The organism is Rhodosalinus sp. 5P4, assembly GCF_041365695.1.
In the GTDB taxonomy this organism is placed as follows: Bacteria; Pseudomonadota; Alphaproteobacteria; order Rhodobacterales; family Rhodobacteraceae; genus Rhodosalinus.
This window is the reverse complement of the sequence record NZ_JBGFSJ010000002.1, coordinates 277,446-331,067: the sequence shown is the minus strand read 5'-3', so window position 1 is coordinate 331,067 and position 53,622 is coordinate 277,446. Positions and strand designations below refer to the sequence as shown.

Below are 53,622 nucleotides of genomic sequence, written 5' to 3'. Positions count from 1 at the left end.
GCCATGGGGGCGCGCGTGCAGGAAATCCGCCGCCCAGGCATCGAGTTCGGCGCGCGGGATCGCGTCCCACGCCATCCCCTCCCAGCGGCCGAAATCCATCTCCGTCCAGAGCGCCGCGACCTCGACATCAAGGCCGCGCGCGGCGCCGATGCGCTCCGCGAGGCGGCGGCAGCGCGAAAGCGGGCTGGTGACGAGGTGGCGGATCCCGGGCAACGCGGCCAGCACCGCCTCTGCCTCCGCCTCGAAGCTTTCGGCCAGCGCGAGGTCGGTCCGCCCGTAGCAGGTGCCCGGCGCGACGGCCGGCGTCGTGTGGCGAAGCAGCGTCAGGCCCATGCCACGACCCCGAGAAGAAGCCCGAGCTCCGCCATCTGCTGCGTCGCGCCCAGACAGTCGCCGGTGTAGCCGCCAAGCTTGCGCAGGTAGAGCCGCGCGATCCCGCCCGCGAGAACGGCGCCCCCGAGAAGCCCCGCCGCCGCCGCACCCGGACCGAGCACGAGCGCCAGCGCGAGCGCCCAGGCCGCCGCCGTGGCCAGCGCCACCCGGTGGCCCACCGCGCTCACCGAAGGCGCGACGAACTTCGCGCCGTCGTCGCGGGCATAGTCGAACCGCGCCACCACCGCGACGGGCGCGTAGCGGCTGATCCCGTGGCCCAGAAGCAGCGCGCAGGCGGCCTCCGCCGGGGCGAGCGCCATCAGCGCCGCCGCCTTGAGGGCAAGCGTCAGCCCGAGCGCCAGCGCGCCGTAGCTGCCCAGCCGGCTGTCGCGCATGATCTCGAGCGCGCGCCAGGGCGTGACCCCGCCGCCCAGCCCGTCGGCCGCGTCGGCGAGCCCGTCCTCGTGAAAGCCGCCCGTAGCGAGGACGGTGGCCGCCATGGACAGAAGCACGGCGACGGGCCAGGGCAGCGCCGCGGCCGCCGCCAGCAGGACGGCGGCCCCGATCGCGCCCACCAGAAGCCCCACCGCGGGGTAGTAGCGCGTCGCACGCAGAAGCCGCGCGTCGGAAAACGGCAGGTCGCGCGGCACCGGAAGGCGGGTCAGGAACTGCACCGCCAGCGCGAACACGGCCAGCTCGTCCCGCCAGCCGCCGAAAGGGGATTCCCGCGTCATTGCGACGCTTTAGCCGCCCCTCGAGGGGTGGGCAAGCACCGCCGCGCGCGGCGACGGGGCCTTTTGCCTTGACCTCGCTCGCGGGCGTGCCAAACACGCTGACATGGCGCAGGCAAAGCTGACGATCGACCTCGACGCGCTGGTGGCGAACTGGCGCGCACTCGACGCCCTGACGCAGGGCGAAACCGCCGCCGTGGTGAAGGCCGACGGCTACGGGCTCGGTCTTGCGCAGGTCGCCCGCGCGCTGGCGCAGGCGGGGGCCCGCAGCTTCTTCGTCGCCATCGCCGAGGAGGGCGCGGCGCTGCGCCGCATCCTGGGCGAGGGGCCGGAGATCTTCGTCTTCGCCGGGCACATGGAGGGCGACACGGCGCTTCTGGCGGAGTTCTCGCTGGTGCCGATGCTGAACTCCATCGACCAGATGGTGCGCCATGTCGAAGGCCTGCCGGGCGCGCCCTTCGGCATCCAGCTCGACAGCGGAATGAACCGCCTCGGGATGGAGCCGGCCGAGTGGCAATCCCTGCGAGACGTGGCGCTGGAACTCGGCCCGCGCCTCGTGATGAGCCATCTCGCCTGCGCGGACGAGCCCGACCACCCGATGAACCGCGCGCAACTCGCCACCTTCCGCGAGATGACCGACGGCCTTTCCGCGCCACGCTCGCTCGCGGCGACGGGCGGTGTTCTGCTGGGACCGGACTACCATTTCGAGATGACGCGCCCCGGTATCGGCCTTTACGGCGGCGCGCCCTTCGACGATGCGCAGCACGTCGTCACGCTCGACGTGCCGGTGATCCAGACGCGCGAGATCGCGGCCGGGGAGACGGTCGGCTACGGCAACAGCTGGACGGCCGAGGCGCCCGCGCGCATCGCCACCATCTCGGCGGGCTACGCCGACGGTCTGCACCGCATCATGGGGCCGAAGATCAGCGTTCACGCCGACGGCGTGCCCTGCCCGGTGCGCGGGCGCATCTCGATGGACCTGATCGGGGTCGAGATCACCCATCTTGAGGAGGCCCCGGCGCATCTGCGGGTGCTGGGCGCGCATCAGGGGGTGGACGACCTGGCAGAGGCGGCGGGAACGATCGGATACGAGATCCTGACCGCGCTCGGCCCGCGCTACGTCCGGAGATATTCGCGCACATGAGCCCCACGGCACCCCTCGCCGCCATCGGGCGCACGGTGCTGTCCATGCTCGCCGCGGCCGGCGCGGTGACCTTCTACGCGGGCCGGGTCGTGGGACACCTCTTCCGCCCACCCTTCTACTTGCGCGAATTCCTGCATGCGGTCGTCCAGATCGGCTGGCTGTCGCTGCCCGTGGTCGGGCTGACCGCCGTCTTCACCGGCGGCGCGCTCGCGCTTCAGATCTACGCCGGCGGCTCGCGCTTCAACGCCGAGGCGGTGGTGCCGCAGATCGTGGCCATCGGCATCGTGCGCGAACTCGGCCCGGTGCTGGGCGGTCTGATGGTGGCCGCGCGTGTGGCATCCTCCATCGCGGCCGAGATCGGCACCATGAAGGTGACCGAGCAGATCGACGCGCTGGTGACGCTGTCGACCCACCCGTTGAAGTATCTCGCCGTGCCGCGCGTCCTGGCCGCAACGCTCTGCGTGCCCGTCCTCGTGGCGGTGGGCGATTCCATCGGGATCCTGGGCGGCTACCTCGTGGGCATCACGCGGCTGGAGTTCAACGCCGCGGTCTACCTGGAGAACACCGCGGACTTCCTCGAACGCTGGGACATCGTCTCGGGCCTCATCAAGGGCGCGGTGTTCGGGTTCATCGTCGCGCTCATGGGCTGCTATCACGGCATGACATCGGCGCGGGGCGCGCAGGGCGTGGGCCGGGCGACCAAGACGGCGGTCGTGTCCTCGAGCGTGCTGATCTTCGCCGCCAACTACATCCTGACCGAGCTTTTCTTCGCCGCATGATCGAGCTTACGGGCATCCACAAGGCCTTCGGCGAGAACCGCGTCCTGCGCGGCGTGGACCTGAGGGTGGAGACCGGGACCTCGATGGTCATCATCGGCGGCTCGGGTACCGGAAAATCCGTGCTGCTGAAGTGCATCCTAGGCCTCGTCGCGCCCGATGCCGGCGTCATCCGGCTCGACGGGAAGGACACGCGCGAGGGCGACCGCGACGCCTTTCTCGCGCGGTTCGGGATGCTCTTCCAGGGCGGCGCGCTCTTCGACTCGCTGCCCGTGTGGCAGAACGTGGCGTTCCGGCTGCTGCGCGGCTCGCTCCGGCGCCCACGCGACGAGGCGCGCCAGATCGCACTGGAAAAGCTGCGGCGCGTCGGGCTCGGCGAGACCGTGCTCGACAAGTACCCGGCCGAGCTTTCGGGTGGGATGCAGAAGCGCGTGGGACTGGCGCGCGCCATCGCGGCCGAGCCCGAGATCATCTTCTTCGACGAGCCCACGACCGGTCTCGATCCGATCATGGCCGGCGTCATCAACGATCTCGTCCGCGAGATCGTGACCGAGATGGGCGCCACCGCCATGACCATCACCCACGACATGACGAGCGTCCGGGCCATCGCGGACAACGTGGCGATGCTGCATGACGGGGTGATCCAATGGACGGGCCCGGCCACGGACATGGACGCATCGGGCGATCCCTACCTCGACCAGTTCATCAACGGCCGCGCCGAGGGCCCGATCGCCGCGGTGCGCTGATGCGCTGGCGCGCCGGGACGCGCGCCTCTATCTTCACGGGCAACGAGGAAAGCGAGCGGGGCATCGCATGACGGGCTTCGAGCCGAATTACACCGTGCTGAGCTTTCTCGCGCTCAAGCAGTTCGCCTACCTTCCGGCGATCCTCGCGCTCGCCGTGCTTCGCGCCATCGCGGCCGAGGGGCCCAGCCGGGCCTGGGCGGCGGCGGCGGGCCTTTTGTCCTGCGCGGGGATCTTCGCCCTATTCGGCCCCGCGGTGCTGGGCCTCTGGTCGGGGCCGGTGCACGCGGCCTCCAGCACGCTCGCGCGGGCGGGCGGCGGCATGGTGGTGCTTCTTGCCGCGACGGCGCCGCTGGGGCTCTCGGGCCTGGCCTGCGGCATGCGCTGGCGCTGGATCGACTGGGCGCACGGCCTTCTGGTCCTGGCCCTTCTGCTCCTCTGGCTTCTGACCCGTTAACGGGATGCACGCGGGCCACCGGATCGGGGCGTCGCGCGCCCGGCACATGACCGCCCTGCGCGTCGCAAATCTCGCGCTTCTGGTGCTTTACCCGGTGGCGTGGTTCGCGCCCCTGATGCGGGCGGGGCTGCTGCCGCTCTTCGGCATGTCGGAGATCAGCGTGATCTCGGGGCTGCAAAGCCTTTGGGGGAGCGACGTGGCGCTCGCGCTTCTCGTGACCTTCTTCGCGCTGCTCGCCCCCTACCTGAAGACCGCGGGCCTCGCGCTGGTGCAGTTCGGGCTGCTGGACATGCGCACCCTTCCGGCGCTTCAGATGCTGGGCAAGCTCGCCATGGCCGATGTCTTCCTGATCGCGATCTACGTCACGGTGGCCAAGGGCATCGGCGTCGGCCGGATCGAGACGGCCTGGGGCCTCTGGCTCTTCACCGGATGCATCCTCGCCTCGATCGTGATCGGGCACCTGACACAGCGGTCGCTGGCCCGCGCGGCGTGAGCGCACCCCGCTTGCGGCCGGGCGCGGGCTCGGGCAGGAAGAGCGCCATGGCCAAGCGCTCCGCCTCGTTCACCTGCACCGCCTGCGGCAACGTCACCTCGAAATGGGCCGGCCGCTGCGAGGCCTGCGGGGCGTGGAACACCATCGTGGAGGAGCGCCCGCGCGCCCCCGCGCCGGGCGGTGCCACGCCGCGAGGCCGGGCGCTGCCGCTCACCGACCTGTCCCATGCCGAACCGCCGCCGCCCCGCGCCGCAAGCCGGATCGGAGAGTTCGACAGGGTGCTGGGCGGCGGCCTCGTGCCCGGCTCGGCGGTGCTGGTGGGCGGCGATCCGGGCATCGGCAAGTCCACGCTGCTGTTGCAGGCCGCGGCGCGCTTCGCGCAGGAGGGGCTGCCCACCATCTACGTCTCGGGCGAGGAGGCGAGCGCGCAGGTGCGGCTGCGCGCCCGGCGCCTCGGGCTGGCCGACGCGCCGGTGCGGCTCGCGACCGAGACGCGCCTAGCCGACATCCTCGCGACGCTGGAGGCCGAGCGCCCCGGCCTTGCCGTGATCGACTCGATCCAGACCATGTGGTCCGACACCGTGGACAGCGCCCCCGGCTCGGTCACGCAGCTGCGCGCCGCGGCGCACGAGCTCGTCACCCTGGCCAAGCGCAGCGGCATCGCGGTGATCCTCGTGGGGCATGTCACCAAGGAGGGCCAGATCGCCGGGCCGCGCGTGCTCGAGCACATGGTCGACACGGTGCTCTATTTCGAGGGCGAGCGCGGACACCAGTTCCGCATCCTGCGCGCGGTGAAGAACCGCTTCGGCCCGGCCGACGAGATCGGCGTCTTCGAGATGACGGGCGGCGGGCTTGCCGAGGTCGCGAACCCGTCTGCGCTTTTCCTGTCCGAGCGCGGGCAGCCCGCGCCGGGGTCCGCGGTCTTCGCCGGGATCGAGGGCACGCGCCCGCTGCTGGTGGAGTTGCAGGCCCTCGTGGCCCCCACGCCCCACGCCCAGCCCCGGCGCACCGTGGTGGGCTGGGATGCGGGCCGCCTCGCCATGATCCTCGCCGTGCTCGAGGCACGCTGCGGCATTCCGTTCACCGGCCTCGACGTCTATCTCAACGTGGCCGGCGGCATGAAGATCGGCGAACCCGCCGCCGACCTCGCGGTCGCCGCGGCGCTTCTGTCGGCGCGGGAGGACGCGGCGCTGCCCGCCGACACGGTCGTTTTCGGCGAAATCAGCCTCTCCGGCGCGCTGCGCCCGGTGGGACAGACCGAAAACAGGTTGAAAGAGGCGCAGAAACTTGGTTTCACCGCGGCCATCGCGCCCGCGGGCGGCGCGCCCGCTGCGGCGGGCGGGCTGAAGCTCACGCAGATGGAGGGCCTCGCGGCCTTCGTGGGCGAGGTGTTCGGCGCCGGGTGAGGCGCGGCAGGAGCAGGACGGGCAGCGACATGGAAGGCTTCACGATCATCGACGGGGCGGTGGCGATCGTCATCGTGCTTTCTGCGCTTCTGGCCTATGCGCGCGGCTTCGTCCGCGAGACGCTGGCCATCGCGGGATGGGTCGCCGCGGCGTTCGTCGCCTTCATCTTCGCGCCGCAGGCGCAGCCGCTGGTCAAGGAGGTTCCGGTCCTCGGCTCCATGATCGCCGACAGCTGCGAGCTTTCGGTCATCGCGGCCTTCGCGGCCGTCTTCGCCGTGGTGCTCGTGATCGTGTCGCTTTTCACGCCGGTCTTCTCGTCGCTGGTGCAGCGTTCCGCGCTCGGCGGGCTGGATCAGGGGCTGGGCTTCCTGTTCGGGGTGGTGCGCGGCATCCTGCTCGTGGCCATCGCCTATTTCGTCTACGAGACGGTGGCCGCCGCGCAGGACATCGCGATGATCGACGACAGCCGCTCCGCGCGGGTCTTCGCGCAGATGACCGACGCCATCGAGCAGCGCAATCCGGAACAGGCGCTGGGCTGGGTCACCCGCCAGTACGAGCAACTTGTCGGGATCTGCGACGCCCCGGCCTGAGGCCACGCCGCGAGCGACGGGGCGAGAGCCCGGCCCGCCCTGACATGGCGAACCGCGGTCCTGCCGGGGAAACGGGCCGAACCCGCGCACCCGGCCCCTTTGCATCCGGTCGAACATGATCGTTTCGTGACACGCGCGTCACGATGCCTTAAGCAGACGCCAGAGCGTGCCCGGATTCGGAGCCTCCCTTCCTTGCCCCATCCCAGCGACAGATCAGACGCAACCCTGCCCCGACACCCGTTCGACGACGACAAGCTGCGCGAGGAGTGCGGCGTCTTCGGCGTTCTCGGCGTGACGGACGCGGCGAATTTCGTGGCCCTCGGCCTGCACGCGCTTCAGCACCGCGGGCAGGAGGCGGGCGGCATCGTCTCCCACGACCCGGAGACCGGGTTCAACTCGGCCCGCCGCTTCGGCTACGTCCGCGACAACTTCACCTCTGCGAGCCTGATGGAAACGCTGCCCGGCAGCCTTGCGATCGGGCATGTGCGCTACTCCACCACGGGCTCCAAGGGCCAGACCGCGATGCGGGACGTGCAGCCCTTCTTCGGCGAATTCTCGATGGGCGGCGCGGCGATCGCCCATAACGGCAACATCACGAACGCGATGGCGCTGCGGCGCGAGCTGATCGACCGTGGCTCGATATTCCAGTCCTCCTCGGACAGCGAATGCATCATCCACCTGATGGCGCGGTCGCTTCAGCGCGATATCCCCGAGCGGATGGAGGACGCGCTGCGCCGCGTCGAGGGCGCGTTCTCGGTGGTCGCCATGACGCGCACGAAGCTCATCGGCGTGCGCGATCCGCTGGGCGTGCGCCCGCTCGTGCTGGGCCGCGTGGGCACCGAGGCAAAGCCGGGCTGGGTGCTGTCGTCGGAGACCTGCGCGCTTGACATCATCGGCGCGGAGTTCATCCGCGAGATCGCGCCGGGCGAGATGGTGGTCATCACCGATGCGGGCGTGGAAAGCCACTTCCCGTTCCGGCCGCAGCGGCCGCGCTTCTGTATCTTCGAGCATGTCTATTTCTCGCGCCCGGACTCGATCCAGGGCGGGCGCTCCGTCTACGAGACACGCCGCCAGATCGGCGTGGAACTGGCCCGCGAGGCCCCGGTGGAGGCGGATCTCGTCTGCCCGGTGCCCGACAGCGGGACGCCGGCGGCGATCGGCTACAGCCAGGAATCGGGCATCCCCTACGCGATGGGGATCGTGCGCAACCAGTACATGGGCCGCACCTTCATCGAGCCCACCGAGCAGATCCGCAACATGGGCGTGCGGCTGAAGCTCAACGTCAACCGCGCGCTCATCCGCGGCAAGCGGGTGATCCTGGTGGACGATTCGGTGGTGCGCGGCACCACCTCGCGCAAGATCAAGGAGATGATCCTGGATGCCGGCGCGAAGGAGGTCCATTTCCGTATCGCCAGCCCGCCGACGGCCTGGCCCTGCTTCTACGGGGTAGACACCCCGCAGCGCGAGAAGCTCCTCGCCGCGACGATGTCGGAGGAGGAGATGCGGGAACATCTGCAGGTGGATTCGCTGCGCTTCATCTCCCTCGACGGCCTCTATCGCGCGGTGGGCGAGGCGAACGGCCGCGATCCCGCGCAGCCGCAATACTGCGACGCCTGCTTCTCCGGCGACTACCCGGTCGAGCCGTCGGACATGGTCGAGCAGGGCTTCCGCCTCAAGGCGGCCGAATAGCGCGACGCGCCTGCTGCGTGACATGCAAAGGGCCGCCCGAGGGCGGCCCTTCGCGTCGCGTATGCGGCCGCCTCAGCGGCGCAGGCGGGACAGGGCGGCCCAGCCGCCCGCGATCGAAAGCGCGGCGATCGCCGATTTCACCAGGTCGCCCGGCACGAAGGGCAGCATCCCCGCCGAAAGCGCGGTGGACAGCTCCAGTCCGATCCCGAAATGCAGCCACGCCACGCCCGGCAGGTAGATGGCCATCGCCGGAACCACGGCCGCCGCGAATAGCCGGAGAAGGCCGCGGTCGAGCCCGAGTTCCACCAGCCGGCCGGTGAGCCACGCCATAGCGACGAAGCCCCAGAGATAGCCTGCGGTGGGGCCGACGAGGTGATGGGCGCCCGCGTCCCCGCCCGAGAAGATCGGCAGCCCGGCCGCGCCCTGCGCGAGGTAGGCAAGCACCGCGAGCGCGCCCATCCGCGCGCCAAAGGTGAGGCCGATCAGCGTGACGCCCAGCGTCTGAAGCGACATCGGCACCGGGAACATCGGCACCTCGACCTGGCTGATCAGCCCGAGGAAGACCGAACCGGCCAGCACGAGCAGACCCTGCGAGGTCAGGGAGCGGGGGGCGAGAGCGGCTTGGGTCAGGGTCACGGCGAAGTCCTTTCCAATTCCTTGTCCGCGGCAAATTCGACGATTTCGCGCCGGAAGGGAAGCCCCGATCTGCACGGGGCTTGCGCATGGCCGCGAAGGGTGGAAAGAGCGCGCACATGACGGAGACGGACCCATCCTCCCCCCCTGTCGCGCTCGTCACCGGCGCCTCGCGCGGGTTGGGCGCCGCGCTGGCCGAGGCGCTTGCCCCCCGGTTCCATGTCGTGGCGGTCGCGCGGACCGTGGGCGCGCTCGAGGAACTCGACGACCGCGTCAAGGCGCGCGGCGGCGCGGCCACGCTGGCGCCGATGGACATCACGATCCCCGACGCGATGGCCCAGCTCTGCCGGTCTATCCACGACCGCTGGGGCGGGCTCGCGCTCTGGGCGCATACGGCGATCCACGCGCCACCACTGTCGCCCGCGCCCTCGATCGACGAACGGGACATGGCCAAGGCGCTCGACGTCAACGTGACCGCCACGGCGCGTCTGATTGCGTATCTGGCGCCGCTTCTGGGCCAGACGGGACAGGCGCTCTTCTTCGACGATCCGCGCGGGGGCGCGAAGTTCTTTGGCGCCTACGGCGCGACCAAGGCCGCGCAGATCGCGCTGGCGCGGTCCTGGGCGGCGGAAAGCGCGCGCACCGGCCCGCGGGTGCACGTGCTGGAACCGCGCCCCATGGCCACGGCGACACGCGCGCGATTTCATCCCGGCGAGCCGCGCGAAGACCTCGCTCCGCGCGAGGAAGAGGCGCGGCGCCTTCTCGCGGGGATCGTCTGAGACGGCCACCGCTTGCCCACCTTTTTCGCCTCCACTATGGAGAGTGAAACGGGCGGGCGGGGCAGCCGATGCGTATTCTCGTGACAAATGACGACGGTATCAACGCGCCGGGGCTGAAGGTGCTTCAGGCCATCGCGGGCGAGCTTGCGGGCGACGACGGCGAGGTCTGGACGGTCGCGCCCGCGTTCGAGCAGTCGGGCGTCGCGCACAAGATCAGCTATACCCATCCCATGATGATCGCGCGGCTCGGCCCGCGCACCTATGCCGCCGAAGGCAGCCCGGCCGACTGCGTGCTCGCGGGGCTTTACGACGTGCTGGAGGGCGAGCGGCCCGACCTCGTGCTCTCCGGCGTCAATCGCGGCAACAATTCTGCCGAGAACGCTCTTTATTCCGGCACGCTCGGCGGCGCGCTCGAGGGCGCGTTGCACGGGCTGCCCGCGATCGCGCTGTCGCAATACATGGGGCCGGCCAACAACACGCTCGGCAACCCGTTCGAGGCGGCCGCGCGCCACGGCGCGCAGACGGTGCGGCGGATTCTCGCCGCCACGCCCGAGGAAAGCTCCGACTACCGGCTTTTCTACAACGTGAACTTCCCGCCGGTGCCGGCGGCGGAGGTGAAGGGCCTGCGCGTCGCGCCGCTGGGATTCCGGCAGGGCACGGGATTTTCCACCGAACCCCACCATTCGCCGGCGGGACGGCGGTTCCTGTGGATCAAGGGCGGCGACCAGCGCGCCGAAAGCGCCCCGGGCAGCGACGCGGCGGTCAACCTCGAGGGCTACGTCTCGGTCACGCCCATGCGCGCGGATCTCACGGCGCATGACGTGCTCGACGCGGTGGCCCGCGCCTTATGACAGACACCGCCGAACGCAAGATGCAGTTCCTTTTCGCCTTGCGTTCCAAGGGGGTGACGGACAAGCGCGTGCTTTCGGCAATGGAGCGGATCGACCGGGGCGCCTTCGTACGCCACTACTTCCTCGACCGCGCCTACGAGGACACGCCCCTGCCCATCGCCTGCGGACAGACGATCAGCCAGCCTTCGGTCGTCGGGCTGATGACGCAGGCGCTCAAGGTGCAGCCGCGCGACACGGTGCTCGAGGTGGGGACCGGCTCCGGCTACCAGGCGGCGATCCTGAGCCAGCTCGCCCGCCGGGTCTACACCGTGGACCGGCACGCCCGGCTGGTGCGCGAGGCGCAGGCGCTCTTTTCGGAGCTCGACATGGCCAACATCACGGTCTTCGCCGCCGATGGCAGCCACGGCCTGCCCGACCAGGCGCCCTTCGACCGTATCCTCGTGACCGCCGCCGCGGAGGACCCTCCAGGCCCGCTCTTGGCGCAATTGAAGATCGGCGGTATCATGGTGCTGCCCGTCGGCCAGTCGGACGCCGTGCAGCACCTGATCCGCGTCATGCGGACGGAAAACGGGTTCGACTACGACGAGTTGCGACCTGTGCGGTTCGTTCCCCTGGTGGAGGGGCTCGGCCGTGACGGGTGAGCATCGGGCCGGCCCCGCGCGGGGCCGCGCAAACCGGACCGACGCCCCGGCCACAAGGGGCGCGAGATTGAGGACATCGAGATGACCCGCCCCGACATGCCCAGCCTTCTGCGCGCCCTTCTCGCCGGCACGGCGCTCGCCGCGCTCGCCGCCTGCGACGAGACGATGGACCTCGACCTCGACCTTCGCGGCGGCAGCTTCGACACCTCCGACGCCGTCCGCAACGGCACGGCCCAAAGACCCGCGCCCGATCAGCGGGGTATCATCTCCTACCCGAACTACCAGGTCGCGGTGGCGCGGCGCGGCGACACTGTGGCCGACGTGGCCGCGCGGGCCGGCCTGGGCGCGACCGAGCTGGCCCGCTACAACGGCGTGACGCCGCAGACACGGCTGCGCGCGGGCGAGGTGATGGCCCTGCCCGGCCGCGTGGCCGCGACCGGCCCGCAGGACGGTCCGATCATCCGCTCCGGCCAGGTGGACGTGGCAAGCGTCGCGGGCGAGGCGATCGACAGCGCGGGTCCGAACACGGTGCGGACCACGACCCTCGCCCCCGCGGCCGGCCCGGAACCGGTCCGCCACCGGGTCGAGCGCGGCGAAACCGCCTACACCATCGCCCGGCTCTACGGCGTCTCGGTGCGCGCGCTTGCGGAATGGAACGGGCTCGGCCCCGACTTCGCCGTTCGGGAAGGCCAGTTTCTGCTGATCCCGGTGGCGCGCGAGGCCGCGCAGGGGACCTCGCGCACCGATGCGGCGACCCCGCCGCCCGGCAGCGGCTCGCCCACGCCGACGCCGCCCAGCGCGACCCGCCCGCTGCCCGAGGAAGACGCCGCGCCGGCCGCCCGCCCTCAGACCGCGGCGCAACGGGAGCCGGTGCAGGATCTCGGGCGGGAAACGCAATCCACTGACACGGCGCGCATGGTGTTCCCCGTGGACGGCCCGATCATCCGCGAATACGCGCGCGGGCGGAACAACGGGATCGCCATCGGCGCGGCCCCCGGCACGCCGGTGCGCGCGGCCGCCGCGGGCGAGGTGGCGGCCGTCACGTCGAACACTGACGAGGTGTCCATCGTGGTGGTCAAGCACCCCGACAACCTGCTCACCGTCTACGTCAACCTTGACGACATCAGCGTGACGAAGGGCGCCCGGGTAAGCCGCGGCCAGACCATCGCGCGCGTCGCGGGCGGCGATCCGTCCTTCCTGCATTTCGAGGTGACCCGCGGGACCGAACGCGTGGACCCGATGCCCTACCTGACGCCGTGACGGCGGTGCTCCGCCCGATTTATCAGGAAGTTGAGCGCCACCGCGGTGAGCAGCGCCGCGGGAAGCCCGAAGACGGCCCACAGGATCGCGAGCAGCAGAAGCAGATTGACGAAAAAGAGGACCAGGCAGGTGCCCGTGTAGTCCTCCACCCGGCCGACAGGCTTTCCTCGCATCGCGTTTCTCCGCACTCTCCCGGATCCGACCATAGCATAGCGCGCAAGCGTCAAGAGTCCGTAACCTGTTGGACGCAAGGCGGCTGGCCGGGTTTCGCCGAGGGCGCGTGCGCCTATATTCGGTGCATAGGATTCGAGGAGATGCCGCGATGACCGATGCATCCAGACGCCGCGTGCTTCGCGTCTCGGGCCCGGGGGCACGCGACTTCCTGCAAGGGCTCGTGACGAACGACGTGGAAAAGCTCGACGCGGGGGCGGTCTATGCCGCCATGCTCACGCCGCAAGGCAAGTACATCGCCGACTTCTTTCTGGTGGCGGAAGGCGATGCGGTTCTGGTCGACGTCGCGGACTTCCAGGCCGACGATCTCGTGAAGCGCCTGAGGCTTTACAAGCTGCGCGCCCCGGTCGAGATTGAGGCGACGGAACTTCGGATCCGGCGCGGCACGGGCGACCCGGCGCCAGACGGCGCGGTCGCGGACCCGCGTCATCCCGCGCTCGGCTGGCGGCTCTACGGCGCGGAGGAGGGCGACGACGGCACCGACTGGGATGCGATCCGGGTCGCGCATTGCATCCCGGAAGCAGGCAGCGAACTAACGCCGGACAGCTTCATTCTCGAGGCCGGATTCGAGCGCCTGAACGGCGTGGATTTCCGCAAGGGGTGCTATGTCGGGCAGGAGGTCACGGCGCGCATGCACCACAAGACCGAGCTTCGAAAGGGGCTGGCGACTGTCGAGCTGGAAGGTCCGGCCGAGCCTGGCGCCCGGATCGAAAGCGACGGCAAGGCCGCGGGCACGATCCACACGCGCGCGGGCGACCGGGCCATCGCCTATCTGCGCATCGACCGCGTCGGCCCCGAGATGTCCGCAGGTCAGGCACGAGTGCGCCTCGCAAGCGAGGCGGCGCGCCCGGCCTAGAGACTCTTGAGGAAGATCGGCGTCGCCTTGTCGGGCCGCGCTGTCACGCGCGCTCGGAGTATTCCATCGTCTCGGTGTTCACGACGATCTTCTCGTCCGGGCCCACGAAGGGAGGCACGCTGATGCGCACGCCATTGTCGAGCAGCGCCGGCTTGAAGGAGTTCGCCGCGGTCTGACCCTTCACCACCGGCTCCGTTTCGGCGACGGTGCAGGTCACCTTCTGCGGCAGCGTCGCGTTCAGCGCCTCGTTCTCGTAATACTCGATCTGGATCGTCATGCCGTCCTGAAGAAACGGCCGCCGGTCGCCGAGGATCTCGGCGGGCAGCTCGATCTGCTCGAAGCTGTCGGTGTCCATGAACACCAGCATCCCGTCCGTTTCGTAGAGGAACTGCTGGTCGCGCTGCTCCAGCCGCACGCGCTCGACCTTGTCGGCGGAGCGGAAGCGTTCGTTGAGCTTCGAGCCGTTGCGCAGGTTGCGCATCTCGACCTGGGCGAAGGCACCGCCCTTGCCGGGCTTCACATGATCGACCTTGACCGCGACCCACAGGCCGCCGTTGTGTTCCAGGACGTTGCCGGGGCGGATCTCGTTGCCGTTGATCTTGGGCATTCGAAGCGGCCTTCACGCAGACTTGCAGAAACGACGCCGGCACCTATATCTCGCGCATCGCGCAGTGGCAACCCGGCTCATTTCGTGTGAACCTGGTCATGACTTATGCACCAAACGCATGATAGACATGCATCTCAGCGGTATCCGAATCGCGTGAATTCCGCCATAAGGGCCCTCACGCCCGAAAATGCAAGAGCAAGAACAAGGACAACGAGATGAAGGATTTCGTTGACGGAACGGCGTTCAACGAGGAGCAGGGCAATCGCGCCCGCAAGCTGTTCGCCGCCGTCGTACTCGCCGCTTTGGATGATGCCATCGCGGACGACAAGAAATATGGAAACGGCCCCGAGCAGATCGCCCGGTGGGCGCGCTCGCGCGACGGTCGCGAAGTGCTGAGCTGTGCCGGCATCGACCCGAATGAACGTGTCGTGAATGGCCTTATGGATTTCGTGGCGCGGGGCGTGCGCACCTCCGTCGCGCTGTCGCGCGAGGAAAGCGAGCGGCGCCACGCGGCCGAGCAGGCGGAGGCCGCCTGACCTCGGCTGCCGCGGGCCAGACTGTCCGAACCGGAAAGCGCGCCCCCTTATCGGGGCGCGCTTTTCCGTTGTGGCCTTGCGAGGGTCAGTCGAGGTCCTGCGCGGTAAGCGCCCTGTGGATTTCGCGGCGCACGAGCTTGCGGACGTTGCGGGTGATGCGCTCACCCAGTGCGCCCTGCAATTCCTCGCGCACGATCTGCGCGACCAGGTCGCGCAACGCGTCCTCGTCGATAGGGCCAAGGCCGTCCGACGCGAAATCATAGCTTTCGGGGGCACGCTCTTCGTCCTCCCCGGCCCGGGGTTGGGCGCCGGTCGCTGTCTCGCGCGCGTCGTCCCGCGTCTCGCCGGCAGGCGCGGCGGCGGGCATTCCGACGACCGGCGTGACCATGTGCCAGGCGCTCTCCCGGGCGTCGCTGTCGGCTTCGGCCGCCTCCGGCGCGGGCTCCGCAACGCCGGGCGACGGTTCCACGGCCATCCTGCCGTCATGCGCCGCCGCATCGGCCCGCTCGCGCGCGGGCGCGATCGATGCGACCGGCGAAACGACCGTCCAGCCGGGGTCCGAGGCCGAGTGCCCCGACGGGCCGGCGTCGTCGGCGGCCGCGGCCGCCGGCACGGGCCCGGCCGGGCCGTCTTCCCCGGATCGCGCGGAAGATCCTGCCCCGCCTTGCGACGCCGCCTCGCTGTCGTCCCGGCCCCCGGGGCCGCGGCTCAGCAATGCCTCGAGCTCGGCGATCTTCTGCTCCAGCGTGGCGGTGCGCAGCGCGTCTGCCGGCACGGTCTCGCTTCGGCCTTTCGGCGTCTCCTCCCGGGCGGCCGTCTCGCTGTCCTGCCATGCCTCGGCCTCGTCCACGCCACCGGCATCCCGGGCCGGGTCGGCGGGACGTTCCGCGGACGGTTCCAACCTCGGTCGGCCCGCGTCGTCCGCGGCGTCTCCGGCCGGGTCGCGCGCCCCCGCCGGCGCCATCGCGGACGTGGGCGTGGGCGTGGGCGTGGGCGTGGGCGTGGGCGTGGGCGTGTTGAAAATGATCTCGTCCACGCGGTCGCTCCAGCCCCGCATCACGGTCCAGCCATCGTCCTGCGCCGCCTCGACCTCGCCTGACCGGGGTGCGGCCCCCTCGTCGAAGCTTTCGCCGCCCGCATCGGGGGCGTCGCCCGCGGCGGGCGCGGCGTCGGATGGCGTCGCGTGATCCCGCGGCCCGTCCTCGGCGTCGGGCTCCGGCATGTCCTGCGCCGCGTCCCCGTTCCCCGGCAAGGCGTCCTCGGCCCGTGCGGCCGGTTCGCTGCGCGTGTCCTCGGGCGGCATGCTGGGCCCCGGCGCATCATCGGCCCCTGTGACGGCGCTGGAGGCCTGCCCCGGCTCGTCCGGCGCGTCCTCAGGCGACGACTCGTCGATGCGCAAGGCCGGGGTCAGCACCAGCCTGCCCCCGCCGGCAGGCGGCCGGCGCCGTTCTGCGCGGCCGTCCTCGGACACGAGCCGACGGATGGAGGCGAGCACGTCGTCGATATCGGGCTGGGAAACCGGGTCTGACATTCGGGATGGGTTACCGATCTGCTCTTTGGTGAAAGATTATCCGCCGTGGCGGACCCGCACAACGCCTCGCGCGTGGCCTACTCCTTGCCGATGGCCCTGAGAACGCGGTCAAGCTCCCGGCCCTGGCGCGAGACGGCCGCCGGCGCGTCCTTCACAAGGTTGTAGTACTGCGCGGGATCGTAACGTTTTACCGGCAGGTTCAGATCCTCCGCCGTCAGGACGCCGATCGCCGCCAGAAGCTGGTAGGCGGCGGTGTAGAGCTGCGCGTTGGCGGCGATGATGTTGGCCCGCGCGTCCAGCAGATCCTGTTCGGCGTCCAGCACGTCGAGCGTCGTCCGGGCGCCGAGCGTGGCCTCCTCGCGCACGCCCTCGAAGGCGAGCTGGGCGGCGCGGACCTCGCGCTGGCTTGCCTCCAGCGCCGCGCGGCGAGACTGGACGCGCGCGAACGCGGTCGCCGCGGTCTGGGCCAGCTGGTCGGAGACCTGAAGCAGAACGGCGCGAGACTCGTCCCGGCGCGCCATGGCCGCCCGGATCTGCGACGTCAGCCGGCCGCCCTGGTAGATCGGCCCCTGGGCGCCGATCGAGACCGACCCGGTGCGGCCATAGGCCTCGCTGTCGACGGTTTCCCGCGCCTGAAGGCCGGCGGTCAGCGAAATGTCGGGATAAAGGCCCGCATCCGCCAGCGCGACGCCAAGCTCGGCCACCGTCACGTTGCGCTGCGCCCGCTTGATGTCGGGGTGGTTGCGCACGGCAAGCCCGCGCGCCTCCTCCAGGCTGGCGGGAAGCCGCGGAAGCGAGTTGGGCGGCGACAGCGCGCCCGGCGGGCGGCGCACGGCGGCGCGGAATTCCTCGATCGCCTCGGTGCGGTTGCCCTCTGCCACGGCGAGGTTCGCCCGCGCCCGGGCCAGACGCGCCTCGGCGAGCGAGACATCGGTCCGCGTGACCTCGCCCACCTCGAACCGATCCTGCGCCGCGCGCAGTTCGCGCGAGATCAGGCGCACGTTGTTCTCGCGAAGCGCGACGGTCTCGTTCGCCTCGCGCAGGCCGAAATACGCCTGAACGGCGCGCAGGAGCACGTCCTGTTCCACCCCCAGAAGCGACTGGCGCGTGGCCAGCACCGTCTCTTTCGCGATGTCGACCCGGAGACGGGATTCGCCGAAATCGTACAGCAGGAGCTGAAGGTTGACGCCAAGATCGACCTGCGAGTCGGAGATGCCTGACTCCGAGAACACGCCGCCGATTTCCGATCCCTGCGTGCCGAAGTTGCGACGGAAGTTGGCCTCCCAGTTGATTACCGGGCGCAACGCCGCGATCGCCGAGGCCACATCCTCGTCCGCGGCGCGCAGAAGCGCGCGGTTCTGGTCGAGCAACCCGCTGTTCTCGTAGGCGCTGGTCAGCGTCGATCCAAGCGTTTCGGCCGCCCCCATGCGGGGCACGATCGCCATGGCCAGCGCCAGCGCGCCGACCGCAGCGCTATGGCGCGCTGTCCTCCACCATCTCTTCATGCCTGCCGTTCCTCATGCTTTTATTGTCTGCGCTCGAGTTCGAATGTCGCGTCAAAGAGTAAAGGCGGCGTGACGCTCGAACCCCGGGATCACGGGGGCGCCCGCGTTGAAGCCGAAGCGCCAGCTCATGGCCCCGTCGAGCCTGTAGCCGATGCGCACCATGCCAAGCGCGCCTTCCTGGAAAAGGCAGGCGATCCGGCCGCCGTCCTTCAGCTGGTCGGTGATCGCGTCGGGCAGCGTCTCGACCGCGCCCTCGACCACGATGACGTCGTAGGGGCCGTGTTCCGGCGCGCCTTCGGTGAGCGGTCCGTGATGCACGGCGACGTTGTCGGCGTTCTGGTCCGACAGCAGCGCCTGCGCGTCCTTAGCGCGCGCCGCGTCATCCTCCACGGCGACCACGGCCTCGGCCAGCCGCGCCATGACCGCCGCCGCGTAGCCAAGACCCGCGCCGATGTCGAGGACCAGCTCATCGGGTTGAATATCAAGCAAATCCAGCATCTTGGCGAGCGTCCGCGGCTCCAGTACGACGCGCCCGTCACCCAGATCCACGTTCTCGCTGACATAGGCCACCTCGCGCTTCTCACGCGGCACGAAAACCTCGCGCGGGACCTCCTGCATCGCGGCGATGATCGGGAACTTGGTCACGTCCGCGACTCTGATCTGCGTGTCCACCATGTTCGTGCGGCGGGTGGCGAAATCGGTCATTCTGCGCCCTTGGCCTGGGGATCGTCCCAGTCTCTTGCCAGAATCACCGGGGCCGGGCAACGGCCGCCGCAACTATTCCGCGCCAGCTGCGCTCTTGCGGCCGCAGGTGCGATGGGCTATCCGTGCAGCGCCACGGCGGCGAGTTGGCGGAGTGGTGACGCAGCGGATTGCAAATCCGTGTACACCGGTTCGATTCCGGTACTCGCCTCCAAGTTCCCCCCGGGACCTAGCCCCCATTTCAGATCTCTCCCGCGGCCGCGTCGAGGGTCCGGGCAGCCGTGTCGATATCGGGGCCGAGCGGCCGGTCCGCGCCAAGCGGCGGGATGCGGTCGCGCAGCGCCGCGTGCAGCCGGGCCACGGGCGCGCCGAGGCCGCCGCTGCGCAGGTCGATGGCCTGCGCGGCGACGAGCGCCTCCGCCCCGGCAAGAAGCCGGAACGCGCGCATCTGGTCGCAGAGCTTGCGCGCCGCGAGCGGGGTGAGACAGGCCATGTCCTCCACGCCCTCCGAAACCGGCGCGGGATCGAGGATCGCGGGCTGCGCATGGCGGCGGATCTCTGCGAGGAGCGCCGCGGCCGTTTTCTGAAGCGGCACCATCCCCGCCGCGGCCCCGCCCTCGGGCGAGAGATCCCGCGGCAGGCCCGAGAGGGCGGGCGACATCATCCGCTGCATGCGCTGCACCGCCCCCTGCCCCGCCATGGCCATCGCGAGCGACACGCCCTCCAGCGCGAGCGCGAGCGCCGGGGCGTGGAAATTGGGCGTGGAGGCCATCGACCCGTCGGAAAGCGCAACGGGGCTGTCGGGGGTGCCGTTGGCCTCGTCCTCCCAGACAGCGACGGCGCGGGCGAGCGCGTCTTCGGCCGCGCCGGTCACCGGCGCCGCCTGGCGGAAGCTCAGCGCCTCCTGGATGCGGCGGGGCGCGTGGGCGGTGCCTACGAGCCGCTCACGCAGCCAGGTCGCCGCCTCGGCCTGGCCCGGCGCGGGACGCAGCGCGTTCACCTCCGGGGCGAGGATGGCGCGGTTGGCGTCATAGCCCGCGTAAGACAGCAGAAGCGCGGCCTTCGCCGCGTCGAGCGCCGTGCGCGCCCGCCCGAGGGCATCGGCGGCAAGCGCGACCGAAAGCCCCGCATGGCTTGCGAGCGCGAGCCCGTCCCTGGGCCCTAGCGGTGGGGCGGCGATGCCGGCCTCGGCGAAGGCGCGCGCCGCGGGCAGGATCTCGCCTGCGCGCCAGACCTCCCCCTCGCCTAGCGCGCCCAGCGCCCAGACCGCGAGCTGCGTGAGGTCCGCCGCGCCGATCGAGCCGAACTCGGGCACGACAGGCGAAAGCCCGGCCTCGAGAAGCGCGCAAAGATGATCCGCCATCGGCAGCGACAGCGCCGCCGGCCCGTTCGCCGCCGAGACGAGCCGCGCGATCGCCACGGCCCGGCCCGTCGCCTCGGGCAGGGGCGCGCCCGCGGCCACGGCGCGGCCCAGGACGAAGCGGCGCTGGAAGGCAGGGATGTCCTCGGCCGGGATGCGCTCGGCGAGCTTGGCGCCGAGGCCGGTGTTCATGCCGTAGACGGGATCGGGGCCGGCCGCGCGGGCCTCCACGATGGCGAGCGCGGCCGACATCCTTTCCCGCGCCGCCGGGGACAGCCGGACGGGCCCGCCGCCCGCGACCAGGCCCGCGAAGGCGGCGAGCGTGACGCGCCCCTCTCCGATCGGCGCCGCCGTCATGCGAAGCGCAGCCGCTGGCCCACACCCATGGCGCGCGCCTTTTCCAGCATGGCGTGGCCCAGCGCGATGTCGGAGAGCGAGAGGCCCCGATGCCAGAAGAGGATCGTCTCGTCCGGCCTCTCCCGCCCGGGCTTCCGCCCGGCGACGATCTCGCCCAGTTCGGCGTGGAGGGTCTCCGCCGTGAGCTTGCCCTGGTCCACATGATCGCGGAGCGCGCCGAAGATGCCGTGGGCCTGCCCCCAGTCGTCCATCACCACCTTGTCCATGATGTCGGTGAGCGTGATCTCCACCGCCGACATGGTGCCGTAAGGCACGACGAGCGCGCCCTTTTTCACCCATTCGGTACGGAAAAGCGGCGTGGGCTCGGAGAGCCGGGAGGCCTCCACCATGATGTCGGCGCCCTCGAGGCAGCTCCGCCAGTCCTCGGTGACGGTGATCTTCCGCCCGAGATCGGCCTCGAGCCGCGCCGCGAAGGCCTCGCGGCTTTCGGGGCGGCGGGAGTGGACGCGCACCTCTTCGAAATCGAAGAGATGGCAGAGAAGCCGGACGTTCCAGTAGGCGGTGCCCCGCGCGCCGACATGGCCGAGCACCCTGGGCTTCTCGGGCCCGAGATACTTCGCGCCGAGCGCGGTGACGGCCCCCGTGCGCATCTCGGTGATCCCGGTCGCGTCCACCAGCGCCTTGGGCGCGCCCATCCGCGGGTCGTAGAGGGTGAGAAGGCCGTATTCGCTGGGCCGGCCCGCCTTGTAGTTGTCGACGAAATCGCCCACCACCTTGACGCCCGCGCTGTCCACCTGCCCGCCGATCCAGCCGCGCAGAACGTTGAAATGCCCCTCGGCGCCCGCGCGCGTCCGGATATGGGTGCGGGGCTCGATCTCGGTGGCGCCCTCGCCCTGCATCCGCAGCCCCATCTCCACCGCCGCGAGGATCTCCTCGTCGGCGAGGCCGAGCGCCTCGACGTCGAAGCGGTTGAGATAGTCCATGTAGACGGGCGGGGTCATCGATCCTCTCCTTTCAGCATGTCGCGGGTCGCGGGACAGGCCTCGCCCGCATGGAAGGTCTCGAGCAGGGCGCGGAACGGCGCGGGATCCTCCGACGCCATGGCGAAGAGCGTGGCCGAGGAGCGGAGCTTGAGCGCGTCCACCGCGCCCAGCACCTCTTCCGGCGCGCGGCCGGCGTTGGCCTGCATCGCCGCGGCGGCCTCCGGAAGCCGCGGGCCGAGCACGGGATCGGCGAGATAGGCGCGCGCCTCCTTAAGGCCGGCGATGCCGAAGCGGCGGGCGGTCTCCGACCGGCCGAGGCCGGGAAGCTGGGGGAAGACGAACCACATCCAGTGCGTCGCCTTGCGGCCCGCACGAAGCTCTTCCACCGGCGCGGGCCAGATCCGGTCCTGCGCCTCGCGGAACCGCGCGAGGCTCATTTCAGGATGCCGGGCAGGTCGAGGCCGTGCTCCCGCGCGCAGTCCAGCGCCTCCTCGTAGCCCGCGTCGGCGTGGCGCATCACGCCCGTCGCGGGATCGTTCCAGAGCACGCGGCCGATCCGGCGCGCCGCTTCCTCCGTGCCGTCGCAGCAGATCACCATGCCCGAATGCTGGGAAAAGCCCATGCCCACGCCGCCGCCGTGATGGAGGCTGACCCAGGTGGCGCCGCTCGCCGTGTTGAGAAGCGCGTTGAGAAGCGGCCAGTCCGACACGGCGTCCGAGCCGTCCCGCATCGCCTCGGTCTCGCGATTGGGGCTCGCCACCGACCCGCTGTCGAGATGATCGCGCCCGATCACGACGGGCGCCTTCAGCTCGCCGCGCGCGACCATCTCGTTGAAGGCGAGGCCGAGCTTGTGGCGCTGGCCGAGGCCCACCCAGCAGATCCGCGCGGGCAGGCCCTGGAAGGAGATGCGCTCCCGCGCCATGTCGAGCCAGTTGTGCAGGTGCGGGTCGTCGATCAGCTCCTTCACCTTGGCGTCGGTGCGGTAGATGTCCTCCGGATCGCCCGAGAGCGCGCACCAGCGGAACGGCCCCACGCCCCGGCAGAAGAGCGGGCGGATATAGGCCGGCACGAAGCCCGGGAAGGCGAAGGCGTTTTCCAGCCCCTCCTCCTGCGCGACCTGGCGGATGTTGTTGCCGTAATCCAGCGTCGGCACGCCGCGGTTCCAGAACGCCACCATCGACGCGACATGGTTGCGCATGGAGGCGCGCGCCGCGGCCTCCACCGCGGCGGGATCGGTTTCCTGTTTCGCGCGCCATTCCGCCACGCTCCATCCCTGGGGCAGGTATCCGTGCAACGGGTCGTGCGCCGAGGTCTGGTCGGTCACGATGTCGGGGCGCACGTCCCGCCGGGCGAGCTCGGTGAAGACGTCGGCCGCATTGCCGATGAGCGCGACGGACTTCGCCTTCCCGGCCGCGGTCCAGCGCGCGATCATCGCGAGCGCCTCGTCGAGGTCATGCGCCTTTTCGTCGACATAGCGGGTGCGCAGCCGGAAATCGGCGCGCGTCTCGTCGCATTCCACGGCAAGGCAGCAGGCCCCGGCCATCACGGCAGCGAGCGGCTGCGCGCCGCCCATGCCCCCGAGCCCGCCGGTGAGGATCCAGCGGCCCTTCAGATCGCCGCCGTAATGCTGGCGCCCGGCCTCGGCGAAGGTCTCGTAGGTGCCCTGCACGATGCCCTGCGTGCCGATGTAGATCCAGGAGCCCGCGGTCATCTGGCCGTACATGGCGAGCCCCTTGCGATCGAGCTCGTTGAAATGCGCCCATGTCGCCCAGTGGGGCACGAGGTTCGAGTTGGCGATGAGCACGCGGGGCGCGTCCGGGTGCGTCGGGAAGACGCCCACCGGCTTGCCCGACTGCACCAGCAGCGTCTCGTCCTCGGCAAGCCGCTTCAGCGTGGCCACGATCGCGTCGAAATCCTCCCATGTGCGGGCCGCGCGCCCGATGCCGCCATAGACGACGAGCTCATGCGGGTTCTCGGCCACGTCCGGGTGCAGGTTGTTCATCAGCATCCTGAGCGGCGCCTCGGTCTGCCAGCTCCTCGCGCTGATCTCGGGGCCGGTGTCGGGATAGATGTCGCGGATGTTGTGGCGGGGATCGGTCATGGTCAGTCTCCTGGTCGGGCGGCGCGCCGAAGGGTCGCAAGCGGGGCGCGGCGTGGATGCGACGTGCCGGGAAAAGGCGGCAAGGGCCGCAAACGGCGCTTCCTTCCGGAACCATCCACGGTGCCCCGCCTCATCCGAGCGCGGCTCCGAGCGCCAGCCGCTCCAGCGCCTCGAGCACGCGCGCCAGATGATCGCGCAGGCGCGCCGCGCGATCGGCCCGCCAGGTCCAGGGCGGCGCCTCCTCCATGTAGGTCGACTGCGCGAGCTCCATCTGGATCGCGTGAACCCCCGTCTCCGGGCGGCCGTGATGCCGGGTGGTCCAGCCGCCCTTGAAACGCCCGTTGACCACCGTGCTGTAGCCCGGCGCCGCGTCGCAGACCGCGCGCACGGTCTCCTCCACCACCGTCGCGCAGCTCCGCCCGTCATCGGTGCCGATGTTGAAATCCGGCAGAACGCCCGCGAAGAGGAAGGGCGCGGTCGAGCGGATGGAGTGGCAGTCGTAGAGGATCGCCACACCGTGGCGCGCCCGCACCCGCGCGATCTCGGCCGCGAGGGCCTCGTGATAGGGCGCGTGGTGGGCCGCCCGCAGACGCGCCACGTCCTCCGCGCCGGGTTCCGCGCCCTCCTGCCAGATCGGGTTCCCGTCGAAATCGGTGCGCGGGACAAGCCCGGTGGTGTTCTGCCCGGGATAGAGGCTCGCGTCGTCGGGGGCGCGGTTCACGTCGATGGCGTAGCGATGGATGGTGGTGCGCACCGTCGTCGCGCGGGGCGCGAGCCCCGCGTAAAGACGGTGCACGTGCCAGTCCGTGTCGGCGAGCGCCCGGCCCCGTTCGTTGAGCCGCGCGGCCACCGCCTCGGGCAGGTCCGTGCCGGTATGCGGCAGTCCCAGGACCAGCGGCCCGTCCCCCTGGACGACCTCGATCATCGGAAGCCCTCCAGCCCCGCGGCCGCCACCAGCGCGCCGTCGCGGACGAGCGCGGCGGCGGTCTCGATGTCGGGAGCGAGATAGCGATCCTCGACGAGCGGCGGCACGTCCTGCCGAAGCCGTGCCAGCACGCCGCGCAGCGTCTCGGAGCTGCGCAGCGGCGCGCGCGCCTCGATCCCCTGCGCGGCGCAAAGCGCCTCGACGCCGTGGATCACGGAGAGGTTCTGCACCATCCGGAAGAGCCGCCAGGCGCCATGCGCGGCCATGCTCACGTGATCCTCCTGGTTGGCGGAGGTGGGCGTCGAGTCCGTCACGCAGGGGTTGGCGAGGTGCTTGTTCTCGCTCATCAGCGCGGCGGTGGTGACCTCGGCGATCATGAACCCCGAGTTCAGGCCGGGATCGGGCGTGAGGAAGGGCGGCAGGTCGAAGGACAGCGCCGGGTCCACCATCAGCGCCACGCGGCGCTGGGAGATGCTGCCGAGCTCTGCGAGGGCAAGCGCGATCTGGTCGGCGGCGAAGCCCACGGGTTCCGCGTGGAAGTTCCCGCCCGAGACGATGCGGCCCTCCCCGACCAGCACGAGCGGGTTGTCGGTCACCGCGTTGGCCTCGATCTCGAGCGTGCGCGCGGCCGTCCGCAGCACGTCGAGCGCCGCGCCCGCCACCTGCGGCTGGCAGCGGATGCAGTAGGGATCCTGCACGCGCGGGTCGCCCTCGCGGTGGCTCTCGCGGATCTCGCTGCCCTCCATCAGGCGGCGCATGGCGCAGGCCACCTCGATCTGCCCGGCATGCCCTCGCAGCCTGTGGATCTCCGCCACCAGCGGCGCCGTGGAGCCCATGATCGCATCGGTGGAAAGCGCCGCGATCACGGCGGAGTTTTCCACTGCGCGGAACGCGTCGAAGAGCGCGGCGAGGGCGCAGGCCGTGGAAAACTGCGTGCCGTTGATGAGGGCGAGCCCCTCCTTCGGGCCGAGCGCCACCCGCGCGAGACCCGCCGCCGCCAGCGCGTCCGCGCCCGCCATCTCGCGGCCCTGGTGCCAGGCGCGGCCCTCGCCGATCATCACGGCGGTCATGTGCGCAAGCGGCGCGAGGTCGCCCGACGCGCCGACGGAGCCCTGGTGCGGCACCACCGGCGTGACGCCCCGCGCGAGCATCCCTTCCAGAAGCGCGCAGATCTCCCACCGCACGCCCGAAGCCCCACGGCCGAGCGACATGAGCTTGAGCGCCATCATCAGACGCGCCAGGGCCTCCGGCATCGGCGCGCCGACCCCGGCGCAATGCGACAGGATCAGGTTCCGCTGAAGCTGCGCGGTGTCTCCGGCCGCGATCTTCCGGCTGGCGAGCTTGCCGAAGCCGGTGTTCACGCCGTAGACCGGCGCCTCTCCAGACGCGGCCCGGGCCACGAGCTCTGCCGCCGCCTCCACCTGATCGCGCGCCGCCGGGTCGAGCCGCGGCGCCTCGCCCTCGCGCCAGAGCCGCTCCAGATCGCCCAGGGGCACGGCGCCGGGCGAAAGGATCATGTGCGCCCCCCGACGATCCGGCGGTGGAGCGGGTTGAACCCGATGCGATAGGCGAGTTCGGCCGGGCGGTCCACGTCCCAGACGCAGAGATCGGCCCGGAGGCCCGCCGCGATGCGCCCCCGATCGGCAAGGCCGAGCGCGCGGGCCGCGTGAACGGTGACGCCGCGCAGCGCCTCCTCGGGCGTCATCCGGAAGAGCGTGCACCCCATGTTGAGCGCCAGAAGCAGCGAGGTGAGCGGCGAGGAGCCGGGGTTGCAGTCCGTGGCGAGCGCCATCGGCACGCGGTGGGAGCGGAACGCGCCCACGGGCGGCAGCTGCGTCTCGCCCAGCGTGTAGAAGGCCCCCGGCAGCAGCACCGCGACCGTCCCCGCCCGCGCCATCTCGGCCGCGTCCTCCCAGTTGGCATATTCGAGGTGGTCGGCCGAAAGCGCGCCCCGCGACGCGGCGAGCCGCGCCCCGCCCATCCAGGACAGCTGCTCGGCATGGAGCTTCACCGGCAGTCCCAGCTCGGCGGCGAGATCGAAGACGCGCGCGATCTGCGCCGTGTCGAAGGCGATGCTTTCGCAGAACCCGTCCACCGCGTCGGCGAGCCCCTCCTCCGCCGCCCGGCGAAGCGCGGGCAGGCAGACCTCGTCGATGTAGCTGTCGGCGCGGCCCGCCTGCTCGGGCGGGACGGCGTGCGCACCCAGAAAGCTCGTGCGCACGGTGACGTTTCGCGCCTCGCCCAGCCGGCGGGCCGCGCGCAGCATGCGCAGCTCGGTCTCCGCGTCGAGGCCGTAGCCCGATTTCACCTCCACCGTGGTGACGCCCTCGGCGATGAGCGCGTCGAGACGGCGAAGCGCACCGGATACCAGCGCCTCCTCGTCCGCCTTGCGGGTCTCGGTGACGGTCGAGACGATGCCGCCGCCGGCACGGGCGATCTCCTCGTAGCTCGCGCCTTCGAGGCGCATCTCGAACTCCCCCGCGCGGTCGCCGCCCTGGACGAGATGCGTGTGGCAATCGATCAGGCCCGGCGTCACGAGACGCCCTTCCAGCCGCTCCGCCGGCCAGCCGTCGAAGGGCGGGGGCAACGCGTCGGCCGGCCCCGCCCAGGCGATGCGATCGCCTTCGACAGCCACCGCGGCCTTCGGCACCAGGCCGTAGGGCGCTGACGCGTTCATCGTCGCGAGGACGGCATCGGTGAGGACGTAGGCGGACATTGAACCCTCGTGAAATCGGGTTTATCGATTTTATGTCTGTACATATTAACCCCGTCAAGAGGCCCCGATGACGATCATCCACGCAGCGCAGGCGCTCCTGCCCGAGGGCTGGGCCAGCGAGATCCGCGTCGCCATCGCACCCGACGGGCGGCTCGCCGAAGCGCCGGCCGGCGCCGCGCCCGATCACCGCACGGGGCTCTTGCTGCCCGCGCCGGGCAACCTGCATTCCCATGCCTTCCAGCGCGCGATGGCCGGGCTGGCCGAGCGGCGCGGCGGCGCGGGGCAGGACAGTTTCTGGACCTGGCGGCAGCTGATGTACCGCTTTCTCGCCGCGCTCGGCCCCGACGAGGTGGAAGCCATCGCCGCGCAGGTGCAGATGGAGATGCTGGAGGCGGGTTTCGCCGCCGTGGGCGAGTTTCATTACCTGCACCATCAGCCGGGCGGCGCCCCCTACGTCCGACTCTCGGAACTTGCCGACCGGATCGTCGCCGCGGCGGCGGAAACCGGGATCGGCCTTACACTTCTGCCGGTGCTCTACAGCCAGGGCGGCTGCGACGGGCGTCCCCTGGGGGACGGGCAGCGCCGCTTCGGCAACGACACCGACCGCTTCTCCCGGCTGGTGGAGGGCGCGGCCGGGGCCATGACGACGCTCGGGCCGGATGCCGTGCTTGGCCTTGCCCCGCATTCGCTCCGCGCCGTCTCTCCGGACGCGCTGGCGCAGATCGCCGAAGTGGGGCTGGGGCCCCTGCACATGCACCTCGCCGAGCAGGAGGGCGAGGTGAGCGAGGCCATGTCGGCGCTCGGGGCGCGGCCCGTCGAGTGGCTTCTGGACAACGCGGAGGTGGATGCGCGGTGGTGCCTGATCCACTGCACCCAGATGCGCCCGCACGAAACCGCCAGGTTGGCGCGCACCGGCGCCGTCGCGGGGCTCTGTCCCGTGACGGAGGCCAATCTCGGCGACGGCATCTTCGACGGGGCTGGCTGGCGCGCCGCGGGGGGCCGTCTCGGCGTAGGCTCCGATTCCAACCTGCGGATCTCGCTCTCGGGAGAGCTTTCGGCGCTCGAATATTCCCAGCGGTTGCGGGATCGCGCCCGCGCCGTGCTGGCCGATCCCGGCCAATCCACGGGGCGCCAGCTTCTGGAGGCCGCCGCGACCGGCGCCGCGCAGGCGCTCGGGCGGGGGCGCGGCGCGATCGCGCCCGGCGAATGGGCCGACCTCGTGGCGCTCGACACCGAGGCCACCGCCCTCGTTGGACGGAACGGCGACACCGCGCTCGACACATGGATCTTCGCCGCCGGCGACGGGCTGGTGCGCGACGTCTGGTCGGCAGGCCGCCACGTGGTCCGCGACGGCGCCCACGTGGCGCGGAGCCGGATCGAGGCGCGGTTCCGCGGCGCGATGGTCCGGCTCGGGGATGCGCTATGACGACCGGGCGGCGCCCGGCATGGCGCGCGGTGCACGACGAGGCCCTGCGCCGCATCCAGACCCGGGAGTGGCTGCCCGGAGAGCTGATCCCGAGCGAGGTGGCGCTCGCGCGCGAGTTGGGCCATGCCCGCGCCACGGTGAACCGCGCGCTCCGCGCGCTGGCCGAGCAGGGGCTGCTGGAGCGGCGCCGCCGCGCCGGCACACGCGTTGCCGAGGCGCCGCAGCGCCGGGCCCTTCTGTCGGTTCCGATCGTCCGCGAGGAGGTCGAGGAACGGGGCGCGCGCTACGCCCACGCGCTGATCGCGCGCGGGGCCGCGCCCGTGCCCGAGGCCCCGCGCCTCGCGCTGGGGCTCGCCCCCGGCGCCCGCGCCGAGCGGGTTCGCGCGCTCCACCTCGCCGACGGGCGGCCCTACGCCTACGAGGATCGCTGGGTGAACCTTGCCGCCGCGCCGGGCTTCGCCGCCGCGCCGCTCGACGAGATCAGCGCGAACGAGTGGCTGGTGCGCCACGCACCGTTCGATCGCGGCACGCTCGACTACGCCGCCGAGCCCGCCAGCGCCGATGCCGCCGCTCATCTGGGCTGCGCGCCCGGAACGCCCGTGATGGTGCTGGAGCGCGCCACCCAGGGTCCGGACGCGCCAGTCACCTGGGTGCGGCTGGCCTACGCGCCAGGCTACCGGCTGCGCATGAAGATCTGAGCCGGGCGCCTCAAAACGGGTGCTCGCGCCCGTCCCAGGTCAGAAAACGTCCGGTCGTAGCGACGCTCAATTCGCCGAATCTCTCGATCAGGCCGCGGGCGGCGTCCTCGACACCGATCTCGGCCCTCGCGCCGCCCATGTCGGTGCGCACCCAGCCGGGGTGGTAGATGCCCACCGCGATCCCGAGCGGCGCGAGATCCGTGGCCAGGTTGCGCCCCAGGTTCACCGCCGCGGCCTTCGAGGCGCGGTAGATGTAGCTGCCGCCCGGCGCGCGCGTGGAACTGCCCATCTGGCTGGAGATCACGGCGATCCGCGGCGCGTCAGAGATCTGGAGATTGGGCAGGAGCGCCTGGGCGGTGAGGAACACGCCCGTCACGTTCACCGCGAAGGTCTCGGCCCACATCTCGGCCGGGTAGCCGTCGGCGAGGCTCTCGCCCTTGTCGGGGTAGATGCCCGCGTTGCAGACCAGCAGGTCCACCGGCACCGAGTCCAGCCGTGCCGCGAGGGCGCCGACACTCTCGGGATCGCGCACGTCGAGAGGCAGGAACCCGTCGCCCGCGCGCGCGGTGCCAGAGACCGTCCAGCCCGCATCCCGAAGCCCGGTGCCGAGGGCCGCGCCGATGCCGCGGTTGGCCCCGGTGATCACGGCGTGAGGCGCGCGGGCCATGTCAGTTCGACTTGCGGGTGGGCAGGAAGGGGAGCGGCGCCACGGGCACCCCGTCCTCGACGAGCTTGCGCGCCTCGGCGGGCCGCGCCTGCCCCCGGATCGCGCGTTCCGGCGCATCGCCCGCGTGGATCGCGCGCGCCTCCCGCACGAAGTTCTCTCCCACATCCTCCGAGTTCGCCTCGACGAAGGCGCGGAGGCGGCGCAGCGCGGGCTCGGCCGGGTGCGCGGGCGCACTCAGCGCGGGCGCAGGGCGCGCGCGTCGCGTCGTTTTGCCGACGCGGGGCGACATCACGTCCTTCTGCACCTTCGTCGATCCGCAGACCGAGCAGCAGACCATGCCCGCGGCCTCGAGCTTGTCGAAGGCGATGGCGGATTGGAACCAGCTGTCGAAGCTGTGATCGTTCGCGCATTTCAGAGTGTAGTGGATCATCGCTGCAACTCGCCGACCGGGTCGGGCCAGTAAATAAGGATGCCGTCGCGGCGATCAACTCTCCTTGGCCGCCGGGGGCAGCATGTGCTGCACGGTGGCCACCACCGCCTCGGCGTCCGCGCCGTGCCCCAGCGCCTGCGCCCCCGCCTGCCCGAGCGCCGTCTGCGCGTCCGGCGCGGCAAGGTCCGAAAGCGCCCCGGCCAGCTCCCCGGCGCCGGAGACCCGCCGGCTCGCCCCCGCCTCCGCGATGCGGCCATAGGCGGGCGCGAAATTCTCCAGGTGCGGTCCGTGAAGCAGGGCGCAGCCGAAGGCCGCGGGTTCGTAGGGCGTGTGCCCGCCTTTCGGCACGAGCGATCCGCCGACGAAAACGGTCCCGGCCAGCGCGTACCACAGGTGCATCTCGCCCATCGTGTCGGCAAGCAGCACCTCGGCGCCCGTGACCTCGCCGCGACTGCGCCGGTCGAAGTCGATCCCGGCTTGCGCAAGCAGGGCCGCCACCGCGTCGCCGCGCGCGGGATGGCGGGGCGCGAGGATCAGCCGCAGACCGGGGCGCGCCGCGCGGGCCGCGAGATGGGCGGCGATCACGATGTCCTCCTCGCCGTCATGGGTGGAGGCCGCAAGCCACGTCCCGGCGCGCGGAAAGGCGGCTTGCAACGCCCCGTCCGGTTCGCCCGGCGGCGGGGTGTAGAGCGCCTTGAGATCCAGCACGGGCCCGGCGGCCGCCTCCGGCAGGCCGAGCGCGCGCAGCCGCTCGAGCGAGCGGGCGTCCTGCGCCGACAGGAAGGAGATATGCCCCAGGACGCGGGGCGCGAGACCCGGAAGGCGCGCCCAGCCCCGCGCCGTCCGCGCGCTCATCCGCGCGCCGAGCACCGCCACGGGCACGCCCGCCGCGCCGCAGGCCGAAAGGCGGTTCGGCCAGAGCTCGGACTCCACGACGATGTGCAGCCGCACGTCCCACCGCCGCAGCAGGCGCCGCGCCGCCCCGCGCAGATCGAGGGGCGCGCACTCCGCCGCCACGCCCCAGCCCCGTGCGAGATCGCGGCCCGTCACGCTGTTGGCCGTCACGAACCAGCGAAGATCGGGGCGCGCCCTCCGCAGCCGCGCGACGAGCGGCGCGACCGACGCAAGTTCCCCGTTCGACGCGGCGTGCAGCCAGACCGTGGGCCGCCGGTCGCCGGCCGCGGGCGCGACCCCGAGCCGCGCGCGGAGCGCGGCCAGGTCCTCGCGCCCGCGCAGCGTCCGCACTGCGAAAAGCGCGGCGAGCGGGAACGCCGCGACGGCGAAGATCACGCGGTAGAGCCACATGGCCACGTCCCGTAGTCCCCCGCCCCGGGCCGCACAAGCCCGGAGGGTTTCGCTTGCGCCCGCCCGCGCGACTGCCTACACCGCCCGGCGACCTCGACACCGGGTGATGGCCCCATGTCCGTTCTGGTGATGAAATTCGGCGGCACCTCCGTCGCCACGCTCGACCGTATCCGCCGCGCGGCCAAGCGCGTGGGCGTCGAGGTGGCCAAGGGGCACGACGTCATCGTGATCGTCTCGGCCATGGCCGGACGCACCAACGAGCTTGTCGGCTGGGTGAACGAGACCTCCCCGCTCTACGACGCGCGCGAATACGACGCGGTGGTGAGTTCCGGCGAGAACGTGACCGCGGGGCTGATGGCGCTCACGCTCCAGGAGATGGAGATCCCGGCGCGCAGCTGGCAGGGCTGGCAGGTGCCGGTTCTGACCACCTCCGCCCACGGCGCCGCGCGGATCGAGGATATCCCGAGCGAGAACATCTCGCGCCGGTTCGCGCAGGGCATGAAGGTGGCCGTCGTCGCCGGCTTCCAGGGCGTCAGCCCCGAGGGCCGCATCACGACGCTGGGCCGGGGCGGAAGCGACACGACCGCGGTGGCCTTCGCCGCCGCCTTCGGCGCGGTGCGCTGCGACATCTTTACCGACGTGGACGGGGTCTATACCACCGACCCCCGGATCTCGGAGAAGGCGCGCAAGCTCGACCGCATCGCCTTCGAGGAAATGCTGGAACTCGCCTCGCTCGGCGCGAAGGTGCTCCAGACCCGCTCGGTCGAGCTCGCGATGCGCTACAAGGTGAAGCTGCGCGTGCTCTCGAGCTTCGGCGAGCAGTCGGACGAGGCGGGCACGCTGGTGTGCGACGAGGAGGACATCATGGAACAGAACGTGGTCTCGGGCGTCGCCTATTCCCGCGACGAGGCGCAGTTGACGCTGGTCTCGGTCGCCGACCGCCCCGGCATCGCGGCGGCGATCTTCGGCCCGCTTTCCGAGGCGGGCGTGAACGTGGACATGATCGTGCAGAACATCTCCGAGGAGGGGCGCACCGACATGACCTTCTCGCTGCCCACCGACCAGGTGCTGCGCGCGGAAAAGGCGATGATGGCCGCGAAGGAGCGGGGCGAGATCAACTTCCACGACCTCATCGCGAACCAGGCGGTCGCGAAGATCTCCGTCGTCGGAATCGGGATGCGCAGCCAGTCAGGCGTGGCGGCGAAGATGTTCAAGGTGCTGGCCGACGAGGGGATCAACATCAAGGTCATCACCACCTCCGAGATCAAGATCTCCGTGCTGATCGACCGGAAATACACCGAACTCGCCGTGCAGGCGCTGCATGACGCCTTCGAACTCGGGCAGCCGCGCTGATCCCGGGGTCGTCCGGCCGTTCCGCCGCGCCGCGGCACGCGAAGGAAGACGTTTCTTTCCGACCGCGGGTTGTGCTCTAAAGGCGTCCGGACGATGACCGACCGGGGCGAGGAGCGACAGCCAGGCATGCCCGACCGAGGCGAGAGCGAAAGCCGGAAGCTTCTGCGCCGGTTGCGCGAGGCGATGGCCGGCGAGAGCGCGGGTCAGGAACGGCTCGACAGGATCACCACGCTGATCGCCGAATCGATGGGCACCGAGGTCTGCTCCATCTACCTCTTCCGCGACCGCGAGACGCTGGAGCTTTGCGCGACCGAGGGGCTGAAGCCGGAGGCGGTGCACCAGACCCGGCTGCGGCTCGGCGAGGGCCTCGTGGGCCGGGTCGGCCGCTCGGGCCGGATCATCAACACGGAGAACGCCCCCGCCCTGCCGGGCTTCCGCTACATGCCGGAAACCGGCGAAGAGGCCTACACCTCCTTCCTCGGCGTGCCGATCCAGCGGCTGGGCGAGACGCTGGGCGTGCTGGTCGTTCAGTCGCGCGAGCCGCGCGGCTTCACCGCCGACGAGGTCTACGCGCTCGAGGTCGTGGCCATGGTCCTGGCCGAGATGGCGGAGCTCGGCGCCTTCGTGGGCGAAGGCGCGGCGATGACCGCGCGCCACCAGCAGCCGGTCACGCTGCGCGGCACGATCGGACAGGAAGGCGTCGCGATGGGTCACGTTTGGCTGCACGAACCGCGCGTGGTCGTCGCCAACCCCATTGCCGACGATCCCGACCGGGAGGCGGAGCGCCTGCGCGAGGCGGTGGACCGCCTGCGCGTGGGGGTGGACCGGATGCTCGACGGCGCGGCGGGCGGTGACGCCGAGCAGCTTCAGGTGCTCGAGGCCTACCGCATGTTCGCCAACTCGCCCGGCTGGTTGCGGCGGATGGAAGAAAGCGTGGCCAGCGGCCTGTCCGCCGAGGCCGCGGTCGAGAAGGAACAGTCCTCCGCACGGGCGCGCCTCACGCAGGTGAGCGACCATTATCTCCGCGACCGGCTGCACGATCTCGACGACCTGTCGAACCGCCTGCTGCGGCTGCTCACCGGCCAGGGCAAGGAGACCGGGGCGCAGATGCCGGCCGACCCGATCCTGATCGCGCGCAATATCGGGCCCGCGGAGCTTCTGGACTACGGCCGCGCGCTCAGGGGCGTGGTGCTGGAGGAAGGCTCGGTGGGCAGCCACGCCGCCATCGTCGCGCGCGCGCTCGCCATCCCGCTGGTGATCCACGCCGAGCGGATCACCACGGAGGCGCTCAACGGCGATCCGATCGCCGTGGACGGCGAGCAGGGCATCGTGCACCTGCGCCCCGACGACAGCATCGCCGCCGCCTTCCGCGACAAGATCGCGATGCAGGCGGAGGCGCAGGAACGCTACGCCTCGATCCGCGACAAGCCCGCCGAGACGCTTTGCGGCACCACGATCGGGATGCACATGAACGCGGGGCTCATGGCCGACCTGCCCTCGCTCGCGGGGTCGGGCGCCGAGGGCGTTGGGCTTTTCCGGACCGAGCTGCAGTTCCTTCTGCGCAACAAGATGCCGCGCCGGTCGGAGCTCTCGGCGCTTTACGCCCGGATCATGCAGGCGGCGCATGGCAAGCGCGTGGTGTTCCGCACGCTCGACATCGGCTCGGACAAGGTCCTGCCCTACATGACGGCCGTGGACGAACCGAACCCGGCGCTCGGCTGGCGCGCGATCCGCGTGGGCCTCGACAAGCCGGGCGTGCTGCGGATGCAGCTTCAGGCGCTGGTGCGGGCCGCCAATGGCGGGCCGCTTTCGGTGATGTTCCCCTTCATCGCGCAATACGAGGAATATGTCGCGGCGCGCGCCGAGATGGACAAGGCGCTGGAGCGCGAGCGCATCCTGGGGCACCCCCTGCCCTCCTCGCTGGACGTGGGGGCGATGCTCGAGACCCCGAGCCTCGCCTTCGCGCCGCGGCGTTTCTTCGAGGAGGTGGAGTTCCTCTCGATCGGCGGCAACGACCTCAAGCAGTTCTTCTTCGCCGCCGACCGTGAGAACGAGCTGGTGCGGCGGCGCTACGACACGCTCAATGTCAGCTTCCTGACCTTCATCGAGCAGATCGTGCGGCGCTGCGAGGAGACGGGCACGCCGCTTTCCTTCTGCGGCGAGGACGCGGGCCGCCCGGTGGAGGCGCTTTGCCTCGCGGCGATGGGCATCCGGCTCCTGTCCATGCGCCCGGCCTCCATCGGGCCGGTCAAGCACCTCTTGCGCCGCGCGCACCTGGGAGAGGTGCGCACGGTGATCGAGGGGGCACGCGAGCGCGGCGAGCAGTCGGTCCGCGCGGCCGTCATGGAGTATCTGAAACGCTGACGGGAACCCGGGATCAGCGGCGCGCGGCGAAGAAATCGCGCAGGAGCGCCGCGGCCTCCTCCTCGGCGATGCCGGGATAGATCTCCGGCACGTGATGCGCCTGCGGGTGGGTGAAGACGCGCGCCCCATGCGCCACGCCCCCGGACTTCGGGTCAGACGCGCCGTAATAGAGCCGCGCGATACGCGAGAAGGCGATGGCCTGCGCGCACATCGCGCAGGGCTCCAGCGTGACGTGGAGCGCATGGCCCGGCAGCCGTTCGGATCCCGCCGCCGCGCAGGCTTCGCGGAGCGCGAGGATCTCGGCATGGGCGGTCGGATCGCTGAGTTCGCGGGTCCGGTTGCCGGCACGCGCCACCTCCCGGCCCGCCGGGTCCACGACGACGGCGCCCACCGGCACCTCGCCCCGGGCCGCCGCCGCGCGCGCCTCGGCCAGCGCGGTCTCCATGTGCGAACGGAAGGTCATGGCGCCTGATGCCGCCCGCGCGACGCTTGCGCAAGGCCCGCGCGGGGCCTATGCGCGGGGCATGAGCGAGAAGACCCCCGAGGGCGAGCGCATCGCCAAGGTTCTGGCGCGGGCCGGCGTGGCGAGCCGGCGCGAGGCCGAGCGCATGATCGAGGCGGGCCGCGTGGCGGTGAACGGCCGCCGCGTGGAGCGCGCGGCGCTCAACGTCACGCCCGCCGACCGGATCACCGTGGACGGCCGGCCCGTCGGGGCGCCCGAGCCGCCGAGGCTATGGCTTTACCACAAGCCCACCGGTCTGGTGACGACGACCCGCGACGAGCAGGGCCGTCCCACGATCTTCGACGCGCTGCCCGAGGACATGCCCCGCGTCATGAGCATCGGACGGCTCGACCTGACCTCGGAAGGGCTTCTGCTGCTGACCAACGACGGCGCGATCAAGCGCCGGCTCGAGCTGCCCTCGACGGGCTGGACGCGCAAGTACCGGGTCCGCGTGAAGGGCACGCCCGCCGACGAGACGTTCGAGCCGCTGCGGCGCGGCCTGAGCGTGGACGGCGAGCGCTTTCAGCCGATGACCGTCACGCTCGACCGCCAGCAGGGCGCGAACGCGTGGCTGACCGTGGCGATCAAGGAGGGCAGGAACCGCGAGATCCGCCGCGCGATGACGGCCGTGGGCCTGACGGTGAACCGCCTGATCCGCATCTCCTACGGGCCCTTTCAGCTGGGCACGCTGAAGCCGGGCGCCGTGGAGGAGGTGCGCCAGCGCGTCCTGCGCGACCAGCTGGGTCTGGGCGAGACGAAAAGCGCGGCCCAGGGCAAGCCGAAGCTGCGCCGCCGGCGCCGGAGCTGAGCCGCCGTCACGAGGACGTTACACGCGTCTGCGCAAGCCCGGAAGGGGCGGTTCCGGCACGGGCGGCGCTCCGCCGCCGGGGCTGGCCCCGAAGCCCGCCATGGCCTATCGTGGCCGCGACCCTGACGCAGGAGCATCATGTCGCGACTTGTGCTAATCCTCGTGCTGGTGGCCGTGGTCACGGCCCTGGCCGCCATCGCCGTCGCTGTGATCTCCGAGACGGGGGAGCGCACCGGGCGCGCGATGGGGCGCCCCGGCGGGCGGCTCAACGCCGTGCAGCGCATGGCCTATCTGCTTCTCATGGCGGTCATGCTGGGCACCGCCACCGGCCTGCTGGAGGCGGGCTGATGGCGCGGCGCTACGGCGGACGGTTCAGCCCGGAGGCGGGGTCGGAGGAGACGGAGGGCGCGCATCGCCTGTCCACCACCGCGACGGAATTCCGGATCGCGCCCGGCGGGGCCCGCGTCAACCTGCTCTACCTTCCGGCCGCGGTGCTGGCCGTCTTCTCGCTGGGCGGCGGGCCCGAGCGGCTTGCCCTGGGGCTCATCGGCGCGAGCCTCTGGGCGCTGGCGGCCTGGCTGACGCGCGAGGGGCTGCGCGCCGAGGCCGCCTGGCACGACCGCAAGGTCGCCCGCCGCCCGGCGATGCCGCGCAAGCTTTCCGCCTCGCTCCTGGTGGGCATCGGCACGGCGGTCGCCGCGGGCAGCGGCAACGGGGATCTTCCGGGCGCGCTGCTTTACGGCGTGATCGGGGCGGCGTTGCACGTCACGGCCTTCGGCGTCGATCCGCTCACCGACAAGGGAATCGAAGGCGTGGACCGCTTCCAGCAGGATCGCGTGGCCCGCGCCGTGGACGAGGCCGAAAAGCACCTCACGGCGATGCGGGACGCCATCGCCCGGACCGGCGACCGCCAGATCGAGGCGCGGGTGGAGCGGTTTCTCGCCACGGCGCGGAAACTGTTCCGCACGGTCGAGAACGACCCCCGCGACCTGACCTCGGCGCGAAAGTTCCTGTCGGTCTACCTGATGGGCGCGCGGGACGCCTCGGTAAAGTTCGCGGAGGTCTATGCGCGCGGCCGCGACGCGGGGGCGCGCGCCGACTACCTCGCGCTGCTCGACGATCTGGAGCAGAATTTCGCCGCCCGCACGGAGAAGCTGCTGGCCAATGACCACGCCGACATGAGCGTTGAGATCGAGGTGCTGCGCGACCGCCTCAAGCAGGAGGGCCTTCGGGCCGACTACCAACAGGAGTGAGTCCATGCCGATGTCCGAAAACGTCCGCCAGGAGGCGGAAAAGACCCTTTCGCTTGTGGAGGAGATGAACGCCGTGGTGCTGCCCGATCCCGCCGAGACGTCCGAGATCGTCCCCCTGGACGAGGCCGATACCGCCAAGAGCGGCGAGATCCGGCGCCGCATGGACGAGATCGACATCGCCGACACGAACTCGATCGTCTCCTTCGGCTCCGCCGCCCAGGCCGAATTGCAGGAGATCAGCCAGGCCATGCTGGCCGACGTGCGCAACAAGGACGTGGGCCCGGCGGGCGATTCGCTGCGCGACATCGTCACCACGATCCGCGGCTTCTCGGTGTCCGAGCTGGACGTGCGCCGCGAGCGCAGCTTCTGGGAGCGCCTGCTCGGACGCGCGGCCCCGGCCGCGAAGTTCGCGGCGCGCTACGAGGACGTTCAGGGCCAGATCGACCGTATCACCGAGAACCTTCTGCACCACGAGCACCGGCTTCTGAAGGACATCAAGTCGCTCGACATGCTCTACGAGAAGACCCTGGGCTTCTATGACGAGCTCGCGCTCTACATCGCGGCGGGCGAGGCCAAGCTGAAGGACCTCGACGGCAACGACATCCCCGAGAAGGAAAAGGCGGTGGCCGCGGCGCCCGAGGACGATCAGGTGATGAAGGCGCAGGAGCTGCGCGACCTGCGCGCGGCGCGCGACGACCTGGAGCGCCGGGTCCATGACCTGAAGCTCACCCGGCAGGTGACGATGCAGTCGCTGCCCTCCATCCGCCTCGTGCAGGAGAACGACAAGAGCCTCGTCACCAAGATCAATTCCACCCTCGTGAACACCGTGCCGCTGTGGGAAACGCAGCTCGCACAGGCGGTCACGATCCAGCGCTCGGCCGAGGCCGCGGCCGCGGTGAAGGAAGCCTCGGACCTGACGAACGAATTGCTGACGGCGAACGCCGAGAACCTGCGCGCCTCTAACAAGGCGATCCGCCAGGAGATGGAGCGCGGCGTCTTCGACATCGAGGCCATCAAGAAGGCCAACGCCGATCTGGTCGGCACGATCGAGGAGAGCCTTCAGATCGCCGACGAGGGCAAGGCGCGCCGCGCCGCCGCCGAGCAGGAACTTCGAAAGATGGAGTCCGAGCTGCGCGACACGCTGTCCTCCGCCAAGGCGCGCGCCACGGGCACGGGCGACACCGCGGCGACCGCCGTTCCCAAGTCGTGAACGGGATGCGGCGGGCGCTCTTCGCGGCGCTTTGCGTCGTGCTGGCGGGATGCGATGCGGCACCGGTGCCGCCGGTCGCCGCCCCGCCCGCCCGACCGGACGAGCTGGCCCCGCCGCCCGCCCCCGCAGGGGATCCCACCGCGCGCGCCACGGAGAGCCGCCAGCTCGCGGCCTACTACGCAAGGGTGCAGGCCGACCTTCTGGCGCAGGGCCTGCTGCGCACCGACGGCGGCGGCCCCGACACGCCCTACGGGTCCGCGGATATCCTGCGCAACTTCGAGCGTATCGCCTTCTTCGACGAGTATACCCGCGGCGCCGGCCTGCGGCCGGGCCGGAACGTTTCCGGGCGGCTCAAGCGCTGGCCCGGGCCCGTGCGCATCGCGGCGGAATTCGGCGCCTCGGTGCCGCCCGCCCGACGCACCCGCGACGCCAACGCCGTGCGCGGCTACGCCGCGCGGCTGGCGCAGGTGACAGGGCATCCGATCTCGGTGAGTTCGCCGCGCGCCGCCAACTTCCATGTCCTGTTCATGGGCGAGGACGACCGCGACGAACTGCTCGCCCGCGTGCGCGGGATCGTGCCCGACATCGCGCCGGACGCGCTGGCGATCTTCGACGATCTGCCGCGCTCGATCCATTGCCTGGTGCTGGCGTTTTCGGGCACGTCGGGCGGATACGACTATGCCCGCGCCATCGCCTTCATCCGCGCCGAGCATCCCGACCTGATGCGCCTTGCCTGCATCCACGAGGAGATGGCGCAGGGCCTCGGGCTTGCCAACGACAGCCCTCGGGCGCGTCCTTCGATCTTCAACGACGACGACGAGTTCGCATTGCTCACCACTCATGACGAGGAGCTCCTGCGGCTGCTCTACGATCCGCGCCTCGAGATCGGCATGCGCCTCGAAGAGGCGCGGCCGATCCTGCGGGACATCCTCGAGGGCCGCGACGCCGCTCCGGAAAGCTGACGGGGCGCGCGGAGACTGGATTCGCCATCGCCGCGCGGTATGGTCTCCGCGGCGCGCAGCAAGGAGGCAGGCCATGCCGATCTTCGACTTTCTCTCCGGCCAGTTCATCGACGTCATCCACTGGACCGACGACACCCGCGACACCATGGTCTGGCGCTTCGAGCGCGAGGGGCACGAGATCAAGTACGGCGCGAAGCTGACCGTGCGGGAGGGGCAGGCGGCGGTCTTCGTCCACGAGGGGCAGCTCGCGGACGTGTTCACCCCGGGGCTCTATTTTCTCGAGACCAACAACATGCCGGTCCTGACCTCCCTGCAGCACTGGGACCACGGCTTCCGCTCGCCCTTCAAGTCCGAGATCTACTTCGTCAACACCACCCGCTTCTCGGACCTGAAATGGGGCACGAAGAACCCGATCATCGCCCGCGATCCCGAATTCGGACCGGTGCGGCTGCGCGCCTTCGGAACCTACACCGTGCGCGTCGCGGACCCCGCCCGCTTCCTGCAGGAGATCGTGGGCACCGACGGCGAGTTCACGATGGACGAGATCAGCTTCCAGATCCGCAACATCATCGTGCAGGAGTTCAGCCGCGCGCTCGCCTCCTCGGGCATCCCGGTGCTCGACATGGCGGCGAACACCCGCGATCTGGGCAAGCTCGTCGCGCGCGAGATCCAGCCGACGCTTGTCGAATACGGCCTCGAGATCCCGGAACTCTACATCGAGAACATCTCGTTGCCGCCGGCGGTGGAGCAGGCGCTCGACAAGCGCACCTCGATGGGGCTCGTGGGCGATCTGAGCCGGTACGCGGAGTTCTCCGCGGCAGAGGCGATGACAAGGGCCGCCGACAACCCGGCGGGCGGCGGCATGGCCGCAGGTCTCGGCGCGGGAATGGGGATGGCGATGGGATCGCGGATGGCGCAACCCGGTCCATGGGGAGGCGCGGCCCCGGGCGCCGGGCAGGGCGCGCAGCCTGTCGCCGCGCCGCCGCCCCCGCCGCCGGTGGAGCATGTCTGGCACATCGCCGAGAACGGGCAGACCCGCGGCCCCTTCTCGCGCGCCGATCTTGGCCGGATGGCCGTCGCGGGCGAGCTCGCCCGCAACAGCTACGTCTGGACCCAGGGACAGGATGGCTGGAAGCATGCCGAGGACGTGCCCGAGCTTGCCCAGCTCTTCACCGTGATGCCCCCGCCGCCGCCAGGCAGCTGAGGCCCGCGGCCCGCCGGACACCAGGCCCATGGCACCCGAACCGCCCCCGCCGCCCGACGCGCCCGCGCGCGCCGCGGCCCCGCTGGAGACGCACCGCTTCCCCTGCGAGGCCTGCGGCGCCGACCTGCGCTTCGAGCCTCGCGCGGGCCGGCTCGTCTGCGATCATTGCGGCAACACCGAGCCGATGGAGACCCATGACGGCGCCGCGGCCATCCGCGAGCTCGACTTCCGCGCGGCGCTGGAGCGGGCGCTGCCGCAGGCGGAGATGGAAGAGACGCGCGTCACCACCTGCCCCAACTGCGGCGCACAGGTGGAATTCGACCCCGAGCTTCATGCCCGGGACTGCCCGTTCTGCGCCACGCCCGTCGTCACCGACACCGGTATGCACCGCCACATCAAGCCGCACGGCGTGGTGCCCTTCGCCCTCGACGAGCGCGCGGCGCGGCAGGCGATGACGCGCTGGCTGGGCCGGCTCTGGTTCGCGCCGGGCGGGCTGAAGCAGTATGCCCGAAAGGGCCGGAAGATGCAGGGCATCTACGTGCCCTTCTGGACCTTCGACGCCGACACGGCGAGCCGCTACAGGGGCGAGCGCGGCACCGCCTACTACGAGACGCGCACCGTGATGCGGGACGGCAAGCGTGTGCAGCAACGCATCCGAAAGATCCGCTGGCGGCCCGCCTCGGGCCGCGTCGCGCGGTTCTTCGACGACGTGCTGGTGCTGGCCTCGCGCTCCCTGCCCAAGACCTTCACCGACGCGCTCGAGCCCTGGGACCTCGCCGCGCTCGAACCCTACCGCCCCGAGTTCCTCGCGGGGTTCCGGGCCGAGGGCTACCAGGTGGACCTCGCCCCGGGCTTCGAGGAAGCGCGGGCCCGCATGGACATGGTGATCCGCCGCGACGTGGCCTTCGACATCGGCGGCGACGCGCAGCGCATCCACGCCATCGATACCGATCTGCGCGACGTGACCTTCAAGCACATCCTGCTGCCGGTCTGGCTTGCCGCCTACAAGTATCGCGGGCGAACCTACCGCTTCGTCGTCAACGGCCAGACCGGGCGCGTTCAGGGCGAGCGGCCGTGGTCGGCCTGGAAGATCGCCCTCGCGGTGCTTGCCGGCCTGCTCCTGGCCGGGACCCTCGGCTTTCTTCTGGCCGCGAACCCCGACCTGCTGGAGCAGGGCTTCTGATCGCGATCAGCCCTTCCTGACGTCGATCCGGCGCGCGCCGGCGCTGCCGGTCATGCGGCGGGGCACCGTCACGGTCAGGACACCGTCCTTCATGTGGCCGTCCACCTTGTCCTGCTGCGCGTCCGAGGGAAGGCGGAAGGACCGGGTGAAGCTGCCGTACTGCCGCTCGCTGAAGAACCAGGTGTCGCCGCTTTCCTCGCGCTCCGACCTCTTTTCCCCCTTCACGGTCACCACGCCGTCATCCACCGAGACCTCGATGTCGTCCTCCGACACGCCGGGCAGTTCCATCGTGATCGTGTAGGACTCGTCGCTGCCCGAGGCATCCGACGCCGGTGCGAGCATCTCGGCGATGCGGGTGCCGAAGCTGCGAAACGGCTCGTAGAGCGAGGGCCAGAGGCCCGACATGCTGGATTTCTCGACCATTCGAATCTCCTCCGTCTTGAATGTTGGCGCGCGCAAGTCTGGCAAGGCGCGCGCCCGGCGTATTTGACCGGCGTCAAGCCTGCGCAGACTTGCATCGCCCGCTCCCGCGCGGCAGCGTGCCCCGGCGGCGAAACGGAGGCGAAGCGCCATGAAGGCAGTGTTGCAAAGGGTCTCGGAGGCGTCGGTGAGCGTCGGCGGCGCCGTCGTGGGCGAGATCGGCCCCGGGCTCATGGTCCTCGTCTGCGCCATGGAGGGCGACACCGAGGAGCAGGCGCGCAAGCTCGCCGCGAAGGCGGCGAAGCTGCGCATCTTCCGCGACGAGGACGGACGGATGAACCGCTCGATCCTCGACATCCGCGGCGCGGCGCTCGTCATCAGCCAGTTCACGCTCGCGGCCGACACATCGCGGGGCAACCGGCCGGGTTTCTCCGCCGCCGCACCGCCCGAGGAGGGCCGCCGCCTCTACGAAAGCTTCGCCGCGGCTCTTCAGGCCGAGGGCGTGCCCGTGGCGACCGGGCGCTTCGGCGCGGACATGCAGGTGAGCCTCGTCAATGACGGGCCGGTGACGATCCCGCTCGAGCTCTGACGGATCGGGGTTGGCAGCACGGCCCGGGATGCTAGGTAGCCCGCAGCGCGACGATTGGTCCAAGACGCAAGACAGGATCCGCCAAGTGCCGAATGCCGAGTTCCAGGATTTCGTGCCGGGCGCCGGCGCGGAGCGCGACTTCCGCGACGCGCTGGGCCGTTTCGCGACCGGCGTGACCGTCGTGACCTGCGCGGGCGCGGACGGGCCGGTCGGCATGACGGCCAACAGCTTCTCGAGCCTGTCGCTCGACCCGCCGCTCATCCTCTGGGCACCGGCGCGCGGCTCCCACCGCTTCCCGGCCTTCGACGCCGCGGGCCACTTCGCCGTGCATGTCCTCGGTGCCGATCAGGACGAGATCTGCCAGGCCTTCGCGAAGAACGCCGATGCCTTCGACCTTCTCGACTGGCACAAGACACCGGAGGGCGTGCCGGTGTTCGACGCCTGTCTCGCGCGTTTCGAATGCGCCAAGCGCGCGGCCCACGACGGCGGCGACCACGAGATCCACGTGGGAGAGGTCCTGCGCGCCCGCAGCCGCGAGGGATCCCCGCTCATCTTCTTCGGCGGCGCCTACGGCGGCCTCGCCGGCCGCCCGTGATCGAGGGGGCGGCGTCGTCGAGGCGCTGACCGGCGGGACATGGCGGGCAGGCAGCCCGCCGCAAGCGCCCGGAAACTGTCAGGCAAGCTCCGCCGGCAGATGCGCGTGGCCGCGAAAGCGGATGCGCCCGCCCGATCGTCTGCCGGCAACGACGCGATAGCCGGGAAACCGCGCGAGGAACCGCCCCACCGCGACTTTCCCCTCGAGCCGGGCGAGGCTCAGCCCGACGCAGACATGCGGCCCGCCCGCGAAGGCGAGGTGGCGGTTGGGCGTGCGGCCGATGTCGAATCGGTGGGGCTCGGGGAACTGCGCGGGGTCGCGGTTCGCCGCACCGATCACGAGGTGCAGGTTCGTGCCCGGCGCGATGGTCTCGCCGCCGATCTCGACCGTTTCGGTCGTCTCCCGGTTGCCGAGCTGATTGGGCGACGCGTAGCGCAGGACCTCCTCGATCGCCGGGCCGAGCAGATCCGGATCCTCCAGCAGGCGCGCCTTCTGGTCCGGATGATCGTGAAGCAGCGCCAGCGCGTTGCCGATGAGGTTCGTGGTGGTCTCGTGCCCGGCGTTCAGGATGAAGATGCAGTTCTGCAGAAGCTCGGTTTCCGAAAGCTGGCCGTCCGCCCCCTCCCCCCGGATGAGACGGGTCAGCACGTCCGTCTCGGGGTCCCCCGGCCGGGCGCGGCGGCGCGCCACGAGATCCTCCAGATAGGCCGTGAATTCCGCCACGGCCGCATTGCCCCGGGCGAGGTGATCTTCGGACAGGGCCGGCTCCAGCGCGCCCAGGATCGCGAGCGACCAGTCGCGCAGCGGCCCGCGTTCCTCCATCGGCACGTCGAGCAGGTTGCCGATGATCTGGATCGGGATCGTGCTGGCGTAATCCTCCACGAGATCCACGGCCGCACCCCCGCGCCCCCGCTCGGCCATGCGCTCGAGCAGCGCGTCCACGACCGCGACAAGCCCCGGCTCCATCCGGGCGATGGCGCGCGGCGTGAGCGCCGAGGTCATGATCCGGCGCACGCGGGTGTGCAGCGGCGGGTCGTTGAAGACGAGCGACGTGGTGTGGTGGGTGTAAAGCGGTGTGCCCTCCCCGAACTTGGGCGCGAACGCCACCGTCTTGTCCGACGAGAAGCGGCGCGTGTCCCGGTAGATGCGGTCGAGATCCGCGTGGCGCGCCACCAGCACCGAACCGTCGGGCTGGCGCAGCACGGGCGCATGGGCAAGGAGCCCGGCATAAACCGGGAACGGATCGTCGGCGAAGCCCGGCGGCGGCGCCATCAGGTCGAAGCCGCGCGCCTCGGCTGTGGTGATCATGGCCCATCCTCCCGTCGCGGTGACCGGGGCGGAACCTGCCCCAGCGCCCGTGGCTTGGCAAGCCGGGCGCGCGCGCCTTGTCTCGCCCCCGCCCGGCGGCTACACCCGCGCCAGGCGTCAACCAGCGCGAGGGACAGGACAGATGGCCACCGCCGCAGATTTCAACGACCGCATGCTCTCGCTCGGGCTGGCGCGCGTGGCCGAACAGGCCGCCATCGCCGCCTCGGACCTCGTGGGACGGGGCGACGAGAAGGCCGCCGACCAGGCCGCCGTGAACGCCATGCGCGAGCAGCTGAACCGGCTCGACATCGCGGGGCGGGTGGTCATCGGCGAGGGCGAGCGCGACGAGGCGCCGATGCTCTTCATCGGCGAGGAGGTCGGCACCGGGAACGGCCCCGCCGTCGACATCGCGCTCGATCCGCTCGAGGGCACCACGCTCACCGCCAAGGACATGCCCGGCGCGCTCACCGTCATCGCCATGGGGCCGCGCGGCTCGATGCTGCATGCGCCCGACGTCTACATGGAGAAGCTCGCGGTGGGGCCCGGCTATCCCGAAGGCGTGGTGACGCTCGACATGGCCCCGGCGGAGCGGGTGCGCGCGCTCGCCGCCGCGCGCGGCTGCGCCACCGCGGACATCACCGTCTGCATCCTGGAACGGCCGCGCCATGCCGGGATGATCGCCGACGTGCGGGCCACGGGCGCGGCGATCCGGCTCATCACCGACGGGGACGTGGCGGGCGTGATGCACTGCGCCGAGGCGGAGATCACCGGCATCGACATGTACATGGGCACCGGCGGCGCGCCCGAGGGGGTGCTGGCCGCCGCCGCGCTTCGGTGCATGGGCGGGCAGATCCTGGGGCGGCTCGTCTTTCACGACGACGACGAGCGCGAGCGCGCCGCGCGCGCTGGCATCACCGACCTGAACCGCGTCTACGCGCTGGGGGACATGGTGCGCGAGGACGTGATCTTCGCCGCCACCGGCGTCACCGACGGCTCGCTCCTGCCCGGGATCCGGCGCCGCCCCGGCTGGGTCGAGACCGAGACGGTGCTCATGCGGTCCCGCACCGGGTCCGTGCGCCGGGTGAGCTACCGCTCTCCCCTGCGCTGAGGCATGCCGGCGGCGGCCCTCATCCTGATCGACATCCAGACCGGCTTCGACGCCGCGAGCTGGGGCGAGCGCAACAACCCGGACGCCGAGGCGCGCGCGGCCGCCCTGCTTTCGGCGTGGCGGGCGCGGCGCGACCCGGTCGTGCATGTCCGGCACGTCTCGACCGATCCGGGCAACCCCCTCGCCGGGGCGGGCACGCGGTTCAAGCCGCAGGTCGCGCCGGTCGAGGGAGAGACCGTCATCGAGAAATCCGTGAACGCGGCCTTCATCGGAACGACGCTCGAGGACCGCTTGCGGGGGCTCGGCGTGCGGGATCTCGTGCTTTGCGGCCTGACCACGCCGCATTGCGTCTCGACGACCGCGCGCATGGCCGCCAATCTCGGCTTCTCCGTCCGGCTCGCTCATGATGCCTGCGCGGCCTTCGCGACCAATGCGGACATGAGCTGGTGCGGCGGCGAACCGATGCCGCCCCAGGCCGTCCACGATGCGGCGGTCGCCCATCTGCATGGCGAATTCGCGCAGGCCCTGTCCGTCGCGGATCTGCTGGAGGCGCCCCGGTGAGCGCCTATCTCGGCGTCGATCTCTCGCTGACCGGTCGCCGCTGGGAGGGGCCGGACGCCGAACTGCTCCGGCAGGCCGAGGCCATCGCCCAGCGCACCGATCTCGCGCCCGCCGTCTGCGCGACGCTGGCGCGCGCCGGCGTCGCGCCCGAGGCGGCCGAGGGCTACCTGTCGCCCCAGCTTCGCGAGCTTCTGCCCGACCCGAAGGGCCTGCGCGACATGGAGCGCGCGGCGGCGCGCATCGTCTCGGCCGCGACCCGGGGCGAGCGGATCGCGATCTTCGCCGATTACGACGTGGATGGCGGCGCTTCGGCGGCGCTGCTCCTCGACTGGCTCGCCGCTGTGGGGCGCGGCGCCACGCTTTACGTCCCCGACCGCATCGACGAGGGCTACGGGCCCAACGTCCCGGCCATGCGCGCGCTCGCGGCCGAGCACGACCTGATCGTCTGCGTGGACTGCGGCACCCTCAGCCACGACCCCGTGGCCGCCGCCGAAGGCGCGGATGTCGTCGTGCTCGACCATCACCTCGCCGGAGAGACGCTGCCGCCGGCCCATGCCGTGGTGAACCCGAACCGCCAGGACGAGGACGGACGCCTGGCGCATCTCTGCGCCGCCGGGGTGGTCTTCCTGATGCTGGTAGAGGCGGGCCGGCAACTGCGCGCAGCGGGGCGCACGGGGCCGGACCTCGTGCCGCTTCTAGATCTCGTGGCGCTCGCGACCGTCGCCGACGTTGCCCCGCTCACCGGGGTCAACCGCGCGCTCGTGCGCCAGGGGCTGAAGGTGATGGGCTGGCGCGAACGCCCGGGCCTGGTCGCGCTCGCCGACGTGGCGCGGCTCGACCGCGCGCCGGATCCTTACGCGCTGGGCTTCGTGCTGGGGCCCCGGATCAACGCGGGCGGACGCGTGGGACAGGCCGACCTGGGCGCCCGGCTTCTGGCCACCCGCGACGCGGCCGAGGCCGAGGCGCTCGCCCGCAGGCTCGAGGCGCTCAACGAGGAACGGCGCGGGATCGAGGCGTCGGTGCGCGCCTCCGCGATGGCCCAGGCCGAGGCGCGCGGGCTCGACGCGCCGCTCGTCTGGGCGGCGGGCGAGGGCTGGCACCCGGGCGTGGTCGGCATCGTCGCCTCGCGCCTCAAGGAGGCCGCCAACCGGCCCGCGGTGGTGATCGGGCTCGAGGGCGGCGAGGGCAAGGGCTCCGGCCGGTCCGTCGCGGGCGTCGATCTCGGCGCGGCGGTGCAGAGGCTCGCCGCCGAGGGGCTTCTCCTCAAGGGCGGCGGGCATCGCATGGCGGCCGGCCTCACGGTGGCGCCGGAGCACCTCGAGCCCGCCATGGCACGGCTCGCCGAACTTCTCGCGCGGCAGGGCGCGGGCGCGGCGGGCCCGCGGGCGCTCAGGCTGGACGGCACGCTCATGCCCGGCGCGGCGACGCCCGAACTCGTGGAGGCGCTCGAGGCGGCAGGCCCCTTCGGCGCCGGGGCGGCGGCGCCGCGATTCGCCTTTCCCGACCTCGCCATCCGCCACGCGAAGCGCGTGGGCGAGACGCATCTGAAGCTTTCGCTGTCCGACGGCATGGGCGGCACGATCGACGCCATCGCCTTCGGCGCCTTCGAGGGCGATCTCGGGCCCCGCCTCGAAGCCCATGGCGGCGCCCGCGTGCATGTCGCGGGGCGGCTGGAAATGAACCACTGGCGCGGCCGGTCGACGGTGCAGCTTCGCCTCGAGGATGCCGCCTTCGCGGGCGCCTGAGCCGCGCCCCGAGGGCAAGCCCCGCGCAGGCCGGAACGGCACATTTTCCCCTTGCAAGCCCGCGCCGGTTTTCCTATTCACCCGTCACGCTTGGCCAAGGCCCGTTCGTCTATCGGTTAGGACGCCAGGTTTTCAACCTGGAAAGAGGGGTTCGATTCCCCTACGGGCTGCCAGCGCCTTCATCCCCGCTCCCTAGCGCCGACGCCCATTGACCCGCGCGCATGCTTCGTGGTTCAGCTTTCACGCGCCCGCAGCGAGGTTTCCGATGCCGCCCATGACGTCCGACGACCACGTTCTCGATCTCTTTGTCGTGGGCGGGGGCGTGAACGGGTGCGGGATCGCGCGGGATGCGGCCGGGCGGGGTCTGTCGGTCGGGCTCGCAGAGAAGGGCGACATCGGCGGCGCGACCTCCTCGGCCTCGACGAAGCTCTTTCACGGCGGGCTGCGCTACCTGGAATATTTCGAGTTCCGCCTCGTGCGCGAGGCGCTGGCCGAGCGCGAGATCCTGCTCGCCGCCATGCCGCATATCGCCTGGCCCATGCGCTTCGTCCTGCCGGTGGACCCGTCGCTGCGCGTCGGCGCGGACACGCCCGCGGGGCGCTGGCTCGGCCGCCTCATGCCCTGGGCGCGGGGGCGGCGGCCGGCCGCGATGATCCGCGCCGGGCTTCTGCTTTACGATGCGATGGGCGGGCGGAAGGTGCTGCCGGCGAGCCGTGCGCTCGACCTTGCGCGCGATCCGGCGGGCGCGGGGCTGCGGCCCGGCCTGGGCCGCGCCTTCGAGTATTCCGACGTCTGGGTGGAGGATAGCCGTCTCGTCGCGCTCAACGCGCGCGACGCCGTGCGCCTCGGCGCCCGCATCTGGCCCCGGCAGGAAGTCGTGGAGGCACGGGCCGTGGACGGTTTCTGGCGGGTCCGCCTGCGCTGCACGCGGACCGGCGCGGCGCGCGAGGTTCACGCCCGCGCCCTCGTCAACGCCGCCGGGCCCTGGGCGGCGGAGGTGCTGTCGGGCGCGATCGGGCGCAACGCCGCGGCGCGCGTGCGCCTCGTGCGCGGCAGCCACATCGTCACCCGCCGCCTCTTCGACCACGACAGGGCCTACTTCCTGCAGGGCGAGGACGGGCGCATCGTCTTCGCCCTGCCCTACGAGCGCGACTTCACCCTGATCGGCACCACCGACGCGCCGCACCCCGACGCCGATACCGCCCCGGTCTGCACCGAGGCGGAGGCCGACTACCTTCTGGCCTTCGTGAACCGCTGGTTCCGCGCGCCGGTGTCGCGGGACGACATCGTCTGGCGCTTCGCGGGCGTCCGGCCGCTTTACGACGACGGCGCGGCCTCGGACACCGCGGCGACGCGCGACTACGTTCTCGATCTCGACACGGCCGTCGGCGCGCCGCTGCTCAGCGTGTTCGGCGGCAAGATCACCACCTACCGGCGTCTCGCCGAGGCGGCGCTGGCGCGGCTCGCGCCCGACCTGCCTGCGATGGGCCGTCCCTGGACGGCGGGCGCGCCGCTGCCCGGCGGCGATCTTCCGCTCGACGAGGTCGAGGCGCGGATCGCCGCGCTGCGCGCCGCGTATCCATTCCTTGCGGACGACGGGGCGCGGCGGCTTTTCCGCGCCTACGGCACCGACGCCGAGACGATCCTCGGCACCGCGCGGTGCGCCGAGGACCTCGGCCGGTCCTTCGGCGCCACGCTCACGGAGGCGGAGGTCGCCTGGCTCATGGCCCGCGAATTCGCCATGACGGCGGAGGATGTGGTCTGGCGGCGCTCCAAACTGGGCCTGCGGCTCTCGCCCGACCAGATCGCGGCGCTCGACGACTGGATGCGCGCGGCCCGTGGGGCGGCCGCGGCCGCGGAGTAGGGACCCATGCGCCACGTTCTCGCCATCGACCAGGGCACCACCTCCACACGCGCCGTGGTCTTCGACGAAGCCCGCCGCCCCGTCGCCCAGGCGAGCCAGGAGTTTCCACAAAGCTACCCCGCCCCGGGCTGGGTTGAGCATGACCCCCTCGACCTGTGGTCGACCGCCGCGGCCACGGCGCGCGCCGCGATCGAGCAGGCCGGACTGCACGCCGGCGACATCGCCGCGCTCGGGCTGACGAACCAGCGCGAGACCACGCTTTTGTGGGACCGCGCCAGCGGCAAGCCGCTTTACCCCGCCATCGTCTGGCAGGACCGGCGGACCGCGCCCGCCTGCCGCGCGCTTGCCGCGGCGGGCCACGAGGCCGCCGTCACCGCGCGGACGGGACTTCTGCTCGATCCCTATTTCTCGGCCACGAAGCTCGCCTGGCTTCTCGACAACGTGGAAGGCGCGCGGGCGCGGGCCGCGCGCGGCGAGCTGGCCTTCGGCACGGTGGACAGCTGGCTTCTCTGGAACCTCACCGGCGGCAAGGTCCACGCGACCGACGCCACCAACGCCGCGCGCACCATGCTCTACGACATCCACGCGGGCGAATGGTCCGCGGAGCTCTGCGCGCTCTTCGACATCCCCGAGGCCGTTCTGCCCGAGGTCCGCGACTGCGCGGACAATTTCGGAGAGACCCGGGCGGACCTTTTCGGGCGGCCGATCCCGATCCTCGGCGTGGCGGGCGACCAGCAGGCGGCGGCCATGGGGCAGGCCTGTTTCGCGCCCGGCATGGTGAAATCCACCTACGGGACGGGCTGCTTCGCGCTTCTCAACACGGGCGAGACGCCGGTGGCGTCGCGCAACCGGCTGCTGACGACCGTCGCGGCGCGGCTGAACGGGCGGACGACCTACGCGCTCGAGGGCTCGATCTTCATAGCGGGCGCGGTGGTGCAATGGCTCCGCGACGGGCTGGGACTCGTGCGCCGCGCCGAGGAGACGCAGCCCCTGGCCGAGGCGGCGGACCCCGAGAGCGGGGTCGTGCTCGTCCCGGCCTTCACCGGGCTCGGCGCGCCCTACTGGGCGCCGGACTGCCGGGGCGCGATCTTCGGGCTCACGCGGAACTCCGGCCCGGCGGAACTTGCCCGCGCGGCGCTGGAAAGCGTGGGCTTCCAGACCCGCGACCTCCTGGAGGCGATGCAGGCCGACTGGCCCGAGGCCGGGGAGGCGGTGCTGCGGGTCGACGGCGGCATGAGCGCGAGCGACTGGACGATGCAGTTCCTGGCCGACATCACCGGCGCGCCGGTGGATCGCGCCGAGGTCCTCGAGACGACGGCCCTCGGGGCGGCCTGGCTCGCCGGCCACCGGGCCGGGCTTTATCCCGGCCCAGAAGAGGCGATGGCGGCCTGGGCGCGCGACCGCCGCTTCGCGCCCACCATGGGCGACAAGACCCGGGCGGCGAGATACGCGGCGTGGAAACGGGCCGTCGCCGCGGCGATGGCCGCCTCGGGCGCGGATCAGCCGGCGTAGAAGTCCCAGACGGCGCGGTTCGCGAGCGTGCGGTCCATGAGCCGCGCGCGATCGGCCAGAAGCGCCTCGGCCTGGGAAAGCCGCGCGGGCGCGCATGCCGGGTCCGCCGCGCGGTTCACCAGGCAGTCGGGATCCTCGTCCAGATCGTAGAGCGCAGGCGGCAGGCCGGGGCTTGCCATGTAGAGGTGCCGCCCGTCCATCCGGCATTGGAGCACGCAATCCTCCGGGGCGAGACCGAAGCGCGCCGCGTCCTCGCCCAGAAGCAGGCGGAAATCGAACTCCCAGAGCGCGGCCGCGCGCCAGCGGCGGGGCGCCTGCCCGTCGAGAAAGGGCGTCAGCGAGGCCCCGTCGGGCGCGTGTGACGGTGCGACACCCATCAGCTCGGCAAGGGTCGGAAAGATGTCCGCGGCCGAGGTGAACGCCTCGATGCGCCCCGCGCCGCGCCCCGGTACGCGGATCATCAGCGGGATGTGATAGCTTTGCGGGAAGAAGTCGCCCTTTCCCAGCATCCAGTGGTCGCCCATCATCTCGCCGTGGTCGGAGGTGAAGACGATCACCGTCTCCTCCCACTGCCCCGCCGCGCGAAGCGCCTCGAAGATCCGGCCGAGCTGCGCGTCCACTTCCGAGACGAGACCGTGGTAGAGCGCGCGGAGCCGCGCGAAATCCCGCGGCGTGAGGTCCCGTGCCCGTCCCGCGCCGCCTCCCACGAAATCCGAAAGCTGCTGGTAGCCTTGTATCGCCGCCACGAAGGGATGCTGCGCGGCCTCCGCGTCCGGGTCGGCGTGACGCGCGAATTCCGGCCCCTCCTCCTCGCCATACATAGAGGCATAGGGCTCGGGCACGGCGAAGGGCGGGTGCGGGCGCAGGAAGCTCAGATGTGCGAACCAAGGCCGGTCGATGGGCTGCTCGGCCCGCCACTGAAGGAAGGCGTCGGCGAGGAAGGCCGTCTGGGTCTCCTCGCTCGAATAGACCGGCGGACGGCGCGAGATGCGCGCGCCCTCCTCGGGTGGCACCCGGTGCATCGCGCCCGGGTCAGAGATGTCATGGCCCCGCGCGCCGAGCCAGCTCACCCAGGGCCGCTCCGCATCGTCGAGGTTGAGCCGTACCCGGAACCCCGGCAGCACGCCTTCGAACGTGGCAAGCGCGGGGTCGGCCGGCGCGAGGTGGCGGGGATCGGGCGCGGTGTCGGTGTAGCCGAAGAGGGTGGGCAGGTAGCCCGCGCGCCGGGCGGCGAGCGCGAGGTTGTCGAAACGCGCGTCGAGCCCCGCGCCGTTCCACACCACCCGGTGGTTCATCTGGTAGAGCCCGGTATAGAGCGACGCGCGCGCCGGCGAGCAGGGCGCGCAGGTGGCGTAATGCCGCGCGAAGAGCGTGGCCTCCTCCGCCAGCCGGTCGAGCGCGGGGGTCCGCACGACATGACCGAGCGCGCCCAGCGTGTCGCCGCGCCACTGGTCGGCGGTGATGAAAAGGATGTTGGGCCGCATCACGCCACCTCCAGCCGGTCGAGAAGCGCGGGCAGGTCCGCCACCGTGTCGATGACGTGATCGGCGCCCGCCTCCTTCAGCATTACCGTGGCGCCC

At 71.5% G+C, this 53,622-nt stretch carries 55 protein-coding genes and 2 tRNA genes (2 of these 57 running past the window's edge); 34 read left to right on the top strand and 23 right to left on the bottom strand.

The window, feature by feature from the left end; genetic code table 11:
• Positions 1-333 carry the 5' portion of a histidine phosphatase family protein gene (locus AB6A69_RS04550; RefSeq protein ID WP_371059893.1) on the bottom strand. 189 nt of this gene lie to the left of the window's left edge, so 333 of the gene's 522 nt are visible here — the first part of the coding sequence; the start codon lies at positions 331-333; its stop codon lies beyond the left edge, outside the window.
• On the bottom strand, positions 324-1,106 hold the full coding sequence (locus tag AB6A69_RS04545; protein WP_371059892.1) for an adenosylcobinamide-GDP ribazoletransferase: 783 nt from the start codon (positions 1,104-1,106) through the stop codon (positions 324-326). The genes AB6A69_RS04550 and AB6A69_RS04545 overlap by 10 nt, the downstream gene beginning before the upstream one ends.
• A gap of 103 nt (positions 1,107-1,209) precedes the next feature.
• Between AB6A69_RS04545 and alr the strand changes: the two genes are divergently transcribed.
• From alr to purF, 8 genes are all read left to right on the top strand, one after another.
• Positions 1,210-2,247, top strand: coding sequence for an alanine racemase (alr, locus tag AB6A69_RS04540; protein WP_371059891.1), 1,038 nt, complete (start codon positions 1,210-1,212; stop codon positions 2,245-2,247).
• The gene (locus AB6A69_RS04535) at positions 2,244-3,026 is read left to right on the top strand and encodes an MlaE family ABC transporter permease (RefSeq protein WP_371059890.1); all 783 of its coding nucleotides are present in this window, start codon (positions 2,244-2,246) and stop codon (positions 3,024-3,026) included. The genes alr and AB6A69_RS04535 overlap by 4 nt, the downstream gene beginning before the upstream one ends.
• Positions 3,023-3,769: an ABC transporter ATP-binding protein gene (locus AB6A69_RS04530; protein WP_371056109.1), complete on the top strand. Its 747-nt coding sequence runs from the start codon at positions 3,023-3,025 to the stop codon at positions 3,767-3,769. Before AB6A69_RS04535 ends, AB6A69_RS04530 begins: the two co-directional genes overlap by 4 nt.
• 67 nt (positions 3,770-3,836) lie before the next feature.
• A complete protein-coding gene (locus AB6A69_RS04525; protein WP_371059889.1) occupies positions 3,837-4,223 on the top strand; it encodes a hypothetical protein in 387 nt (128 codons plus the stop codon).
• 46 nt (positions 4,224-4,269) lie between these two features.
• Entirely contained in the window at positions 4,270-4,716 is a 447-nt protein-coding gene (locus tag AB6A69_RS04520) for a paraquat-inducible protein A (RefSeq protein WP_371036930.1), read from the top strand.
• 47 nt (positions 4,717-4,763) lie between these two features.
• Complete coding sequence (gene radA / locus AB6A69_RS04515; protein WP_371036931.1) at positions 4,764-6,122, top strand: DNA repair protein RadA; 1,359 nt, start codon at positions 4,764-4,766, stop codon at positions 6,120-6,122.
• Positions 6,123-6,151: 29 nt separating this feature from the next.
• On the top strand, positions 6,152-6,712 hold the full coding sequence (locus AB6A69_RS04510; RefSeq protein WP_371036932.1) for a CvpA family protein: 561 nt from the start codon (positions 6,152-6,154) through the stop codon (positions 6,710-6,712).
• Between the two features lie 192 nt (positions 6,713-6,904).
• Positions 6,905-8,401: an amidophosphoribosyltransferase gene (purF, locus tag AB6A69_RS04505; protein ID WP_371059888.1), complete on the top strand. Its 1,497-nt coding sequence runs from the start codon at positions 6,905-6,907 to the stop codon at positions 8,399-8,401.
• Positions 8,402-8,473: 72 nt separating this feature from the next.
• On the opposite strand, the gene AB6A69_RS04500 is transcribed toward purF, so the two are convergent.
• Positions 8,474-9,037: a biotin transporter BioY gene (locus AB6A69_RS04500; protein ID WP_371059887.1), complete on the bottom strand. Its 564-nt coding sequence runs from the start codon at positions 9,035-9,037 to the stop codon at positions 8,474-8,476.
• Between the two features lie 116 nt (positions 9,038-9,153).
• Here AB6A69_RS04500 and AB6A69_RS04495 point away from each other — a divergent pair, with 116 nt between their 5' ends.
• The 4 genes from AB6A69_RS04495 to AB6A69_RS04480 all read left to right on the top strand — a co-directional run bounded on the left by AB6A69_RS04495 (position 9,154) and on the right by AB6A69_RS04480 (position 12,565).
• A complete protein-coding gene (locus AB6A69_RS04495) occupies positions 9,154-9,813 on the top strand; it encodes an SDR family NAD(P)-dependent oxidoreductase (protein ID WP_371059886.1) in 660 nt (219 codons plus the stop codon).
• Between the two features lie 68 nt (positions 9,814-9,881).
• Complete coding sequence (gene surE / locus AB6A69_RS04490; RefSeq protein WP_371059885.1) at positions 9,882-10,664, top strand: 5'/3'-nucleotidase SurE; 783 nt, start codon at positions 9,882-9,884, stop codon at positions 10,662-10,664.
• Complete coding sequence (locus AB6A69_RS04485; RefSeq protein ID WP_371059884.1) at positions 10,661-11,305, top strand: protein-L-isoaspartate(D-aspartate) O-methyltransferase; 645 nt, start codon at positions 10,661-10,663, stop codon at positions 11,303-11,305. Before surE ends, AB6A69_RS04485 begins: the two co-directional genes overlap by 4 nt.
• 81 nt (positions 11,306-11,386) lie before the next feature.
• Entirely contained in the window at positions 11,387-12,565 is a 1,179-nt protein-coding gene (locus AB6A69_RS04480) for a peptidoglycan DD-metalloendopeptidase family protein (protein ID WP_371059883.1), read from the top strand.
• On the opposite strand, the gene AB6A69_RS04475 is transcribed toward AB6A69_RS04480, so the two are convergent.
• Positions 12,550-12,738 (bottom strand): histidinol phosphate aminotransferase, encoded by a 189-nt coding sequence (locus AB6A69_RS04475; RefSeq protein ID WP_371059882.1) that lies wholly within the window; start codon positions 12,736-12,738, stop codon positions 12,550-12,552. The genes AB6A69_RS04480 and AB6A69_RS04475 overlap by 16 nt on opposite strands.
• Before the next feature lie 131 nt (positions 12,739-12,869).
• On the opposite strand from AB6A69_RS04475, the gene AB6A69_RS04470 reads away from it, so the two are divergent.
• Positions 12,870-13,652: a folate-binding protein YgfZ gene (locus AB6A69_RS04470; RefSeq protein WP_371060042.1), complete on the top strand. Its 783-nt coding sequence runs from the start codon at positions 12,870-12,872 to the stop codon at positions 13,650-13,652.
• A gap of 43 nt (positions 13,653-13,695) precedes the next feature.
• On the opposite strand, the gene efp is transcribed toward AB6A69_RS04470, so the two are convergent.
• The gene (gene efp, locus AB6A69_RS04465; protein WP_371036940.1) at positions 13,696-14,259 is read right to left on the bottom strand and encodes an elongation factor P; all 564 of its coding nucleotides are present in this window, start codon (positions 14,257-14,259) and stop codon (positions 13,696-13,698) included.
• A gap of 215 nt (positions 14,260-14,474) precedes the next feature.
• On the opposite strand from efp, the gene AB6A69_RS04460 reads away from it, so the two are divergent.
• A complete protein-coding gene (locus AB6A69_RS04460) occupies positions 14,475-14,795 on the top strand; it encodes a DUF6280 family protein (protein ID WP_371036941.1) in 321 nt (106 codons plus the stop codon).
• Between the two features lie 85 nt (positions 14,796-14,880).
• On the opposite strand, the gene AB6A69_RS04455 is transcribed toward AB6A69_RS04460, so the two are convergent.
• From AB6A69_RS04455 to AB6A69_RS04445, 3 genes are all read right to left on the bottom strand, one after another.
• On the bottom strand, positions 14,881-16,326 hold the full coding sequence (locus AB6A69_RS04455; protein ID WP_371059881.1) for a hypothetical protein: 1,446 nt from the start codon (positions 16,324-16,326) through the stop codon (positions 14,881-14,883).
• 77 nt (positions 16,327-16,403) lie between these two features.
• Positions 16,404-17,831, bottom strand: coding sequence for a TolC family outer membrane protein (locus AB6A69_RS04450; protein WP_371059880.1), 1,428 nt, complete (start codon positions 17,829-17,831; stop codon positions 16,404-16,406).
• A 51-nt stretch (positions 17,832-17,882) separates the two neighbouring features.
• The gene (locus AB6A69_RS04445; RefSeq protein ID WP_371059879.1) at positions 17,883-18,536 is read right to left on the bottom strand and encodes a protein-L-isoaspartate O-methyltransferase; all 654 of its coding nucleotides are present in this window, start codon (positions 18,534-18,536) and stop codon (positions 17,883-17,885) included.
• A 137-nt stretch (positions 18,537-18,673) separates the two neighbouring features.
• Here AB6A69_RS04445 and AB6A69_RS04440 point away from each other — a divergent pair.
• Positions 18,674-18,747 (top strand) — tRNA-Cys (locus AB6A69_RS04440).
• A 27-nt stretch (positions 18,748-18,774) separates the two neighbouring features.
• On the opposite strand, the gene AB6A69_RS04435 is transcribed toward AB6A69_RS04440, so the two are convergent.
• The 7 genes from AB6A69_RS04435 to hutI form a co-directional block, all read right to left on the bottom strand.
• A complete protein-coding gene (locus tag AB6A69_RS04435; protein WP_371059878.1) occupies positions 18,775-20,250 on the bottom strand; it encodes an aromatic amino acid lyase in 1,476 nt (491 codons plus the stop codon).
• Positions 20,247-21,251: an ornithine cyclodeaminase family protein gene (locus AB6A69_RS04430; RefSeq protein WP_371059877.1), complete on the bottom strand. Its 1,005-nt coding sequence runs from the start codon at positions 21,249-21,251 to the stop codon at positions 20,247-20,249. The genes AB6A69_RS04435 and AB6A69_RS04430 overlap by 4 nt, the downstream gene beginning before the upstream one ends.
• Positions 21,248-21,670 (bottom strand): DUF1810 domain-containing protein, encoded by a 423-nt coding sequence (locus AB6A69_RS04425; protein WP_371059876.1) that lies wholly within the window; start codon positions 21,668-21,670, stop codon positions 21,248-21,250. The genes AB6A69_RS04430 and AB6A69_RS04425 overlap by 4 nt, the downstream gene beginning before the upstream one ends.
• Entirely contained in the window at positions 21,667-23,334 is a 1,668-nt protein-coding gene (hutU, locus tag AB6A69_RS04420) for a urocanate hydratase (protein ID WP_371059875.1), read from the bottom strand. The genes AB6A69_RS04425 and hutU overlap by 4 nt, the downstream gene beginning before the upstream one ends.
• Before the next feature lie 130 nt (positions 23,335-23,464).
• A complete protein-coding gene (gene hutG / locus AB6A69_RS04415) occupies positions 23,465-24,259 on the bottom strand; it encodes an N-formylglutamate deformylase (protein ID WP_371059874.1) in 795 nt (264 codons plus the stop codon).
• Positions 24,256-25,776, bottom strand: coding sequence for a histidine ammonia-lyase (gene hutH, locus AB6A69_RS04410; RefSeq protein ID WP_371059873.1), 1,521 nt, complete (start codon positions 25,774-25,776; stop codon positions 24,256-24,258). Before hutH ends, hutG begins: the two co-directional genes overlap by 4 nt.
• Positions 25,773-26,975, bottom strand: a complete 1,203-nt coding sequence (gene hutI / locus AB6A69_RS04405; protein WP_371059872.1) for an imidazolonepropionase — start codon at positions 26,973-26,975, stop codon at positions 25,773-25,775. Before hutI ends, hutH begins: the two co-directional genes overlap by 4 nt.
• A gap of 67 nt (positions 26,976-27,042) precedes the next feature.
• Between hutI and AB6A69_RS04400 the strand changes: the two genes are divergently transcribed.
• Together AB6A69_RS04400 and AB6A69_RS04395 are read left to right on the top strand one after the other, a co-directional pair.
• Complete coding sequence (locus tag AB6A69_RS04400) at positions 27,043-28,401, top strand: formimidoylglutamate deiminase (protein ID WP_371059871.1); 1,359 nt, start codon at positions 27,043-27,045, stop codon at positions 28,399-28,401.
• The gene (locus AB6A69_RS04395; protein WP_371059869.1) at positions 28,398-29,099 is read left to right on the top strand and encodes a GntR family transcriptional regulator; all 702 of its coding nucleotides are present in this window, start codon (positions 28,398-28,400) and stop codon (positions 29,097-29,099) included. Before AB6A69_RS04400 ends, AB6A69_RS04395 begins: the two co-directional genes overlap by 4 nt.
• A gap of 10 nt (positions 29,100-29,109) precedes the next feature.
• Here AB6A69_RS04395 and AB6A69_RS04390 read toward each other — a convergent pair whose 3' ends face one another.
• The 3 genes from AB6A69_RS04390 to AB6A69_RS04380 are packed head-to-tail and all read right to left on the bottom strand — an operon-like array spanning position 29,110 to position 31,501.
• Positions 29,110-29,766: an SDR family NAD(P)-dependent oxidoreductase gene (locus tag AB6A69_RS04390; protein WP_371059868.1), complete on the bottom strand. Its 657-nt coding sequence runs from the start codon at positions 29,764-29,766 to the stop codon at positions 29,110-29,112.
• A gap of 1 nt (position 29,767) precedes the next feature.
• Positions 29,768-30,196: a DUF1178 family protein gene (locus AB6A69_RS04385; RefSeq protein WP_371059866.1), complete on the bottom strand. Its 429-nt coding sequence runs from the start codon at positions 30,194-30,196 to the stop codon at positions 29,768-29,770.
• Between the two features lie 54 nt (positions 30,197-30,250).
• Entirely contained in the window at positions 30,251-31,501 is a 1,251-nt protein-coding gene (locus AB6A69_RS04380; RefSeq protein ID WP_371060041.1) for a 3-deoxy-D-manno-octulosonic acid transferase, read from the bottom strand.
• 114 nt (positions 31,502-31,615) lie between these two features.
• Here AB6A69_RS04380 and AB6A69_RS04375 point away from each other — a divergent pair, with 114 nt between their 5' ends.
• Positions 31,616-32,854, top strand: coding sequence for an aspartate kinase (locus tag AB6A69_RS04375; RefSeq protein WP_371059865.1), 1,239 nt, complete (start codon positions 31,616-31,618; stop codon positions 32,852-32,854).
• Between the two features lie 126 nt (positions 32,855-32,980).
• Positions 32,981-35,218 carry a phosphoenolpyruvate--protein phosphotransferase gene (ptsP, locus tag AB6A69_RS04370; protein ID WP_371059864.1) on the top strand — a complete coding sequence of 746 codons (2,238 nt, stop codon included), beginning with the start codon at positions 32,981-32,983 and terminating at the stop codon, positions 35,216-35,218.
• A 13-nt stretch (positions 35,219-35,231) separates the two neighbouring features.
• Here the strand turns inward: ptsP and AB6A69_RS04365 are convergent, their stop codons facing one another.
• The gene (locus AB6A69_RS04365) at positions 35,232-35,681 is read right to left on the bottom strand and encodes a nucleoside deaminase (protein WP_371059862.1); all 450 of its coding nucleotides are present in this window, start codon (positions 35,679-35,681) and stop codon (positions 35,232-35,234) included.
• Positions 35,682-35,742: 61 nt separating this feature from the next.
• On the opposite strand from AB6A69_RS04365, the gene AB6A69_RS04360 reads away from it, so the two are divergent.
• The 7 genes from AB6A69_RS04360 to AB6A69_RS04330 all read left to right on the top strand — a co-directional run bounded on the left by AB6A69_RS04360 (position 35,743) and on the right by AB6A69_RS04330 (position 42,340).
• Positions 35,743-36,528 (top strand): pseudouridine synthase, encoded by a 786-nt coding sequence (locus AB6A69_RS04360; RefSeq protein ID WP_371059861.1) that lies wholly within the window; start codon positions 35,743-35,745, stop codon positions 36,526-36,528.
• A 138-nt stretch (positions 36,529-36,666) separates the two neighbouring features.
• Complete coding sequence (locus tag AB6A69_RS04355) at positions 36,667-36,876, top strand: hypothetical protein (RefSeq protein ID WP_371059859.1); 210 nt, start codon at positions 36,667-36,669, stop codon at positions 36,874-36,876.
• On the top strand, positions 36,876-37,781 hold the full coding sequence (locus AB6A69_RS04350) for a 5-bromo-4-chloroindolyl phosphate hydrolysis family protein (protein ID WP_371059858.1): 906 nt from the start codon (positions 36,876-36,878) through the stop codon (positions 37,779-37,781). Before AB6A69_RS04355 ends, AB6A69_RS04350 begins: the two co-directional genes overlap by 1 nt.
• A gap of 10 nt (positions 37,782-37,791) precedes the next feature.
• A complete protein-coding gene (locus tag AB6A69_RS04345; RefSeq protein WP_371060040.1) occupies positions 37,792-38,991 on the top strand; it encodes a toxic anion resistance protein in 1,200 nt (399 codons plus the stop codon).
• A 5-nt stretch (positions 38,992-38,996) separates the two neighbouring features.
• Positions 38,997-39,953, top strand: a complete 957-nt coding sequence (locus AB6A69_RS04340; protein WP_371060039.1) for a DUF2927 domain-containing protein — start codon at positions 38,997-38,999, stop codon at positions 39,951-39,953.
• Between the two features lie 73 nt (positions 39,954-40,026).
• Positions 40,027-41,157: an SPFH domain-containing protein gene (locus AB6A69_RS04335; RefSeq protein ID WP_371059856.1), complete on the top strand. Its 1,131-nt coding sequence runs from the start codon at positions 40,027-40,029 to the stop codon at positions 41,155-41,157.
• 28 nt (positions 41,158-41,185) lie between these two features.
• On the top strand, positions 41,186-42,340 hold the full coding sequence (locus AB6A69_RS04330; RefSeq protein WP_371059855.1) for a TFIIB-type zinc finger domain-containing protein: 1,155 nt from the start codon (positions 41,186-41,188) through the stop codon (positions 42,338-42,340).
• A gap of 6 nt (positions 42,341-42,346) precedes the next feature.
• On the opposite strand, the gene AB6A69_RS04325 is transcribed toward AB6A69_RS04330, so the two are convergent.
• Entirely contained in the window at positions 42,347-42,763 is a 417-nt protein-coding gene (locus AB6A69_RS04325; RefSeq protein ID WP_371036966.1) for an Hsp20/alpha crystallin family protein, read from the bottom strand.
• A 148-nt stretch (positions 42,764-42,911) separates the two neighbouring features.
• Here AB6A69_RS04325 and dtd point away from each other — a divergent pair, with 148 nt between their 5' ends.
• Complete coding sequence (gene dtd, locus AB6A69_RS04320) at positions 42,912-43,349, top strand: D-aminoacyl-tRNA deacylase (RefSeq protein ID WP_371056139.1); 438 nt, start codon at positions 42,912-42,914, stop codon at positions 43,347-43,349.
• Between the two features lie 85 nt (positions 43,350-43,434).
• Positions 43,435-43,944, top strand: coding sequence for a flavin reductase family protein (locus AB6A69_RS04315; RefSeq protein WP_371036968.1), 510 nt, complete (start codon positions 43,435-43,437; stop codon positions 43,942-43,944).
• 78 nt (positions 43,945-44,022) lie between these two features.
• On the opposite strand, the gene AB6A69_RS04310 is transcribed toward AB6A69_RS04315, so the two are convergent.
• The gene (locus AB6A69_RS04310; protein ID WP_371059854.1) at positions 44,023-45,252 is read right to left on the bottom strand and encodes a cytochrome P450; all 1,230 of its coding nucleotides are present in this window, start codon (positions 45,250-45,252) and stop codon (positions 44,023-44,025) included.
• Between the two features lie 142 nt (positions 45,253-45,394).
• On the opposite strand from AB6A69_RS04310, the gene glpX reads away from it, so the two are divergent.
• From glpX to glpK, 6 genes are all read left to right on the top strand, one after another.
• Positions 45,395-46,360, top strand: coding sequence for a class II fructose-bisphosphatase (gene glpX / locus AB6A69_RS04305; RefSeq protein WP_371059853.1), 966 nt, complete (start codon positions 45,395-45,397; stop codon positions 46,358-46,360).
• Positions 46,361-46,363: 3 nt separating this feature from the next.
• Positions 46,364-46,921, top strand: coding sequence for a cysteine hydrolase family protein (locus AB6A69_RS04300; protein ID WP_371059851.1), 558 nt, complete (start codon positions 46,364-46,366; stop codon positions 46,919-46,921).
• Positions 46,918-48,666, top strand: coding sequence for a single-stranded-DNA-specific exonuclease RecJ (gene recJ, locus AB6A69_RS04295; protein WP_371059849.1), 1,749 nt, complete (start codon positions 46,918-46,920; stop codon positions 48,664-48,666). Before AB6A69_RS04300 ends, recJ begins: the two co-directional genes overlap by 4 nt.
• 98 nt (positions 48,667-48,764) lie before the next feature.
• Positions 48,765-48,839: transfer RNA gene (locus AB6A69_RS04290), tRNA-Glu, on the top strand.
• Between the two features lie 92 nt (positions 48,840-48,931).
• Positions 48,932-50,530 carry a glycerol-3-phosphate dehydrogenase gene (gene glpD, locus AB6A69_RS04285; RefSeq protein ID WP_371059848.1) on the top strand — a complete coding sequence of 533 codons (1,599 nt, stop codon included), beginning with the start codon at positions 48,932-48,934 and terminating at the stop codon, positions 50,528-50,530.
• Between the two features lie 6 nt (positions 50,531-50,536).
• The gene (gene glpK / locus AB6A69_RS04280) at positions 50,537-52,042 is read left to right on the top strand and encodes a glycerol kinase GlpK (protein ID WP_371059846.1); all 1,506 of its coding nucleotides are present in this window, start codon (positions 50,537-50,539) and stop codon (positions 52,040-52,042) included.
• Here the strand turns inward: glpK and AB6A69_RS04275 are convergent.
• Both AB6A69_RS04275 and phnX read right to left on the bottom strand, forming a co-directional pair.
• Entirely contained in the window at positions 52,030-53,526 is a 1,497-nt protein-coding gene (locus AB6A69_RS04275; protein WP_371059845.1) for a sulfatase-like hydrolase/transferase, read from the bottom strand. The two genes, glpK and AB6A69_RS04275, sit on opposite strands and share 13 nt — an antisense overlap.
• A protein-coding gene (gene phnX, locus AB6A69_RS04270) for a phosphonoacetaldehyde hydrolase (protein ID WP_371059843.1) crosses the window boundary here: on the bottom strand, positions 53,526-53,622 show its 3' portion. 686 nt of this gene lie beyond the right edge of the window; the window shows 97 of its 783 coding nt (coding positions 687-783); its start codon lies off the right edge, out of view — the gene reads right to left on this strand; its stop codon occupies positions 53,526-53,528. The genes AB6A69_RS04275 and phnX overlap by 1 nt, the downstream gene beginning before the upstream one ends.

Excerpts from the sequence above, each read along its gene's own strand:
- AB6A69_RS04545 (WP_371059892.1), bottom strand. The coding sequence starts at position 1,106 with ATGACGCGGGAATCCCCTTTCGGCGGCTGGCGGGACGAGCTGGCCGTG.
- alr (WP_371059891.1), top strand. The coding sequence starts at position 1,210 with ATGGCGCAGGCAAAGCTGACGATCGACCTCGACGCGCTGGTGGCGAAC.
- AB6A69_RS04535 (WP_371059890.1), top strand. The coding sequence starts at position 2,244 with ATGAGCCCCACGGCACCCCTCGCCGCCATCGGGCGCACGGTGCTGTCC.
- AB6A69_RS04530 (WP_371056109.1), top strand. The coding sequence starts at position 3,023 with ATGATCGAGCTTACGGGCATCCACAAGGCCTTCGGCGAGAACCGCGTC.
- AB6A69_RS04525 (WP_371059889.1), top strand. The coding sequence starts at position 3,837 with ATGACGGGCTTCGAGCCGAATTACACCGTGCTGAGCTTTCTCGCGCTC.
- AB6A69_RS04520 (WP_371036930.1), top strand. The coding sequence starts at position 4,270 with ATGACCGCCCTGCGCGTCGCAAATCTCGCGCTTCTGGTGCTTTACCCG.
- radA (WP_371036931.1), top strand. The coding sequence starts at position 4,764 with ATGGCCAAGCGCTCCGCCTCGTTCACCTGCACCGCCTGCGGCAACGTC.
- AB6A69_RS04510 (WP_371036932.1), top strand. The coding sequence starts at position 6,152 with ATGGAAGGCTTCACGATCATCGACGGGGCGGTGGCGATCGTCATCGTG.
- AB6A69_RS04495 (WP_371059886.1), top strand. The coding sequence starts at position 9,154 with ATGACGGAGACGGACCCATCCTCCCCCCCTGTCGCGCTCGTCACCGGC.
- surE (WP_371059885.1), top strand. The coding sequence starts at position 9,882 with ATGCGTATTCTCGTGACAAATGACGACGGTATCAACGCGCCGGGGCTG.
- AB6A69_RS04485 (WP_371059884.1), top strand. The coding sequence starts at position 10,661 with ATGACAGACACCGCCGAACGCAAGATGCAGTTCCTTTTCGCCTTGCGT.
- AB6A69_RS04480 (WP_371059883.1), top strand. The coding sequence starts at position 11,387 with ATGACCCGCCCCGACATGCCCAGCCTTCTGCGCGCCCTTCTCGCCGGC.
- AB6A69_RS04475 (WP_371059882.1), bottom strand. The coding sequence starts at position 12,738 with ATGCGAGGAAAGCCTGTCGGCCGGGTGGAGGACTACACGGGCACCTGC.
- efp (WP_371036940.1), bottom strand. The coding sequence starts at position 14,259 with ATGCCCAAGATCAACGGCAACGAGATCCGCCCCGGCAACGTCCTGGAA.
- AB6A69_RS04460 (WP_371036941.1), top strand. The coding sequence starts at position 14,475 with ATGAAGGATTTCGTTGACGGAACGGCGTTCAACGAGGAGCAGGGCAAT.
- AB6A69_RS04455 (WP_371059881.1), bottom strand. The coding sequence starts at position 16,326 with ATGTCAGACCCGGTTTCCCAGCCCGATATCGACGACGTGCTCGCCTCC.
- AB6A69_RS04450 (WP_371059880.1), bottom strand. The coding sequence starts at position 17,831 with ATGAAGAGATGGTGGAGGACAGCGCGCCATAGCGCTGCGGTCGGCGCG.
- AB6A69_RS04445 (WP_371059879.1), bottom strand. The coding sequence starts at position 18,536 with ATGACCGATTTCGCCACCCGCCGCACGAACATGGTGGACACGCAGATC.
- AB6A69_RS04435 (WP_371059878.1), bottom strand. The coding sequence starts at position 20,250 with ATGACGGCGGCGCCGATCGGAGAGGGGCGCGTCACGCTCGCCGCCTTC.
- AB6A69_RS04430 (WP_371059877.1), bottom strand. The coding sequence starts at position 21,251 with ATGACCCCGCCCGTCTACATGGACTATCTCAACCGCTTCGACGTCGAG.
- AB6A69_RS04425 (WP_371059876.1), bottom strand. The coding sequence starts at position 21,670 with ATGAGCCTCGCGCGGTTCCGCGAGGCGCAGGACCGGATCTGGCCCGCG.
- hutU (WP_371059875.1), bottom strand. The coding sequence starts at position 23,334 with ATGACCGATCCCCGCCACAACATCCGCGACATCTATCCCGACACCGGC.
- hutG (WP_371059874.1), bottom strand. The coding sequence starts at position 24,259 with ATGATCGAGGTCGTCCAGGGGGACGGGCCGCTGGTCCTGGGACTGCCG.
- hutH (WP_371059873.1), bottom strand. The coding sequence starts at position 25,776 with ATGATCCTTTCGCCCGGCGCCGTGCCCCTGGGCGATCTGGAGCGGCTC.
- hutI (WP_371059872.1), bottom strand. The coding sequence starts at position 26,975 with ATGTCCGCCTACGTCCTCACCGATGCCGTCCTCGCGACGATGAACGCG.
- AB6A69_RS04400 (WP_371059871.1), top strand. The coding sequence starts at position 27,043 with ATGACGATCATCCACGCAGCGCAGGCGCTCCTGCCCGAGGGCTGGGCC.
- AB6A69_RS04395 (WP_371059869.1), top strand. The coding sequence starts at position 28,398 with ATGACGACCGGGCGGCGCCCGGCATGGCGCGCGGTGCACGACGAGGCC.
- AB6A69_RS04390 (WP_371059868.1), bottom strand. The coding sequence starts at position 29,766 with ATGGCCCGCGCGCCTCACGCCGTGATCACCGGGGCCAACCGCGGCATC.
- AB6A69_RS04385 (WP_371059866.1), bottom strand. The coding sequence starts at position 30,196 with ATGATCCACTACACTCTGAAATGCGCGAACGATCACAGCTTCGACAGC.
- AB6A69_RS04380 (WP_371060041.1), bottom strand. The coding sequence starts at position 31,501 with ATGTGGCTCTACCGCGTGATCTTCGCCGTCGCGGCGTTCCCGCTCGCC.
- AB6A69_RS04375 (WP_371059865.1), top strand. The coding sequence starts at position 31,616 with ATGTCCGTTCTGGTGATGAAATTCGGCGGCACCTCCGTCGCCACGCTC.
- ptsP (WP_371059864.1), top strand. The coding sequence starts at position 32,981 with ATGCCCGACCGAGGCGAGAGCGAAAGCCGGAAGCTTCTGCGCCGGTTG.
- AB6A69_RS04365 (WP_371059862.1), bottom strand. The coding sequence starts at position 35,681 with ATGACCTTCCGTTCGCACATGGAGACCGCGCTGGCCGAGGCGCGCGCG.
- AB6A69_RS04360 (WP_371059861.1), top strand. The coding sequence starts at position 35,743 with ATGAGCGAGAAGACCCCCGAGGGCGAGCGCATCGCCAAGGTTCTGGCG.
- AB6A69_RS04355 (WP_371059859.1), top strand. The coding sequence starts at position 36,667 with ATGTCGCGACTTGTGCTAATCCTCGTGCTGGTGGCCGTGGTCACGGCC.
- AB6A69_RS04350 (WP_371059858.1), top strand. The coding sequence starts at position 36,876 with ATGGCGCGGCGCTACGGCGGACGGTTCAGCCCGGAGGCGGGGTCGGAG.
- AB6A69_RS04345 (WP_371060040.1), top strand. The coding sequence starts at position 37,792 with ATGTCCGAAAACGTCCGCCAGGAGGCGGAAAAGACCCTTTCGCTTGTG.
- AB6A69_RS04340 (WP_371060039.1), top strand. The coding sequence starts at position 38,997 with ATGCGGCGGGCGCTCTTCGCGGCGCTTTGCGTCGTGCTGGCGGGATGC.
- AB6A69_RS04335 (WP_371059856.1), top strand. The coding sequence starts at position 40,027 with ATGCCGATCTTCGACTTTCTCTCCGGCCAGTTCATCGACGTCATCCAC.
- AB6A69_RS04330 (WP_371059855.1), top strand. The coding sequence starts at position 41,186 with ATGGCACCCGAACCGCCCCCGCCGCCCGACGCGCCCGCGCGCGCCGCG.
- AB6A69_RS04325 (WP_371036966.1), bottom strand. The coding sequence starts at position 42,763 with ATGGTCGAGAAATCCAGCATGTCGGGCCTCTGGCCCTCGCTCTACGAG.
- dtd (WP_371056139.1), top strand. The coding sequence starts at position 42,912 with ATGAAGGCAGTGTTGCAAAGGGTCTCGGAGGCGTCGGTGAGCGTCGGC.
- AB6A69_RS04310 (WP_371059854.1), bottom strand. The coding sequence starts at position 45,252 with ATGATCACCACAGCCGAGGCGCGCGGCTTCGACCTGATGGCGCCGCCG.
- glpX (WP_371059853.1), top strand. The coding sequence starts at position 45,395 with ATGGCCACCGCCGCAGATTTCAACGACCGCATGCTCTCGCTCGGGCTG.
- AB6A69_RS04300 (WP_371059851.1), top strand. The coding sequence starts at position 46,364 with ATGCCGGCGGCGGCCCTCATCCTGATCGACATCCAGACCGGCTTCGAC.
- glpD (WP_371059848.1), top strand. The coding sequence starts at position 48,932 with ATGCCGCCCATGACGTCCGACGACCACGTTCTCGATCTCTTTGTCGTG.
- glpK (WP_371059846.1), top strand. The coding sequence starts at position 50,537 with ATGCGCCACGTTCTCGCCATCGACCAGGGCACCACCTCCACACGCGCC.
- AB6A69_RS04275 (WP_371059845.1), bottom strand. The coding sequence starts at position 53,526 with ATGCGGCCCAACATCCTTTTCATCACCGCCGACCAGTGGCGCGGCGAC.